The following is a 54369-nucleotide window of genomic DNA, read 5'->3' as shown; positions in this document are numbered from 1 at the left end:
CAGGTCTACACCACCGAGTGGTGTAGACCACCCCCGATGGAGGAACCATTCCATGAGCACCGCCACCGCCACGGCGGCTCCCGCGAAGAAGCGGGGATCAGGCCTTTTCCAGGGCCTGCAGAAGGTCGGCCGCAGCCTGCAGCTCCCGATCGCCGTACTGCCGGCGGCGGGCATCTTGTTGCGTCTGGGCCAGCAGGACATCCACGACAAGCTGCACCTGCCCGACAAGGTCACCGCGGTGTTCGCCACGGCAGGTGGCGCGATCTTCGACAACCTGCCGATGCTCTTCTGCATCGGTGTCGCGATCGGCTTCGCCAAGAAGTCGGACGGCTCGACGGCGCTGGCCGCACTGGTCGGCTTCCTCGTCTACAGCAACGTACTGAAGGCGTTCCCGGTCACCGAGGCCAAGATCCAGAAGGGCGCGGACATAGCCGCGACCTACAACAACCCCGGGGTCCTCGGCGGCATCCTGATGGGTCTGCTGGCCGCCGTGCTGTGGCAGCGCTACCACCGCAAGAAGCTGGTGGACTGGCTCGGCTTCTTCAACGGCCGCCGGCTGGTGCCGATCATCATGGCGTTCGTCGGCACCGCGATGGGCGTCTTCTTCGGCCTGATCTGGAAGCCGATCGGTGAGGGCATCTCCCACGCCGGCGAGTGGATCACCGGTCTCGGCGCGCTGGGCGCGGGTCTGTTCGGTCTGGTCAACCGCGCGCTGATCCCGGTCGGCATGCACCAGTTCGTCAACACCGTCTCCTGGTTCCAGATCGGCGACTACAAGACCGCCGCCGGCCAGGTCGTGCACGGTGACCTGAACCGCTTCTTCGCCGGTGACCCGCACGCCGGTATCTTCATGTCCGGCTTCTTCCCGATCATGATGTTCGGTCTGCCGGCCGCCGCGATCGCCATCGCCCACTCCGCGCGCCCCGAGCGCCGCAAGGCCGTCCTCGGCATGATGATCTCCCTCGCCCTGACCTCGTTCGTCACCGGTGTCACCGAGCCGATCGAGTTCTCGTTCATGTTCATCGCGCCGCTGCTGTACGCGATCCACGCGGTGCTGACGGCCCTGTCCATGGCGATCACCTGGGCGCTCGGCGTCCACGCGGGCTTCACCTTCTCGGCGGGCTTCATCGACTACGTGCTCAACTGGAACCTGGCGACCAAGCCATGGCTGATCATCCCGATCGGCCTGGTGTTCGCGGCGATCTACTACACGGTCTTCCGCTTCGCGATCGTCCGGTTCAACCTCCCCACCCCGGGCCGCGAGCCCGAGGAGGAGGTCGAGGACCTCACGAAGGCGTAGGGCTTGCCCGCTCCCCTGCGGAGCGCTCGAAGGCCCCCAGAACCGAGCAGGTTCCGGGGGCCTTCGTCCTGCCGAAGCTAGATCTCGTACGTGACCCTCGGCACGGCCAGTTCCACCGGCCCCGTGAACACCTCACGGGCGTCGCGGAGGTTCACCTGGGGATCGGTCCACGGCGGGACATGGGTGAGGACCAGGCGCCGCGCTCCGGCACGCGCGGCCGTCTCGCCCGCCTCGCGGCCGTTGAGGTGCAGGTCGGGGATGCTCTCCTTGCCGTACGTGAACGCGGCCTCGCACAGGAACAGGTCGGTGTCCCGGGCCAGCTCGTCCAACACCTCGGTGACACCCGTGTCGCCGGAGTACGTCAGCGATCGCCCGCCGTGCTCGATGCGGATGGCGTACGCCTCCACGGGATGCCGGACCCGCTCGGTGTGCACCGTGAACGGGCCGATCTCGAACGTGGACGGCTTCACGGTGTGGAAGTCGAACACCTCGCTCATGGACGAGGCGGAGGGGGTGTCGTCGTAGGCCGTGGTCAGGCGGTGTTCGGTGCCCTCGGGGCCGTAGACCGGGAGCGGGTCGCAACGGCCGCCGTCGTGGCGGTAGTAGCGCGCGACGAAGTACGCGAGCATGTCGATGCAGTGATCGGCGTGCAGATGGCTCAGGAAGATCGCGTCGAGGTCGTAGAGACCGCAGTGGCGCTGCAGCTCGCCCAGGGCGCCGTTGCCCATGTCGAGGAGCAGCCGGAAGCCGTCGGCCTCGAGGAGGTAGCTCGAGCAGGCCGATTCCGCGGACGGGAACGACCCCGAGCAGCCGACGACGGTGAGCTTCATGAAGCAGAAACCTCCGTTGGCGGAAAGATCACAGCGGAAAGATCAAAAGGGCAGGAAAACGGGGGTCGTGCGGTTTGTCGAGCGTAAGGCGCGAAAGCGCGGGTCGCTCCTCCGCCAGGGGCCGTTGTGGGCGAACTCACCTGTGCTGTCACCGGTTCGGCTGGAACAGGGGCGCAGAAGGTTCCGCAGAGGGCGCGCGATCCTCGGCGCGCGCCGGTAACGTCGTCGTATGGACACGTCCTGGTGGCTTGCACTCGCGGCGGTGGTGCTGCTCGCGCTGGTCGCCACGCTCATCGACGGCTGGGGACGCGGGCGCAGGTACGCCGGGCGCCGCCTCAGGCCGCTCGGCAGCGCGGGAAGGCACCCGGCGCGGGCCGCCCGGCCGGCCCCCGGGGACATCTGGTGGGCGGACGTTCCCTATGAGGACCGCCCGGAGTCGTTCGGGGCCGCGCGCGGCGCGTCGGACAGTGCGGTGGCGGACGGCGGGCGGGGCAAGGACCGGCCCTGTCTGGTGCTGGCGGTGCGCGGGAACCGGGCCACGGTCGCGAAGATCACCAGCAAGTACCACGACGAGCGCGCCGGCGTGATCCCGCTGCCGCCGGGCGCGGTCGGCGACGCCCGGGGCCGCCCGAGCTTCCTGGAGACCGACGAGCTGCGCGAGGTGCCGGTCGGCGACTTCCGGCGCCGGGTGGGCGTGGTGGACCCGGTTCTGTGGGACCAGGTACGGCACCTGGCCGGCTGATCACTTCACGTTCACCGTCACCGTCCACTCCTGGATCCCCTTGCACGAGACCTGGCCGGGAGCCGTCGGCTCGGCGCACAGGGGGCGGGAGGACGTCAGTTTCTCGGTTCCGGCGTTCACCGCCTGGTACGCGGCCGTGGCCTGGCCCGGCTGGATGACGAACCCCGCGTTGATGCCCCGCAGGGCCGAGCCGCTCGCCGTGACCGGCCGCCAGGGGCGGGACCTGGTGCCGTCCAGGGTCAGGCGGACCTCGCCGCCCTTCGCCACGCACACGGTCCGGCCGCTGTCCGTGGCCGTGAGCTGGACGAGGGCGGCGCAGCCGGCACGGCTCGGGGACGCGGACGGTGAGACCTGGCTGCCACTGCCGCCGGTGTCCTTGCCGCCGGTGTCCTTGCCGCTCTGGGAGCCGCATCCGGCGAGGAGCAGCGCTGCCGCCGCGAGGGCGAGGGACGTCGTCGTACGGCGCATGGGGGTTCGCCTTTCTGCCGTGGCCGCGCGGGGCGGCCGCCTGGTGCAGATGTGACGTACCAGCACCACGAACGGATCCCGCACGCGGAGGTTTCCGCGTGCGGGACCCGGGGCCGTACCGGAAGATCAGCCGGTCGTCAGGGCGGTGTCGTCCACGACGAAGCTGGTCTGCAGCGAGGAGTCCTCCACGCCGTTGAACTTCAGGGTGACCGTCTGGCCCGCCAGCGAGGACAGGTCGAAGGTCTTCTGCGCGTACCCGGAGTTCGCGTTGAGGTTGGAGTACGTCGCCAGGGTGGTCGAACCGGCGGTGACCGTCAGCTTGTCGTACGCGGTGCTGGTGGTGGTCTCGGCGGTGTCGACGTGCAGGTAGAAGGTGAGCGTGGCCTTGCAGCCGGCCGGGATCGTCACCGACTGGGACAGCGTGTCGGTGTGCGAGGACCCGTAGCCGTCCAGCCAGGCCTTGTAGGAGCCGCTGTGCGCCGCCTCACCGGTGTCGTTGGTGATCACGCCGCTGCTCGCGCTCCAGCCGGTGTTGCCCGACTCGAAGCCGGGGTTGGCCAGCAGCTGGGAGGAGGTGCAGCCGCCGCCACCGCCCGAGCCGACGGTCCAGGTGAAGGACGTCGAGCCGGAGGCGCCGGTGGAGTCGGTCGCAGTGACCGTCACCTGGTAGGTGCCGGCGGTGGACGCCGTACCGGAGATCAGGCCGCTGGAGCTGTTGATGGACAGGCCGGTGGGCAGGCCGGAGGCGCTGTAGGTCAGTGCGGCGCCCGCGCTGTCGGTGGCGTGGATCTGCAGGCTGACCGAGCCGCCGGTCGTGGTCGACTGGCTGCCGGGGTTGGTGACGGTCACCGTGTTGCCGGTGCTGGAGCCGGAGGTGAAGGCGGTGGTGCCGTTCGGGGTTCCCCAGCCGGTCGGGCCGTCGTAGCCGGTCTTCGCGGTGCAGAAGTACGAGGTGGAGCAGGAGCCGTTGGACCCGCTGGTCACGTCGTACAGGTTGCCGGTGTGGGAGTACGGGTACTTCGCCGGGTAGTCGCTCGCCCCCGGGGTGCCGGCGAGGGCGTAGACCGAGGCGATGATCGGCGAGGAGGCGCTGGTGCCGCCGTAGACCGCCCAGCCGGAGCCGCCGTAGGTGTCGTAGACCGCCACGCCGGTGGCCGGGTCGGCGACCGCGGAGACGTCGGCCTCCATGCGCTTGGAGCAGCCGGTGTCCGTCTGCCAGCTCGGCTTCGGGTCGTAGGCCGAGCAGCCGGAGCCGGTGCCCTCGGTGGAGCTGGTGTTCCACACCGACTCGCTCCAGCCACGGGAGTTGGAGGCGGTGGTGAGGGCCGTGCCGCCGACGGCGGTCACGTACTGGGAGGTCGCCGGGTACTCGGCGCCGTAGCCGGAGTCGCCCGCGGAGACGGTGATGGCGACGCCCGGGTGCTTGAAGTACGAGGTGTCCTCGCTGGTCTGCGAGGAGGACTCGGAGCCGCCCCAGCTGTTGGAGACGAACTTGGCGCCGAGGGAGACGGCCTCGTTCTCGGCGATGCCCAGGTCGGTGTCGTTCGCGGAGTTGGCCTCGACCAGGATGATGTTGCAGTTCGGGCAGACCGCGCTGACCATGTCGATGTCGAGCATCTCTTCACCGGCCCAGCCACTGTCGTTGGTCGGCAGCGAGGTGGTGGAACCGGTCTGGCTGACCTGCTTGAAGCAGCCGTTGGCCTTGGTGCAGGACGACAGGCCGTAGGTGGAGCGGTACGTGGCCAGGTCCGACTCGGCGTTCGGGTCGTTGTAGGCGTCCACGATGCCGACCGTCATGCCCGAACCGGCCGCGGTGGGCAGGTTGTAGGCGCTGTGCAGGTTGGCCGGGGACAGGCCGGAGGGCGCGGCGGCGGCGAGCGCCGAGGCGAGCCGCTGCTTGATGTCGGTGCGGCGCTGGGCGAAACAGGACGCCTGGCCCGGCTTGGCGGTGGCGCACAGGTGGGTCGTGGGGACCTTCTGGCCGGCCTTGCCGGTGGGGTGGAAGGTCTGCCGCTCGGGGGCGGTCAGCGCCTTCGCGTTCTGCGTGACCTTGGAGGTCTGCGGCTTGGCTGCGGCGGTCTGTGCACCGGCCGTGGGCGCGGCGACGAGTCCGGCGACTGTGAGGGCGAGGGCGGGGAAGGCGACGGCGAGAAGTCTTCGCAGACTCCGTCTCCGCCGGCTCGGACGTGACTCACGCATGGGGTGCTGCCTCCGGTAGACGTGGGGTTTCGCACTGGATTGGCAGGCCCGTGACGCGCGTAGCGGCGGTGGAACCGCGCAGTCATGAGCATGACACTCGCAGACACCTGTCATGGCGCTGGGTGAGCGTGACATGTCAGGGTGCGACGAGGAACGTAGTCCTGGCCCCGGTGCTACCGGCAGTACTCAAAGGAATTCTTTGCCCTGCCATAGGAATGGCTTAGCCCCCTCATGAGAGGGGGCTGGCGGGCACTTGGCAGGAGGCTACGCCCAGAGCTGGCCGTGCAGCGTCTCGATGGCCTCCTCGGTGGTGGCCGCCGTGTAGACGCCGGTGGACAGGTACTTCCAGCCGCCGTCGGCCACGACGAAGACGATGTCGGCGGACCGGCCCGCCGTGACCGCCTTCCGGCCCACACCGATCGCCGCGTGCAGGGCGGCACCGGTCGAGACACCCGCGAAGATGCCCTCCTGCTGCAGGAGTTCACGGGTGCGGGTGACCGCGTCGGCCGAGCCGACCGAGAAGCGGGTGGTCAGCACGGAGGCGTCGTACAGCTCCGGTACGAAGCCCTCGTCGAGGTTCCTGAGGCCGTACACCAGGTCGTCGTAGCGCGGTTCGGCGGCGACGATCTGGACGCCGGGCTTCTGCTCGCGCAGGTAGCGGCCGACGCCCATCAGGGTGCCGGTGGTGCCGAGACCGGCCACGAAGTGGGTGATGGACGGCAGGTCGGCGAGGATCTCCGGACCGGTGGTGGCGTAGTGGGCGCCGGCGTTGTCCGGGTTGCCGTACTGGTAGAGCATCACCCAGTCGGGGTGCTCCGCGGCCAGCTCCTTGGCCACGCGGACGGCGGTGTTGGAGCCGCCCGCGGCCGGCGAGGAGATGATCTCGGCGCCCCACATGCCGAGCAGGTCCCGGCGCTCCTGCGAGGTGTTCTCCGGCATCACGCACACCATGCGGTAGCCCTTGAGCTTGGCCGCCATGGCGAGGGAGATGCCGGTGTTGCCGGAGGTGGGCTCGAGGATCGTGCAGCCCGGGGTGAGCCGGCCGTCCTTCTCCGCCTGCTCGATCATGTGCAGCGCGGGGCGGTCCTTGACCGAGCCCGTGGGATTGCGGTCCTCCAGCTTGGCCCAGATACGGACGTCGGCGGACGGCGAGAGCCGCGGCAGGCGCACCAGGGGGGTGTTGCCCACCGCGGCCAGCGGGGAGTCGTAGCGCATCGCTGCTCAGCGGCCGATCAGCGCATGCCGCCGGCGACGGCCGGCAGGATCGTCACGGTGTCGCCGTCGGACAGCTTGGTGTCGATGCCGTCGATGAAGCGGACGTCCTCGTCGTTCAGGTAGACGTTGACGAAGCGGCGCAGCTTGCCCTCGTCCACGATGCGGGCCTGGATGCCCGCGTGCCGGGTCTCGAGGTCGGCGAACAGCTCGGCGAGGGTGTTCCCGCTGCCCTCCACCGCCTTCTGGCCGTCCGTGTACGTGCGGAGGATGGTCGGGATGCGGACCTCGATGGCCATGGCTCAGGGCTCCTGTCGGAAGGTGTCGTCGGTTCGGGCGTGCGGCGGCTCGCCGCGGCACACGGCCGTACGGCGGCTGGGAACGTCAACAGATGGCGCTGTTCAGCCTGCACAGGTCGACGTGCAGCCGCGCCACGAGCAGCATGCCCGGCGCCTTCTCGCTCACGTCTGACAGAACCATGGGCTCATCGTATCGATTCCCGGTCCGGCTCCTGGAAGGTGATCTCGTATCCCGGACAGGTGTCATCCGCAGTACGAGACCGGAGGTCGTTCAGTAGGTCTCCACGACCTTGACCTCCTCCTCCGTGACCTCGCCGTCCACGATCCGGAAGGAGCGGAACTGGAAGTCGCCGAGCCCGTCGGTGTCGGCGGTGGACACGAGGACGTAGTGGGCGCCGGGCTCGTTGGCGTAGGAGATGTCGGTGCGGGAGGGGTAGGCCTCGGTCGCGGTGTGGGAGTGGTAGATGATCACCGGCTCCTCGTCGCGGTCGTCCAGCTCGCGGTAGAGCTTGAGCAGATCACCCGAGTCGAACTCGTAGAAGGTGGGCGACATGGCCGCGTTCAGCATCGGGATGAAGCGCTCGGGGCGGTCCGAACCCGCCGGGCCCGCGACGACACCGCACGCCTCGTCGGGGTGGTCCTTGCGGGCGTGGGCGACGATCTGGTCGTGGAGGGCCTGGGTGATGGTCAGCATGTCGGTCAGGATAAGCAGAGGGCCGTCCCGTACCGAGGTGTGGTACGGGACGGCCCACATGGTGGACGTCCTGAGCGGCGGCCGGCGGGGGCGCCACGAGTGCTCCCGCCGACCGGACGTCCGTTTCCGGTGGTCAGCGCTTGCGGAAGGCCGCGGCCTGCGGGTTGCGGCGCTTGAGCACCCCGTAGGAGACGCCGAGGATCGCGGCCCACAGCGGAGCACAGTAAAGCGACACCCGCGCGTCCTTGTCGATACCCATCAGTACGATCACCATGAAGATGAACGCCAGCGCGAAGACGCTCGTGTAGGGCGCTCCCGGCGCGCGGAACTCGCTCTGCGGCAGCTCCCCGCGGTTCGCCCTGGCGCGGTAGCGGATCTGGCAGACCAGGATGACGATCCACGCCCACATGCCGGAGATGGTCGCGAAGGACACCACGTAGTCGAACGCCTTGCCCGGCCACTGGTAGTTGATCCAGACGCCGACCAGCATCAGCGCGGCGGAGAACGTGGTGCCGACCAGCGGGGTACCGCTGCGCGTCAGCTTGGTGAAGAACTTCGGTCCCTGGCTGTTGAGCGCCAGGTCGCGCAGCATGCGGCCGGTGGAGTACATGCCGGAGTTGCAGGACGACAGCGCGGCCGTGAGGACCACGAAGTTGACGATCCCCGCGCCGACGGACAGGCCCATCTTCTGGAAGGCGGCCACGAACGGGCTCACCCCCGGGTGGAACTCGGTCCACGGCACGACCGACAGGATCATGATCAGCGCGCCCACGTAGAAGACGGCGATGCGCCACGGCACGGTGTTGATCGCCTTCGGCAGCACCTTCTTGGGGTCCTTGGACTCGCCCGCGGTGACACCGACCAGCTCGACGGCGAGGAAGGCGAACATGACCATCTGCAGGGTCATCAGCGTGCTGCCGACGCCGTGCGGGAAGAAGCCTCCGTCGCTCCACAGGTGGCTGACCGAGGCGGTCTTGCCGGCGTCGGAGAAGCCGACCGTGAGGATGCCGACGCAGATCAGGATCATCCCGATGATCGCGGTGACCTTGACCATGGAGAACCAGAACTCCAGCTCGCCGAAGAGCTTCACGGAGATCAGGTTGGCGCCGTACAGGACGATCGTGAAGATCAGGGCCGACACCCACTGCGGGATGTCGAACCAGTACGTCATGTAGGCGGCCGCGGCCGTGACCTCGGTGATGCCGGTGACCACCCAGAACAGCCAGTACGTCCACCCGGTCACGAAGCCCGCGAAGGGGCCGATGAACTCGCGCGCGTACTCCGAGAACGAACCCGACACCGGGCGGTACATCAGCAGCTCGCCGAGCGCCCGCATGATCAGGAAGATGACGAGGCCCGCGACCGCGTAGGCCAGGATCAGGCTGGGGCCCGCCTTGGAGATGCCCTTGCCCGCGCCGAGGAAGAGGCCGGTGCCGATGGCACCGCCGATGGCGATCATCTGGATCTGCCGGGCCCCTAGCCCGCGCTGGTATCCCTCGCCGCCCTCGCTGTCGGCCCGCTCGGCCTCATTGCCGTCGCGAAGCTGGTCGACCCGCGATGAGGTCATGTGTGGTGCGCCTTTCTCCATGCCGACCCGGGCCCTTCGTCGGCCTCGGATCGGGTTTCGATCCCCCCGGATTGCTGGAGCTGTTGCCTGGCCGACGGTCGTCGGCTCGGTGGCGCACCCGGCCGAACATGGGTGGTGTTGGCCGGGCGGTCGTGAAGATTTATCACGGCCGCAATATTGATCACAGGGTCACGATGTGGCGCATCACACAGGGAAAAGCGGACAAAGAGCCCTCAAATACATGAAATACGACCGCAACGGTAACGCGATCGTTATCCGGATTTGAGCGTCCGCTGAGCGAACACTCGTGCACCGTAAAATCCGGCCAGGCTAGGGCATAAGTGTCGTGACCAGGGTCTCCTGGAGCCCGCCCAGCCAGAGATAGGCCATCACCATCGGCTTACGCGGGTCCTCGTCCGGGAGCCGGTAGAGCAGGTCGGTGTCGTCCTCGTCGGCGATCTCCAGCCGGGCGCCGATAGCGAGCCGCAGGTCGTTGAGGGCGCCGAGCCACTGCCTCGACTCCTGTGGGACCAGCTTCAGCACCGCGCCGCCCTCGCCCACCGGGGCGAGCGCGTCCAGGGCGCGGATCACCGCGAGCGCGTTCTCGCGCTTGCCGGCCCTCAGATCGTTCTCGGTGTAGCGGCGGAACTCGGCGGAGTGTGCCCGCCGCTCCTCGGCGTCGGCGGGCGAGTGCGGGGCCTGCTCGGGATCGCCGTAGGCGTCCGGGAAGAGCCTTCTGAGCACCGGATCGGCGGGCGGCTCGCTCGGGCCCTCCGCGAACAGCTCGGCGAGCGGGTCCTCAGGACTGTCCGCGCCGGGGCCGGGGCCGATGAGCTCCAGGAGCTGGACGGCCAGCGACCTGATGATGGAGATCTCGACGTCGTCGAGCGCGACGGCCGCGCCGCCGCCGGGGAGCGGTTCGAAATGTCCGGGCATGTAAATGGGTTCGCTACTTCCGGTCCTGCTGCAGGGTGGCCCACAGACCGTAGCCGTGCATCGCCTGCACGTCGCGCTCCATCTCCTCGCGGGTACCGCTGGAGACGACCGCCCGGCCCTTGTGGTGGACGTCGAGCATGAGCTTCGTCGCCTTGTCCTTCGTGTACCCGAAGTACGTCTGGAAGACGTAGGTCACGTAGCTCATGAGGTTGACCGGGTCGTTGTGCACGATCGTGACCCAGGGGACGTCGGGCTCGGGTACGGCGAAGACCTCCTCCGCCGACTCGGTGCGTTCGATCTCTACGGGCGCGGGTGACGTCACAGTGCCCATGCTGCCACGGCCGAGAAAAATCGTCACACCGACGAGAAGGGAGTACGATCAGCTGCCATGGACACAGCGGACCTTGGGCTGCCGGTGGATGTTCCCTCGACGGCACTCTTCACGGACCAGTACGAGTTGACGATGTTGCAGGCCGCCCTCAAGGCCGGTACGGCCGAACGGCGGAGCGTGTTCGAGGTCTTCACCCGGCGGCTGCCGGACGGACGCCGCTACGGCGTGGTGGCGGGCACGGGCCGCGTCCTGGACGCGGTGGAGAACTTCCGCTTCGACGCGGACGTCCTCGGCTTCCTGCGGGACCGGGAGATCGTCGACGAGGAGACCCTGCAGTGGCTCGCCGACTACCGCTTCAGCGGGGACATCTGGGGCTATCCGGAGGGCGAGGTCTACTTCCCCGGTTCGCCGATCATGCGCGTCGAGGGCACCTTCGCCGAGTGCGTGCTGCTGGAGACGGTGGTCCTCTCCATCCTCAACCACGACTCCGCGATCGCCGCGGCCGCCTCCCGGATGGCCTCCGCCGCCGGCGGCCGCCCGCTGATCGAGATGGGCGCCCGCCGCACCCACGAGCTGGCGGCGGTGGCCGCGGCGCGGGCGGCGTACGTCGGCGGCTTCGCCACCACCTCCGACCTGGCCGCCGGATTCCGCTACGGCATCCCGACCGTCGGCACCTCCGCGCACGCCTTCACCCTGCTGCACGACCACGAGCGGGACGCCTTCCGGGCGCAGGTCGAGACCCTCGGCCGGGGCACCACGCTGCTGGTGGACACCTACGACGTCGCCGAGGCCGTCCGTACGGCCGTGGAGGTGGCCGGCCCCGAGCTGGGCGCGGTCCGCATCGACTCCGGCGACCTGCTGCTCGTGGCGCACCGCGTGCGGCAGCAGCTGGACGAGCTGGGGGCGGCGAACACCAAGATCGTGGTCACCTCCGACCTGGACGAGTACGCCATCGCCTCGCTCGCCGCCGCGCCCGTGGACGCCTACGGCGTCGGCACCCAGCTGGTGACCGGCTCCGGGCACCCGACCGCCTCCATGGTCTACAAGCTGGTCGCCCGCGCCGAGACCGCCGACCCGAAGGCGCCGCTGGTGGCGGTCGCGAAGAAGTCCAGCGGCGGCAAGACCTCCGTCGGGGGCCGCAAGTGGGCGGCGCGCCGACTGGACGAGCACGGGGTGGCCGAGGCCGAGATCGTGGGCACCGGGCCGGTGCCGCCCGAGCTGGCGGACCGGCAGCTGCTGGTCGAGCTGGTCAAGGGCGGTCACGTGGTCGCCCGTGAACCGCTGGACGTCCCCCGGGACCGCCACATCGCCGCCCGTGCGAACCTCCCGCTGTCCGCCACCCAGCTCTCCCGTGGGGAACCCGTCCTTCCGACGGAGTACCTCCAGGGGCGCTCGGGTAGCTAAAGCGGGACCGCCGTCCGCCCCCGTCCTCGAACGCCCCCTCCCGTACGGGCCCGTAAGTCTCTAGGCTCAGTTACTTAACTCTCAGTCGAAGGACACCCACCATGCGCCGCGCCTTGATCGTCGTAGATGTGCAGAACGACTTCTGCGAGGGGGGCAGCCTCGCGGTGGCCGGCGGTGCGGACGTGGCCGCCGCCATCACGGAGCTGGTCGGCCAGGCGGGCGGCACCGGCTACCGCCATGTGGTGGCCACCCGGGACCACCACATCGCGCCCGGCGGCCACTTCGCCGACAACCCCGACTTCGTGCACTCCTGGCCCGCGCACTGTGTCGCGGGCACGGAGGGCGTCGGCTTCCACCCGAACTTCGCTCCGGCCGTCGCCTCCGGCGCGGTCGACGCGGTCTTCGACAAGGGCGCCTACTCGGCGGCCTACAGCGGCTTCGAGGGCAAGGACGAGAACGGCACGTCGTTGGCCGACTGGCTGCGGGCCCGCCACATCGACGAGGTCGACGTGGTGGGCATAGCCACGGACCACTGCGTACGGGCCACGGCCCTCGACGCCGTCCGGGAGGGCTTCCGTACCCAGGTCCTGCTGGACCTCACGGCCGGGGTGGCCCCGGAGACGACGGAGCGGGCGCTGGAGGAGCTCCGGGAGGCCGGCGCGGAGCTCACGGGCAAGCCGGTGGTCGGCGGCTAGGTCACTGAACCACCGCCGACCTGCGAAGCAGCGCCCGGATCGGATGCCACAGCTCGTTCACGATGACACCGTTGTCGGCCGGAGCCGTGCGCCATATCAGGCCGTCCGGATGGTGCAGCACCGCCGTGATCTCGTCCGGCGTCGGAGGCGCGGCGTTCCCCCGGAGGTAGATCGCGCGCAACCCCAGGTTGCGGAGCCTGGTCAGGGCCCGGGCCCGGTTCTGGGCGTGCACCAGCACCCGCACCCCGACAGAGTCGTAGGGCAGGTTCAGCGCCACCACGACCGTGCCGTTCGGCAGCTTGCAGAAGCCTCCAGCGGCCATGCGGTCACATCCCCGTCTCCGTCGGTGTCAATAAGCGGTCCACAGGACGCACCTAAACACGATCGGCGGCAACCCGCCAAGGGGTTGCCGCCGATACGCCTCTGACCTGCGGAAACGTGGACTACTTCACTGCGGGACCCACCTTGAGCAAGATCGTCGAGCCGTCCTTGGCCTCCTTGACGATCGCGATCTTGGTGTTGGTGTCAGTGACCTTCACGCCACCGGTGGGGTTCGCCGGGTCGTAGTAGGTGCCGGTGTGGTCGTCGAAGACCGGGACACCCTTGGACGACTTGATCACCGTGGCGACGTCCGCCTTGTGCAGCGTGATGCCGTCCGTGCGGTACAGGCTGAAGGGCGAGTCGTAGGCCTGCATCCGGTTGCGCATCAGCGTGCCGTCGGACCACTTCAGCGCCGTCGGGTGCGAGTCGATCGGCAGGATCAGACCGGTGCCCGGGTGGCCGTTGGCGCTGTTGGTGTTGTTGTCCGCCTGGGAGGTGTCCCACTTCCAGATCAACAGGCCGTTCTGGTAGGGGTAGTGCTCCACCCAGTCCGGACGGCTCGTCGAGAAGCCGAAGTTGTACGGGCCGGACTTCAGGGTCTTGTCGTACGACGCGTACTGCCGGTTCTCGGCGATGTAGTACTGCTTGTAGTCCTTGGTGAAGGACGCCCCGATGCGGGAGAAGCCGTTCGACGTCCAACCGGCGTCCTGCGACTCGGCGTTGTCCGAGAACACCGGCGTGCCGTCGGCGGTCACGGTGATCTCGTCGGCCGTGAAGCCGTTCTCGGCGACACCGCCGTCGGTGGCGTAGCGGAAGCGCAGGTCGATCTTCTTGCCCGCGTAGGCGTCGAGCGAGTACGACAGCTTCTTGTGCGCCTGCGAGAAGCCGGTCAGCGCCGGCTTGCCGCTGCCGTCACGCGGGATGGCCTGGCCGTCGGCCGTGCCGTCCACGGCGGTCCAGTTGGCGCCGCCGTCCGTCGACACCTCGGCGTAGAGGTAGTCGTAGCCGTCCTCGATGGCCCACCAGCCGTCCAGGTCCAGCTTCGCCGACGACTTGCCGGTCAGGTCCACCGACCGGGTCAGCGTGTTCTTCAGGTCGTTGCCGCTGCCGCTCCACCACTGGGTCGAACCCTCGGCGGGCTGGGTGATCGTGGTGGTGACCGCCTTGTCCGGCAGGGTGACCACGAGCGCCTGCTTGTTCCAGGTGTTGTACTCGGCCACGCCCAGCTTGTGCGTGGACTGGGTGCCGGCCTTGGCCGTGTCGTAGTTCAGCCAGCCGAGCTGCAGCTTGTCCCAGGCGTTCATGTCGCCGGGCAGGTCGCCGATGGACTCCTTGCCCGTGCCCAGCCAGGAGCCGGAGGACATCAGGGTCCAGAAGCCGGTGGAGTTGTCGCCGCCGGCGGTGTCGTACTCGTCCGGCAGGCCGAGGTCGTGGCCGTACTCGTGGGCGAAGACGCCGAGGCCGCCGTTCTCCGGCTGGATGGTGTAGTCGCCGACCCAGACGCCGGTGTCGCCGACCTGGGCGCCGCCGAGCTTGTTGTTCGCGGGGCCGGTCGCGCCCGCGTCGGTGCCGAAGGCGTACCAGCGGTGGGCCCAGATCGCGTCGGTGCCCTGGGCGCCACCGCCCGCGGACTCGTCCTCACCGGCGTGCACGAGCTGGAAGTGGTCGATGTACCCGTCGGGCTCGTTGAAGTTGCCGTCGTGGTCGTAGTCGTACCGGTCCCACTGGTCGTACTTTGCCAGGTCCGCCTTGATCGCGGCGTCGGACTTGCCGGCCGCCTTCTGCTGGGCGACCCAGGCGTTGACGCCGTCGCTGACCACGTTCCACACACTCGGGCAGTTGGTCTGGCCGCAGGCGTTGTTGCCGTAACGGGCCTCGTTGTAGGGGACCTTGACCCAGTCGGAGACCTCGCCGTCCACCGAGTAGCGGCCCGAGGACTGCTTCTCGTAGTACTTCTTCAGCGACTCGGTCTTCTTGCCGGTGCCGAAGTAGAGGTCCTGGTAGTGCTTCTGGTCGTAGTCCTTCTGCCAGGCCGTGGAGTTGTCCTTCTTGCGGTCCGGCGCGGCGATGGTGTTGTGCAGCGGGCCGGCCGTGCCCCCGTACTTCGGGTCGGTCTTGTCCCCGAACTCCACCAGGATCGTGAAGATCTTGTCGGTCTTCTCGCGGCTCAGCTCGACGTACTTGCTCTTGCCCTTGCGGCTCTTGAGCGCCACGACCTTGGAGCCGTTGCGCTCCTGCGCCTTGGCCTTGCCCGATATGAGCTGGTTCAGCGCCTCGCGGTGCTGGGCCTCCTGGGTCTTGCTCAGCGGACCGTCGAGGTCATGCGCCCGCTGCTTCACCGGAGCCGGGTCGTGCCGGTTGACGGCCGCGGCCGGGGTCTGGGTGCTCGCCTCCGCGACGGCGAAGGTGGCGAACGTGGCGGAGGCCGCCGCGAGCGTCACGCCGATCGCGGCCGCTCTGAACGTCCAGGATCTGCTGGTCACTTGAGTTCCTCCCCTGCGCCTGTTCGGCGCATGCCAAGTGACGTAATTTGACTAGAGGTTTAGAAGAAAAGACAGTCCTTGACTTGTTCTAGCCAAGTGGACTAAGCACAGCCGACGTTCGCTTTACGAACCTGCTCGCGGCCTATGCCTCCACGCCATGACTCCGTGCGCCCCCTGTGCACCGGTACCGTGGGTTAGGTCACGCTTACCGGGTGCCTGGCTCGGGCATGCACGCCAAGAGAGCCGAATGGCACGCCATCCGAAGAATCCCCCGAAGACTTCCGAGGACACGATTGTCATGCCTCGTCCGACTGCCGCACAGCTCGTTTACGGTTCCTGCACCGTGATCTTCTCGACGCTCGCCATGCTGCTGCTGTCCCAGACGAGTTCGGGCCTCGGGGTCACCGTCATCGCCCTCGCGGCGCTGGGCCTCGGGTTGCTCGTGGCGATGACGGTGCCCCTGCCGAGGGCCCGTACGACCGGGGCCGCGGCCGAACCCGCCGAGCCCGCCCACCAGGAACAGCCGGTTTCGTCGGCCCTGTGAACAGTGCGCACGAAAGCGGCGGGCCGTGACCTCACGGACCCGCCGCTCTCGTGTGGACGGCCGTCTGTCAACGCGTGCTGACCACCACCGTCTTCGCCGCCTTGTCGTGCAGACCCTGTTTGTAGGGCCTGTCGAAGAAGCTCCAACCACCGCAGATCGCCGTCCAGATGCAGGCGCAGCAGAAGGCGAACGGCACCCACAGCACGAGGGAGCGGATCAGGTTGGTCTGCACCGAGGGCGTGGCGCCGTCGTCCAGGTTCGCCACCCGCATGCCGAGCCACTTCTTGCCGAGGGTCTGGCCGTACTTGCTCATCATGAACGTGTCGTAGGCGATGTACAGCACGGCCGCGATGACGGACTGTCCCACGGACTTGCCGACCTCGACGTGATCGCCGTTGACCTGGTACTCGCGCACCCCGAACGCCCAGGTGAGCAGCCAGACGATGATGCCGACGAGGATCATGTCGGCGATCCGCGCGAGCGTCCGCCTGCCGCTGTCGGCGAGCGGGGGCATACCGGCGAGCGGGTCGCCGGGGTAACCCCCGGGACCGGCGCCATAGGGGCCCGGGCCGTAGGGGCCTCCCCCGTAGGGACCGCCGCCATAGGGAGGGGGCTGGCTTCCGTCGTAGGGGGGCGGTGGCTGATCGCCGTACGGCGGCGGAGGCTCGCCGCTGCCGTACGGGGGTGGCTGGCCGCCGCCGGGTGGCTGCCCGCCGCCCGGCGGCGGGGGCTGCTGGGCGCCGCCGTACGGCGCGTCGTACGGCGAGCCCGACCCCTGGTCCGACGGGGGCCGCTTCCTGAACGGGTCGTCCTCGGGAGGCTGCTCTCCCGAGCCGGGGGGCGGTTCGCTGCTCATGGCCCGAGTGGACCGCGAACGCCCCGGCTCCGCATCCGGCGGACCGCCGTACGGAGTACCGGGCGGCAGGGCGCCGCGCGGCCGGCCGGCGGTCAGCCCGCGACGAAGGTGTGCGCCGCCTTGTCGTGCCAGCACTGGTGCCAGGGCCGGTCGAACAGGCACCACAGCACGCCCACGATCCCGACGCCGAGCAGCCCGGGCACGCTGTAGACCAGCCAGCGGCGCAGTGCCAGGCCGAAGGTGGGCGGCTCGTGGGCCTCGATGTCCCGCACCTCGAGGCCCAGCAGCCTCTTGCCGAGCGTGCGGCCCCACTTCGCGGTCGGCAGCACCTCGTAGACGACGCCGAAGAGCAGCAGGACGGCGAGCACGATGCCGAGGCTGGTGGCGGTCGTGCCGTCGAGCAGCCAGACGGTGACCTCGTGGCCGGACAGCTTGGCCGCGTCGACCTTCTGCCGGATGTGGTCGACGGCCTCGGTGCCGAGCGGTACGGCGGCCGCGGCCGTGACGGCGCCCGTCACCAGGCCGTCGATCAGCCGGGCGGCGAGGCGCTTGCCGAGCCCGGCGGGACGGGCGGCGGCCTGCCGGCGCGCGGCCGCCTGGAAGGGGTCCTCCACCGGCGGCTTCCACGGCGCCACGGGCTGCTCGTCGCCGCCGCCGGCGAGCTGGTGCACCTGCTGCGCCCAGGACGCCTGACCGCCACCGGGACCGCTGGTCACCGGGGTGACCGGCGGACTGCTCTGCGCCGGCAGGACGGGTGCCACGGCGGCGGACGCGGGCTGGGGCCCCTGGGATGCCTGCGGTGCCTGGGCGGCGGCACGTGCGGCGGCGGCCTTACCGGCCCCGAAGCCGGGCCCGCCGGCCGGGGAGGACGGGCCGGATGCGCCGACGGGACCCTGGGGCCCGAAGCCGCCGGGCGCCGCTCCCGAGCCGGGCCCACCGAAACCGGGGCCCTGCGCCGGAACCTGCGAGCCGAAACCGGAACCCGCTCCCGCCTCGGCACCAGAGGCCTGCACGCCGAAGCCACCGGGTGCGCCGGCGGCGGAACCCCCGCCCGCGTCGCGGCCGCCCGGCCGCTGCGCCGGCCCGTGCGGCCCGAAACCGGAACCCGCCCCGGCTTCCGCGCCGGAGGCCGGGGAGCCGGGCGCCCGGGGCCCGGGGGCCGGTGCGCCCGGCCCGCCCTGGCCCGGTACCGGGTGGAACGTCATCGTGCCCTCGTCCCGGACGGCCGCGGGCCCCGGGACCGGCCGGCGGAAGATGAACGTGCCGCCGGGATCCTGGTCGTCGCCCTCCGCCGGCGGGATCGAGGCCGCGCCGTCGGAGGGCCCGGCCTGGCCGGCCGGCCGGTCCGAACCCTCGGCGGGCACCCTCGGGTCGGTGCCCCAGGCGGTACGCCGCTCCGCGTCAGCGGCGGAACCGAACCGGCCCGCCGGCCGGCCACCGGCACCGGGCTGCCCGGCACCCCGGCCGCCCGCGCCCGGGTACGGACCGCCCGGTCCGGACCGCGCCGCGCCCTGGTCGCCGTACCCGGCCCGGCCCGCGCCGTGCCGGCCGTCGGCCTCCCAGGCGCCGGAGCCGTCCTGGCCGGAGGGCGTCGGTTCCGGGTCCTCGTCGAAGAAGTGCGGGCCGGTCTCCTCCACCGCCGGAGGCGGGGTCGCGGGACGGACGCCCGGCGGCGGGGCGAGCGGTTCGCCGTCCTTCGGCGCCGGACGGCTGGTGCCGGGCACCCAGGAGGCGCCGTTCCAGTACCGGACGTAACCGGGGATGGACGGGTCCGGGTAGTAGCCCTCGCGGGGCCTGTCGTCACCTGGGGCCGGGGTTGGGGCGCTCATGTCCGTCGTCCCGTATCTGCTCGGGGGTGGGATGGGGGCCTCCACATCTATCAGACCGGGGCACCCCGCAGCGCCAGTCCCGCAGGACCCACCCCTTTCCGGGCAACGTCGTACCCCGCTGTCACGGGTCCGCGAAAAAAATTTCTCCGAACCCGCGTAATGACCCGGCCCCGGCGCCCTCTGCTCTGGTGCGGGCCCGGTCCGAGCGGCCCGGACGGAACGAGAAAGGCAACGTCATGCATCACACCGTGGTGGAGCGGGAGCTGGAGATGCGGCTCATCCTGTCGCCGGAACGCGGCATCCCGGTGCCGGCCCGGCTCGGCTACCGCTCCGACGATCCGTACGCCGCCCATATCGCCTTCCACATCAACTCCGCGTCCCCGGTCACCTGGACGTTCGCCCGCGACCTGCTGGTGGAGGGGGTGTTCCGGCCGTGCGGGCAGGGAGACGTGCGGGTGTGGCCGACCAAGGTGGACGGGCGCAGTGTCGTGCTGATGGCGCTGAGCTCGCCGGACGGGGACGCGCTGCTGGAGGCGCCGGTACCGCAGGTGTCGGCCTGGCTGGAGCGGACGCTGCGGGCGGTGCCGCCGGGGACGGAGGGCGGGCAGCTGGGCATCGACGGCGCCCTCGACCAGCTGCTCGCCCGGTGAGCGGCCGTACCGAGGGCTCAGAGGACCTTGCCCGGGTTGAGGATGCCCAGCGGGTCGAAGGCCTGCTTCACGGCCCGCTGCAGTTCGACCCCGACCGGGCCGATCTCCCGGGCCAGCCACTCCTTCTTCAGTACGCCGACGCCGTGTTCGCCGGTGATCGTGCCGCCCAGTTCCAGGCCGAGGGCCATGATCTCGTCGAAGGACTCGCGGGCGCGCCGGGACTCGTCCGCGTCCTGGGCGTCGAAGCAGACGGTGGGGTGGGTGTTGCCGTCGCCGGCGTGCGCGCAGACGCCGATGGTCAGGTCGTACTTCTCGGCGATCCGCTCGACGCCCTCCAGCATCGCGCCGAGCTTCGAGCGGGGCACGCACACGTCGTCGATCATCGTCGTGCCCTTGACCGCCTCCAGCGCGGTCAGCGAGAGCCGCCGGGCCTTGAGCAGCAGTTCGGACTCGGCGGCGTCCTCGGCCGGGACGACCTCGGTCGCGCCCGCGGCCTCGCACAGGGCGCCGACGGCGGCGAGGTCGGCGGCCGGGTCCGGGGTGTCGAAGGCGGCCAGCAGCAGCGCCTCGGTGGTCTCCGGCAGGCCCATGCGGGCGAGGTCGTTGACCGCCTTGACGGTCGTACGGTCCATCAGTTCGAGGAGGGAGGGGACGTGACCGCCCTCCATGATCCGGCAGACGGCGTCGCAGGCGGCGGTCGCGGAGGGGAACTCGGCGGCCAGCACCAGCTGCTGCGGCGGCTTGGGCTTGAGGGCGAGGACCGCGCGGACCACGACGCCGAGCGAGCCCTCGGAGCCGACGAACAGCCGGGTGAGGTCGTAGCCGGCGACGCCCTTCGCGGTGCGGCGGCCGGTGGACAGCAGGCGGCCGTCGGCGAGGACGACGTCCAGGCCGAGGACGTACTCGGCGGTCACGCCGTACTTGACGCAGCACAGGCCGCCGGACGCGGTGCCGATGTTGCCGCCGATGGTGCACATCTCCCAGCTCGACGGGTCCGGCGGGTAGTACAGGCCGTGCTCCTCGACCGCGCGGGACAGGGCCGCGTTGATCACGCCCGGTTCGACCACGGCGATCCGGTCGACGGGACTGATCTCCAGGATGCGGTCCATCTTGATCAGGGAGAGCACGATGCAGCCCTCGACGGCGTTGGCGGCGCCGGACAGACCGCTGCGGGCGCCCTGCGGGACGACGGGCACGCGCACCTCACTGGCGGTGCGCATGACGTGCTGGACCTGTTCGACGGTGCGGGGGAGCACGACGACGGCGGGGGCGCCGGCCGGGCAGAAGCTCGCCATGTCGTTGGCGTAGGAGGCGGTGACGCCGGGGTCGGTCAGGACGGCCTCGGCGGGCAGGCCGGCCAGGAGCCGGTCCGTGAGGTTGCCGGTGCCCTCGGCTGCTTCGGAGCGGGGCGCTTCGATACGGCTCATGATCACAGCGTCGCACTCACAGGCATCGGTGTGAACCCCATCGGCCCGGCGCTCGGGCCGCCCGGACCGGCTCCTCGTCCAAAAGCACAGTGACCGCCGTGGACGACCGAGGGTGGATATCGGGTGCGTCCCCGCCGGAGGAGCCGCCGGCGCCGCGCCGCGGGCGGCGGTGGCCGCGCCGGCTGCCGGTGAGCGCGCTGGGGGCGGGGTCGCGGGCGGGCGCGCTGGGGCTGCGGCCGCCCGCGGGCCAAGCGCACCGGCACGCGGCGGTCCGGCCACCCGCCGCCCGTCCGTGGGCGCAGGCACTGAGGGCTCCGGCCCCGGGGGTGCCGGCCGCGCTGCCGCAGCCGGCGGCGCCGGACGAGGGGATTGCCGCCGTGAGGGGCCGGCGGCACCTCGCGCCTACAGGTTGCCCCGCTTGGCCTGCTCGCGCTCGATCGCCTCGAACAGGGCCTTGAAGTTGCCCTTGCCGAAGCCCATCGAGCCGTGGCGTTCGATGATCTCGAAGAAGACCGTCGGGCGGTCCTGGACCGGCTTGGTGAAGATCTGCAGCAGGTAGCCGTCCTCGTCGCGGTCGGCGAGGATCCTCAGCTCGCGCAGGGTCTCGATCGGGACGCGGGTGTCGCCGACCCACTCGCCGAGGGTGTCGTAGTAGGAGTCGGGGGTGTTGAGGAACTCCACGCCGGCCGCGCGCATGGTGCGGACGGTCTGCACGATGTCGTTGGTGTTCAGCGCGATGTGCTGGACACCGGCGCCGCCGTAGAACTCCAGGTACTCGTCGATCTGGGACTTCTTCTTGGCGATCGCGGGCTCGTTGATCGGGAACTTGACCTTCAGGGTGCCGTCCGCGACGACCTTCGACATCAGCGCGCTGTACTCGGTGGCGATGTCGTCGCCCACGAACTCCTTCATGTTCGTGAAGCCCATGACCTTGTTGTAGAACCCGACCCACTCGTTCATCCTGCCGAGTTCCACGTTGCCGACGCAGTGGTCGATGGCCTGGAAGGTGCGGTGGGCGGGCGGGGTGACGAGCGGGGCGGCGGCGACGTAACCGGGCAGGTAGGGACCGTCGTAGCCGGAGCGGTCGACCAGGGTGTGCCGGGTCTCGCCGTAGGTGGCGATCGCCGCGAGGACGACGGTGCCGTGCTCGTCCTTCACCTCGTACGGCTCGGCGACGCTCCGCGCGCCGTGCTCGATGGCGTAGGCGTGGGCGGCGCGGGCGTCGGGGACCTCGATGGCCAGGTCGATGACGCCGTCGCCGTGCTCGGCCACGTGCCGGTCGAGGAAGCGGCCCCAGTCGGTGCTCGCCTTGATCACCGAGGTGAACACGAACCGTGCGGAGCCGTTCTCCAGCACGTAACTGGCGGTCTCGCGGCTGCCGTTCTCCGGTCCGGAGTAGGCGACCAGCTTCATGCCGAAGGCGGTGGAGTAGTAGTGCGCCGCCTGCTTGGCGTTGCCCACGGCGAAGACGACCGCGTCCATTCCCTTGACCGGGAAGGGATCGGCCTGCCGGGCGGTGTCGGGAGTGTGCTGTGTGGTCTGCGTCATGCCCGAAGGGTGGCCCCGCTCTGCAAGGTGCGCAATAGTTTGCGTAATCACTGGGCAATCTGCTCAGCGGTACGGCGGTATCGTCGGTCTTTCTGTACAGGATGCCCATCCCTGGGGGTGCCGTGGCGATCGATCATCTGGACGGGCGGATCATCGTGCTCCTCGCTCAGGAGCCGCGCATCGGCGTGCTGGAGATGTCCCGGCGGCTGGGGGTCGCCCGGGGCACGGTGCAGGCGCGTCTGGACCGGCTTCAGTCGAATGGAGTGATCCGCGGATTCGGTCCGCAGGTGGATCCGGCGGCCCTCGGCTATCCGGTGACGGCCTTCGCGACCCTCCAGATCCGGCAGGGCCAAGGGCCGGACGTCCGGGCGCACTTGGCGACCGTGCCGGAGGTGCTGGAGCTGCTGACCACCACCGGCAGCGGGGACATGCTGTGCCGGCTGGTGGCCCGTTCGAACGCCGATCTCCAGCGGGTGATCGACCGGGTCGTCGGTTTTGATGGCATCGTCCGGGCCTCCACGGCGATCGTCATGGAGAACCCCGTCCCGCTGCGGATCATCCCGCTGGTGGAGCAGGCGGCCACGGACAGCAGCGAAGGGACGTAGGCCGATCTCGGGGCTCGGGGTGAGCGCGGGTGAACTTCTGGGAGTACCTGGGCAATCGCCACCAGCAGCTGCTCACCGACGCCTGGCAGCACGCCAGCGCGGTCTTCCAGTGCATGGTCCTGGCGACCGCCATCGGGGTGCTGATCGGGGTCGTCACCTACCGCTCCGACTGGGCGGGCAACCTCGCCACCACGGCCACCTCCACCATCCTCACCGTCCCCTCCCTCGCGATGATCGGTCTGCTCATCCCGGTCGTCGGCCTGGGCGTGCCCCCCACGGTGATCTCGCTGACCCTGTACGGGCTGCTGCCGATCGTGCGGAACGCGATCGTGGGCCTGCGCGGGGTGGACCCCGCCCTGGTGGACGCGGCCCGGGGCATCGGCATGTCCCGTCCGGTGCGGCTGGCGCGGGTGGAGCTGCCGCTGGCCTGGCCGCCGATCCTGACCGGCATCCGGGTCTCCACGCAGATGCTGATGGGCATCGCCGCGATCGCCGCCTACGCCTCGGGACCGGGCCTCGGCAACGAGATCTTCCGCGGACTCGCCTCCCTGGGCAGCAGGAACGCGCTGAACCAGGTGCTCGCGGGCACCCTCGGGATCATCATCCTCGCGCTGCTGTTCGACGCCGTGTACGTGCTGATCGGCCGGCTGACCATCCCCAGGGGGATCCGTGTCTGAGACGACGGCCACGCACGGCGCCTCCATCGAGCTGGAGAACCTGACCAAGCGGTACCCGGGCAGCCCTCAGCCGGCCGTGGACAACGTGAGCATGGAGATCAAGGCGGGCGAGACGGTCGTCTTCGTCGGCCCGTCCGGCTGCGGGAAGTCCACGACGCTCAAGATGATCAACCGGCTGATCGAGCCGACCGGCGGCCGCATCCGCATGGGCGGCGAGGACGTCACCGACATCGACCCGGTGAGGCTGCGCCGCAAGGTCGGGTACGCGATCCAGTCGGCCGGTCTCTTCCCGCACATGACCGTCGCACAGAACATCGCCCTCGTACCGAAGATGACCGGCTGGCCGAGGGCACGGATCCGGGCCCGGGTCGAGGAGCTGCTCGACCTCGTCGGCCTGGACCCGGGCGAGTTCCACGGGCGGTATCCGCGCCAGTTGTCCGGCGGCCAGCAGCAGCGGGTGGGGGTGGCCCGGGCGTTGGCGGCCGATCCCCCGGTGCTCCTGATGGACGAGCCGTTCGGCGCGGTCGACCCGATCACCCGCGACCACCTCCAGGACGAACTGATCCGGCTCCAGCACGAGCTGCACAAGACGATCGTGTTCGTCACCCACGACTTCGACGAGGCGATCAAACTGGGCGACCGGATCGCGGTCCTGCGCGAACGCTCGCACATCGCCCAGTTCGACACCCCGGAGGCGATCCTCACCAATCCGGCCGACGACTTCGTCTCCGGATTCGTCGGCGCAGGCGCGGCCCTGAAGCGGCTGAACCTGACCCGGGTGCGGGACGTGGAGATGCGGGACTACCCGACGGTGACGGTGGACACCCCGCTCCAGCAGATCTTCGGGTACCTGCGCGGCAGCGGCACCAACGAGATCCTCCTCCTCGACAGGCGCCGCCGCCCCTACAAGTGGCTGCGCCGCGGCGACCTGATGCGGGCCCGGGGCTCGCTGGCCCGCGCGGGCACGCTGGTGCACGACACGGTGACCCGGGACGCGACGCTGCGGGACGCGCTGGAGGCCGTCCTGACGGACAACGCGGGCCGGGTCGCGGTGACCGGGCGGCGCGGCGAGTACATCGGCGTGGTCGACATGGAGACGCTGATGAACTCCGTGCACGAGCTGCTGGAGGCCGACCGCCTCGATGCGATGGAGCACCAGCACGAGCTGGAGGAGGCACGCGCCCAGCAGACCCATCTGGAGCAGGAGGGTCCTGGAGGGGGGACGAAGGCGTGAGCACCGCTCCACAGCAGCGGCCCGACGGCGAGCACGAGGTCAGCGGGCCCGCCTTCCGCGACGCGGGCGAGGCGGAGCGGGAGGCTCCGCCCCCGGCCCGGCGGCCGCCCGCGCGCCGGGTGTCCTGGCAGCGGCTGACGTTCCTGCCCGCGTTCCTTGTGGCTCTTCTCCTCGCGACCTGGCTGTGGTTCCGGCAGGCGAGCCTGGACACGATCTCGCAGAACGCGCTGGCGGGCGGCCAGGTCTCCAAGGCGCTCTGGCAGCACGTGAAGCTGACGGTGATCTCCACCTTCTTCGTGCTCGTCATCGCGATCCCGCTCGGCATCGTGCTCACCCGGCGGGCCTTCCGCCGGGCCACCCCGGTGGCGGTGACCTTCGCCAACACGGGCCAGGCGACCCCGGCGATCGGCCTGCTGGCCCTGCTGGTCATCTGGCTCGGGACGGGCACGAAAGCGGCCCTGATCGGCATCGTCGTCTACGCGATCCTGCCGGTGCTCTCCAACACCATCGCGGGCCTCAGGGCAAACGACCCGACCCTGCTGGAGGCGGCCCGCGGCATCGGCATGTCCCCGCTCGGCGTGCTCGCGCGGGTCGAACTCCCCCTCGCCGTCCCGCTGATCCTCGCGGGTGTCCGTACGGCCCTGGTCCTGAACGTCGGTACGGCGACCCTGGCCACCTTCGGCGGTGGCGGCGGCCTGGGCGTGCTGATCACCACCGGCATCACCACCCAGCGCATGCCGGTACTGGTGCTGGGCTCGGTCCTGACCGTGGCGCTCGCGCTGCTGGTGGACTGGCTGGCCTCGCTGGCGGAGGTGCTGCTGCGACCGCGCGGCCTGGAGGCGGGCACATGAGACGCGGCGCATGCCTGCTGGCGGCGGGGCTCATGACGATGTCCGGCTGCGGGCTGACGAGCGGCTCCCCGATGGCCGACGACGTCGAGCCCGGCACGATCGGCCGGGGCGAGCCGCTCAAGGGGGCCCGTCTCACCGTCACCTCCAAGGAGTTCACCGAGCAGCTGATCCTCGGCGCGATCATGGGGATCGCCTTCCAGGCGGCCGGCGCGGACGTCCTGGACCGCACGGGCATCCAGGGGTCCATCGGCTCCCGGGAGGCCGTGAAGAAGGGCGACGCGGACGCGCAGTTCGAGTACACGGGCACCGGCTGGATCACCTACCTGGGCAACAGCAGGCCGATCCCGGACCCGGAGAAACAGTGGGCGGCGGTGCGGGACGCCGACGCGCGGAACGGGCTGACGTGGCTGCCGCCGGCCCGGCTGAACAACACCTACGCCCTGGCCATGAACCAGGCGAACTTCAGGAAGTACGCCACCCGGACGCTCTCGCAGGTGGCCGCGCTGGCCGCCAAGGACCCCGGCGCCGTCACCCTGTGCGTGGAGAGCGAGTTCGCCAACCGGGCCGACGGACTGCCCGGCCTGGAGAAGGCGTACGGGATGAGCGTTCCGGCGCGGAACGTCACGCAGATGGACACCGGGATCATCTACACGCAGGTCGCCAAGGGCAAGTGCACGTACGGGGAGGTGTTCACCACAGACGGGCGCATCAAGTCGATGAACCTGGTGGTGATGGAGGACGACAAGAAGTTCTTCCCCAACTACAACGCGGCCCCCGTGGTCAACACCAAGGTCCTGAAGAGATGGCCGGCCATCGCGAGCGTCATCGAGCCCGTCACGAGGAAACTGGACAACTCCGTGGCGCAGACGCTGAACGGCAAGGTGGACGTGGACGGCCAGGATCCGCACCAGGTGGCGCTGGACTGGATGAAGCAGGAGGGGTTCGTGAAGTAGGGAGCGCCGACCTGCGCGCCCGGGCCGGTCGGCGACGGCCTAACAGCTCGGGACCGAGCCCTTGCCGTGGTCCAGGGCCACCAGGGAGTTCACCGCGCCCTTCAGCGTGGTGACCGGGACCAGGCGCAGCCCCTTCGGCAGCTCCGCCTTGGCGTCGGCGCACTCCGCCTTCGGCACCAGGAAGACGGTCGCCCCGTCCCGTCGGGCGGCCTGGGTCTTCAGGGCCACTCCGCCGACCGCGCCGACCTTGCCGGCGGCGTCGATCGTGCCCGTACCGGCGATGGTGCGGCCGCCGGTGAGGTCACCACCGCTGCCGTCACCGTGCAGCTTGTCGATGATCCCCAGGGTGAACAGCAGGCCCGCGCTCGGCCCGCCCACGTCGGCGAGCTTCAGCGTGACCCTGACCTTGTCGGCGCTCAGCCCCAGGTACTTCAGCGCCGCCTGGGTCGCCGCGTCCTGGGACTGCCGCATCTGCGCCTCGTTGTGCTTCTCGATCTCCTTGACGGTGTCACCGCTCGGGTAGACCGCGTCGCGCGGCATCACGGCCCGGTCGGTGCGGAACCAGTTGCCGAACACGTCTCCCAGGGTCACCCGGGCGTCCGGTCCGGTCGCCTCGATCGTGACCATCCGCAGCTGCCCCCTGGTCCCGCGGACCGGCGCGCCGGAGACGGTGATCACCTGGGCGCCCTTGTTCTCGCCGAGCACGTTCGCCGTCATCCCGGGCTGGGCCACCGAGAACGGCAGCGGAGCGAGGGCCGCCGTGGCCAGCAGGGCCACGACGGGCAGCGCGCAGACGGCGACGGCCTGGGGACGCGTGAGACGTGAGAGCACAGGGTCAATCTAACGCGACCGTCACCTGCGCCTTATGCCGCGTACAGGTCCCGTCGCTCCCGGGCGAACCGGAGAGGGCCTCCGGAAGCGGCCCGACGCCGGTGCCGGGACCGGTCGGCGCCGGGAGGTGGCCGTCCACCAGCACGAAGGCGCGGGCGGCTCATGGGCCGGACAGGCAAAGGGTTGGCGGGGCTGGGTGGCGGGTGAGGGGCGGGTGAGGGGCCGGATGAGCACGGGAATGATGCGGTCCGCTGCCGGGTGCGGGACCGTCGTGGTCCCCCGCGCAGCTCCCCGCGCCGCTTCGGGAGCCGCGGCTCCGTTGGCTTGCAGCGCTGTGGACAGTCGTGCCGCCGGGGGTGCGGCACGGCACGGCCGACGTCAGCGCAACGCCTCGGCGACCTCCCGCGCCGCTTCCACCACCCGCGGTCCCACCCGCTCCGGCACGGAGTCCGCCAGCATCACGACGCCCACGCTGCCCTCGACCCCCGTGACCCCGACCAGCGGCGCCGCGGCCCCGCTCGCCCCGGCCTCCAGCTCACCGTGCGTGAGGGTGTATCCGGGGTCCAGGGACGGCGACTGCCGAGCCGCCAGGATCGCCCTGCCCGCGGCCCCCCGGTCCAGCGGATGCCGGAAACCGGCCCGGTACGCCACGTGATAGTCGGTCCAGGTCGGTTCGACCACGGCGACGGCCAGCGCCTCCGTACCGTCCACCAGCGTCAGGTGGGCCGTCGCCCCGATGTCCTCGGCGAGCGATCGCAGCGCGGGCAGCGCGGCCTCCCGCACCAGCGGATGCACCTGCCGGCCGAGCCGCAGCACCCCGAGCCCGACCCGGGCTCGCCCGCCCAAGTCACGCCGTACGAGGGCGTGTTGTTCCAAAGTGGCGAGCAACCGGTACACGACGGTACGGTTCACGCCCAGTTTCGTGGACAGTTCGGTGACGGTCAGCCCGTGGTCGGTGTCGGCCAGCAGCTTGAGGACGCGCAGTCCCCGGTCGAGCGTCTGAGAGGTCTCCGCGGTCACGACGCCCACTCCTTCGGCGGTGAGGTCGGCGGACGCTGAGCGACGGATGCGTCGCCGAGTCCCGTCGGCGACGCGCTTCAGAGGCCGCCGATCGGCAGGACGGCCCGGCGGCTCCGGGCCATGTCGCTTCACGGCTGCGCTCCGCGGCGGCGCTGCCACGGGGCGTGTGCGTAGCGGGACAGTAGCGAAGCAGGTTCGCTGAGCGGAAGCCTCCGTCCAGAATCCGGGCAAGACTACTTCCGGCCTGCATCAATTCGTCCGGATACGCACACGCAGCAGGAACTGACACGCGCCACTCACCTGGGGTCCGGGGTGAAGCGCCGGGCCGGCCGCCTCCTGGCCGACCGAGCCGGCCGGGCGGGTGGGCCTGGGAAAACACCGCCGAACCCGGCGGAGCGTCACCGCATGCGGGTCGCCCACTCCTGCACCTTGGCGATCCGCTGCCGCAGCTGCCCCGCCGTCGCCTCCGCGCTCGGCGGCCCCCCGCACACCCGCCGCAGCTCGGTGTGGATCACCCCGTGCGGCTTGCCGCTCTGGTGGACGTACGCGCTGACCATCGTGTTGAGCTGCTTGCGCAGCTCCATCATCTCCTTGTGCGTGACCACCGGACGCCGCTCGGCGGGCAGCTCCAGCAGGTCGGCCTCGGTGTCGGGTTTCTTCCGGCTGTGCGCGATCTGGCGGGCCTGCCGCTTCTGCAGCAGCAGCTGCACCTGCTCGGGCTCCAGCAGCCCCGGGATGCCGAGGTAGTCCTGCTCCTCCTCGCTTCCCGGGTGCGCCTGCATGCCGAACTCGGCGCCGTCGTACAGCACCCGGTCGAAGACCGCGTCGGACTCCAGCGCCTCGAAGGGCAGCATGTCCTGCTCGCCGGTGTCCTCGTCCTGCTGCTTGTTCGCCTCCTCCATCTCCTTCTCGGATTCGGCGTACGGGTCCTCCTCGCCCTCTTTCTTCGGCTTGTCGAGGGCGTGGTCCCGCTCCTTCTCCATCTCGTTGGCGAAGGTCAGCAGGTCGGGCACGGTCGGCAGGAACACCGACGCGGTCTCGCCGCGCCGCCGGGACCGTACGAAACGCCCGACGGCCTGCGCGAAGAAGAGGGGTGTGGAGATGGTCGTCGCGTACACGCCCACCGCCAGCCGGGGTACGTCGACGCCCTCGGACACCATGCGGACCGCGACCATCCAGCGGTCGGTGCTGTCGCTGAAATCGTCGATCCTCTTCGAGGCACCGGCGTCGTCGGAGAGGACGAGCGTCGCCTTCGTCCCGGTGATCTCCCGGATGAGCTTGGCGTAGGCGCGGGCCGAGTCCTGGTCGGACGCGATGACGAGGGCACCCGCGTCCGGGATGGCCTTCCTGACCTCGGTGAGCCGCTGGTCCGCGGCGCGCAGCACGCTGGGCATCCAGTCGCCGCGCGGGTCGAGCGCCGTACGCCAGGCCTGGCTCACCGCGTCCTTGGTCATCGGCTCGCCGAGCCGGGCGGCGACCTCGTCACCGGCCTTCGTACGCCAGCGCATGTTGCCGCTGTAGGAGAGGAAGATGACCGGCCGCACGACCCCGTCCGACAGGGCGGACCCGTAGCCGTACGTGTAGTCGGCGGCGGACCGGCGGATGCCGGCGTTGTCCTCCTCGTACGTCACGAAGGGGATGGGATTGGTGTCGGAACGGAACGGCGTACCGGTCAGCGCGAGTCGGCGCGTGGCGGGCTCGAACGCCTCCAGGCAGGCCTCGCCCCAGGACTTGGAGTCACCGGCGTGGTGGATCTCGTCGAGGATGACGAGCGTCTTGCGCTGCTCCACGCGGTTGCGGTGCAGCATGGGGCGCACACCGACACCGGCGTACGTGACCGCGACCCCGTCGTACTCCCTGCCGAGCGGGCCCGCGCTGTACTCGGGATCCAGCTTGATCCCTATCCGGCCCGCCGCCTCGGCCCACTGCTTCTTCAGGTGCTCGGTCGGCGCGACCACGGTGACCTGCTGCACGACGTGATGGTGCAGCAGCCAGGAGGCGAGCGTCAGCGCGAAGGTCGTCTTGCCGGCGCCGGGGGTGGCGACGGCGAGGAAGTCACGCGGCTGCTCCTGGAGGTACTTCTCCATCGCCCCCTGCTGCCAGGCACGCAGCTTGCTGGCGGTACCCCAGGGCGCGCGGCCCGGGAAGGCGGGCGACAGGTGGTGGGAGTGAGCGGAGGAGGAAGCGGCGGTGGTAGTCACGGTCTCCGTATTTTGCGGGGCTCGGGCGGCTCGGTTTTTCAGAGGGCTGGGGCGGCTACGTATGACAACCGGGCCACCCTACCGGCGCCGCCCTCCCGTCAACGCCCGGACGAGGCCGGGTCCCCCGCGGGTGGGACCCACGTCACAGCCGCCGCAGCCGCCCCGCGATCACCCCGACATCGCCCACCTCACCGGAGGCCGCATCGATGACCAGGTCGTACGCGGTGTCCTGGTCGGCACCGGCGCGCTCCCACCCCGTTGAGGGCGAGGAAGGCGGCGGTGGCGGGCCACGTGGTGCGCTTGTCGCCGTCGACCAGGTGGTGATCGGTGGCGAGGGCGTGCGGCAGGGCGGCGGCCTGCTCGTGCAGGTCCTCTCAGGCGGCCGTACCGGACATCCGGGCCCGCGGCCGGTGCACGGCCGAGGCCGGCAGGACCGGGCTCGCGCGCCTTCGGCGGCCGGCCGCCGAAGGCGCTCTCGGCCACGGCGGTGACCTCGGCGACGGTGAGACGGCGGCTCATTCGCCCAGCCTCCGCACCGGATCGGCGTGGCTGCGCGCCAGGCGCTCGGCCCGGGCACGGACGACCGGTGTCCGCCGTGCGGCCGGATCGCAGGAGAGGGTCGGCTCGCGCATGGCGAAAGAGTGAGGAACGGCGGACCGGCCGGGGACCGATCTCCGCGGGTCAGCGGGCCCGCAGCCGGGTCGTCACCCACGCCCCCGCGAGCGCCACTGCCGCCATGGGCAGGAAGACCACGGCGAAGGCGGTCGGCCGGGTGCCGTTGGCCGTCGCCGTGGTGACCGCGGTGCTGCCGCCGCCCGTGGCCGCGAACGCGGCGCCGGTCGCGGCGAGCAGGACGACGTTGGAGAGGGCGTCGGAGATCTGGAGCGCGGCGGAGTTCGCGCCGGCCGCCTTCGGGGCGGACAGCTGGAGCAGGAGCACGCTGGTGGAGGAGATCACCAGGCCCATGCCGAGGCAGCCGAAGCCCCAGGCGACGGCGAGGGTCCAGACCGGCACGGAGTGCACCAGCACACTGGGCGCCGCGGTGATCGCCGCGGCGACCAGCAGCATCCCGAGCAGCATCAGCCGCTCCCGGTACGGCTGCATGCGCGGCCGGGACTGCAGCCACGAGCCCAGCGCCCAGGAGCCGCCGCCCGCCGCCATCGAGAACCCGGCGAGCGTCGGAGTGAGACCGCGCTGGGTGACCAGCATCAACGGCACGAAGGACTCGGCGGCGACGAAGGACCCGGCGGACAGGCCCCGCAGCAGCACGACGGAGGGCAGTCCGCGGGCCGCCCGGTAGGTGCCGCGCGGCAGGAGACCGAGGACGGCGGGGACCAGCAGTGCGGCGCCGGCCAGCCCGGGCAGGAGGGAGAGGGGGCGCAGGTCCTGGGCGGCGTACTGCAGGAGGCCGGCGCCGAGGGAGATGCCGAGCGCGAGCCGGATCCGCCGCCGGTCGAAGGAACCGTCGCCGGACGCCGCGTCCACCGGGCCCGAGGCCCTCCGCCGTATCTGCGGCAGGGCGAGGGCGAGCGGGAGAACGACGAGGACCGGGATGCCGAGGAACACCCAGCGCCAGCCGAGGTGTTCGGTGACGGTACCGGCGGCGAGCGGGCCGACGACGGTCGGGACGATCCAGCCCGCCGCGAAGGCCGCCAGGATCGCGGGCTGCAGCCGCTCCGGGTAGGCGCGGCCGACGACGACGTACAGCGCGACGATGACCAGCCCGCCGCCGAAACCCTGCACCGCCCGCCCGAGGATGAACACCCACATGACCTGTGCGGTCCCGGCGACGACCAGTCCCGCGGCGAAGGCACCGATGCCGGTGGTGAGCGCACCCAGGGGGCCGCGCCGGTCGGACCACTGGCCCGACAGCACCATGCCGAACAGGCTGGTCGTGAAATACCCGGAGAAGGCGAACGCGTACAGGGCCACCCCGTCCAGGTCCCGCGCCGCGACCGGCATGGCGGTGCCGACAGCGGTCGCCTCGAAGGCGATCAGCAGCACCACGGAGACGACGCCGATGCTGAGCGCCCGGTAGGCCCGGCTCAGTACGCCGTCCTCTTCTCTCTCGGCGGCGTCGGACGCAACGGCGGCGTCTCTGGGCTCCAGGGCGGTCATGCCCGTCAGCGTAAGGTCCACGACCCGGTTTGACCCCTGTCCGCTGTCCGGCCGGCTCTGCGACCTTGGCCGTACGACCCCCTTTCATGAACGCCGTGTGGCAGTCCCGTTGCAGCCCCGCCGATTCCCTTGAGCCGCTCGGCGCCGGCGCCGTACCTTCATTTCCACGAACACGGCCGTGTGCCCGAGTGGTTCAGGGACTCGCCTGCAAAGCGGGTTACGCGGGTTCGATTCCCGCCACGGCCTCTACCTGCCTGACCAGGCACAACGAAAGGGCGGCACCCCGGAGGGGTGCCGCCCTTCTCGCCGTCCGTCTCAGTTTCCGTCTCAGTAGCCCGGCAAGAACATGCCAGCCACGCCGGCACTGTCCGGTTCGCCCGTCTCAGCTCGCCGTCGGGCCCTCGGCCCTGAGAGAGCATCCATCGCCCCCCGGCGCGTTGTGCGCGTCCATCGAGGAGATGGGGACGCTCTTGCCCGCGAGCTGACGAAAGTCGGCGCCCCTGCCCGAAGGCCCACAGCCTGGTCGAAGGTTGCCGCTCGATTGAGTGCGCGGGGCACTGACGCGCCTGGCCCCTGATCTGCGCGAGCGAAGATTCTGACCATGCGGGGTATTCCTTCGGCGCGAAAAAAGTTGACGCGCGAGAATTTCAGCGGTCTACTGAATCACCAACAGCCGTTCCTGAGGGGGGACTTCATGGTGACGCAAACGCAAAACCAGCAGGTCAAGAAGTATTACGCAGCCCTGCCGGTCGGCCAGCTGCAGGTCGATGACGAGATGGATGCGCAGCGCATCTTCGACCCCGGCTGGGCCAACAAGCTGGCCAAGATCTGGGATCCGGACGTCCTCTTGGTCGCCACGGTCTCCAAGCGCGCCGACGGAAGCTACTTCTTGATCGATGGCCAGCACTCCACCCGCGTAGCCGAGCAGAAGGAGGGCCCGAACTTCCTGCGCGACTGCATGGTTTACGAGGGGCTGACCCGCCAGCAGGAAGCCAGGTTGTTCCTGGCCGCGAACAAGCAGCGCAAGCCCGTGAAGCCGTACGACAATTTCAACGTCTCCATCACCGCCGGGGACCCGATCGCGACCCGGATCAGGGAAGAGGTGCGCTCTTGCGGATTGGAGGTCGCCAGCGGCACCTCTACCAACCGTGTGGGCGCTGTCCAGGCCCTGATTTTCGTAGGCGAAAGGCGTGAAGGCCTTCTGCCGAAGGTCCTGACCACCCTGGGCACCGCCTGGGGTCGAGACAAGGCCAGCTGGGACAACATCGCGATCCGCGCCGTGGGCTTGATCTACGACACCAACTGGGACGTAGTCCAAGACGCCCGCCTGGTGAAAACTCTCCAGAAGGCCACCGTGGCGATCTGGAAGATGAATGCCATTCGTACCACTGTCTCCGGCGGCGGTTCCGCCTCCCGCGCGGTGCCCCTGGCCGAGAACATCATCACCCAGTACAACAGCGGCCTGCGCGATCCGAAGAAGCTGTTGGTCTCGCCCGCCCGATCCGCGGTTGCGGCGTAACTTCGGCGCTCCGCTCCTGCCGCTCCCTGGCACCGGCACTCGCCGGTGCCAGGGAGCCGCCGCACTGCCAACCAACCGGCGGACCGCGTCTCTCTCGCGGTCCAACTAATGCTTCGGGGGCGTCTCGATACTCCAGATCAGTTGGTCCACTTGCTTTGCCACATCGGCCCGTACCGCGTCAATCATGTGTTGATACCGAGCGGCCATGGCGGTAGTCGACCAACCCATGAGGCCCATGACGGCTCGCTCGGGGACACCGAGGATCAACAGAACCGTCGCGGCCGTGTGGCGCGCGTCGTGCAACCGCGCGTCGCGAACCTCCGCCTCATTCAGAAGGGCCTTCCACTCAGCCCAGTCACGGCGGTGGGACGGGCTGCGGCCCTGCTCATCTGGGAACACCAAGCCGTTGTCCACCCACCGCTCCCCAGCCGCCTCCTGCTCCGCTTCCTGCGCCTTGAGGTGGGCACGGAGTAGGTCAACGAGCTGTTCGGGGAGACCGACCGCACGGCGTCCGGCACGCGACTTGGTGGTGGACAACTCCGGGTTGGTGCGCCGCCGTTGCGGGCAGTACCCGGCGGCCTTGCGTCCGCAGGGTTCCGCGCACCCGTGGGCGTACTGCGGCCGATGGCGACTGCGCCGGACAACGAGGAACCCACGCTCAAGGTCCACGTCTTCCCACTTCAGCCCCAGCACCTCCCCTTGGCGTAGTCCGAGGGCGAGGGCGACGGCCCACCGAGCGGAATTCCGGTGCTGGTCGGCGGCCCTCAGTAGCCGCTGTACCTCCTGGACGCTGTAGGGCTCTACCTCGTACTCCCCCGTCTTCGGTGCCTTGGCCAACTGAACCGGGTTCTTGCCGAGATGGCCGCGCCGCACCGCCTCGTTGAGGGCAGTTCGGAAGGTGCGGTGCACCTGGTGAGCGGTCGCAGGCTTGCTGCCGTTGGCCTGCATTTTCGCGTAGAACGCCTCGATGTGCTCAGGCTTGAGCCTGTCGAGACGGTGAGAACCCAAGCCGGGGATGAGGTGCTTTCGCACGGCAACCCTGTACCCGACCATCGTGTTGTCGTTGACGGCGAGGGGCGCGACGTTCTCGATCCAGTGCGTCAGCCATGTCTTGACCGTCCACGCCTTGCCGGGCTTCTTCACGGTCTTGGTGTCGCGTTGCTTCTCCAGATCGCGCACAGCGGCCGTCACTTCGGCACGGGTTTTACGTTCGACGTGCCGGCGGTCGGGCGTGCCGTCGTCACGGATGCCGACGGTGACACGACCGTGCCACTTTCCGTCCTTGCCGAAGTAGATCGAGCTGCGACCGTTCGGCTGTCGGGTGCGCTTCTTCTTTTCCTCTGCCACAGACAGGCTCCTGTTTCGTGGTGTCGGGGTAGAGACCGGGGCGGCGGGCTGTCCTGTCCGGGAGTGGCGCCGCCCCGGGCGTCGTCAAGCGGCTCGTCGGGCCGCACGTCGGCGGGCGAGGTACGCGGCCGGCGCGTCGGCGGGGACGCGGCGGAGACGGCCAATGTCGATGGACTCCAGCTCACCGGAGCGGATGAGCGCGTAGCACGTGGTCCGGCCGATGCTGAGCCGGCGTGCGGCCTCTTCGACCTTGAGGAGGACCAGCGTCGGGTCGTGGTCCGAGGACGTCGCGGGGTTGTCGTGCTCGGTCAAGACTCACCTCTCGTGCTGATCTGAGTTGGCGGGGTCGGGTGACGGTCCACGTCTGTCCGAGGTGCGGATTTCTGCGTCATTGCGTCATCAGCGTCATTCGGGCTTCTGACCTGCGGTTTTCTGTGACGCAGCGGCTAGGAGGATGCGTCATCGGCGCGTCATGGGCTGCGTCATCGGTGACGCAGATGACGCAGGATGACGCAGACGCCGTCGCCTGCGTCATGCCTGTAGGCGCAGGTCAGCAGCCGCTTTTCGGCTCGCATGACGCAGATGACGCAGCGTCTTCCCTCTTAGGACAAAAGAGGGGGTGCCTCTGTTGTGGTCGGCGCCTAACGCGCAAAGAAGGAGCCGCTGCGCGGCGCGATCTTTGGGCGGCGCGTTGCGCCGAACAGCAAGAGGAGCACGCGCCCCGGGGTGCTCTTCTTGCTTGTCCGGGCGAGCGCGCGGGCGTGGTCAGAACATCCGCTTGTGCTCGTGCGGGGGCGGCGTGGCCATGCGGGTCATTTCGAGGTAGCGGCCCTCGCTGGTGCGGCCCGTGTCGATGAGGACACCCCGAGCGGCAAGCGTCGGCTGGAGGCGCTTGAGCCGGTCGGAGAGGACTTTGCCCGTGGTCGGCCAGCCCTTGGGTAGGGGACGCAGTTCGTCGCCGCTGTGGAGGCGACTGAGGTGGTGCAGCCACTCGGTGGAGGTCATCCGCTGCGCGGCTCCCGGCTCCATGGTGTCGGCGTGCCTGAGAACGGTCTGTGCGAGGAGATCACCCTCGATCACGTCGTCGTTCAGGTCGTCCAGACTGGCCCGGTACGCGGTGAGCGCCCCGAGGCCGGTTGCCGCGTCGAGCTGCGCGCACAGGTGCGCGAAGTCGGCCATTCGCAGGTCGGTGGGGGTCTCCGCCTCAACCGCGCGGACCTTGACCGTGAGGTCCAGGAGCGAGCCGAGAACGACGGGCAGAACCTCCGCGTACTCCGCCCACAGTTCCGCCTCGGTGCGCCGGACGCGGGGCCGCTCCAAACGTAGCGGCAGGAGCCGTTCGGCGAGGTCGGGCCGGATGACTCCCACATCGATACCGGTCAGCAGCAGGGGGCGGCGGTAGCGAGCGCGGAATACGTCCCCGTCGGTGAACAGGGCGCGCTTGACGTTCTCAGCGCCGGTCACGATGCAGCACATGGCGTCGGACAGGTCCGGGGTCATGTGGGAGAGGTTGTCCAGGGCGGTGACCCAGCCGGCCGCGACCGCTGCGATCAAGTTCTCCTCGTCCTTCGGAGCGCGGCGCAGGTCGCCGCTCATGCCCTCGATGACCCTGACGAGCATCCGTCCGCCGGTGGATTTGCCCGCGCCCTGCGGTCCGGTGAGGAAGGGGGCGGGGACGGGCACGGACGGCTCCAGGCAGCCGATGAGCCAGGCGATGGCCAGGCACTCGGCCTCGGCGCCTGCGAAGTTGCACAGCCGCAGCAGGAGATCGATGCCCTTGCCGTCGATGTCCTTGGCCGGCAGGGGCAGTTCCCCCGTGAGCTGGGTCCGGCGCCAGCACACCTCGCGCGGGTCGGGAATGGCGATGTCCCAACCGGTGGCATGGATGCGGACGGACTGCCCGTCGCTACGCCCCAGGTCCAGCCACGTCGCGCCGCCGAATCCCGGCGCGACGCGGATGTGGACCGGCTGCACGTCCTCGGTCAGCGCGAGCGCTTCGATCAAATCCAACGCCTCCTTCAGGGCGGTCCCGTTGAACACGCCGACCCCGTCCTTGAACAACCCGACCATGAGTTCCTGGCGGTGGCTGCCCGTGGTGCCCTGGGAGCGGATCGGACGGGCCACGGGGTGACCGTTCTTCTGCGCGTACACGGTCCCGTCGGCCGTGCGGAAGTACCGGAAGTGCGCTTGCGCGTAGTCGGTGATGACCTCGCGGGCCGGGGTCTTTTCGTCCTCAGACATGGCTACAGTCCCAACTTCGTACGGGCGTTGGTCCACGCGTCGGTGCAGTGCCGGGGCGATTCGCCCTTGGCCTGAGCCGCGGCGAACAGCCGCGCCACGTGCGCATCAGTGAGGCAGCCACACCGGCCATGGGCGGACAGCACCGCGAGGAAAGTTCGGTAGACGGTGGTGTGCACCTGGCTGCGCGCCTCGGTGATGCGCTGCTCAGCCATGGCAATGCCACGTTCCAGGTAGGCGGGCGTACGGTGGCGGCACTCTCCGCCCCCAGCCGGTGCGGGCACGGCGAGGGCCTGCGGTGTCGGCCGGACGGGGGAGGGTTCCTTCACGGTCAGCGCGCGCACCACCTCCGGCAGCGCCGTGATGGTGCCGGAGCCGGGGCCGAGCCACCGGGCGTAGGCCATCGTGGACTTGATGTCAACGCCGTCACGGACGGCGTTCACCGACCGCATGGTGCCTCGGTAGATCCAGTGCTCACCCCGCGTCGTCGGCACGATCCGGGTAGGGGGCAGGGCCTCGCGAGCCCACCCGACCGCCGCCGCGTCGTCCAGGTCGACCACGGTCAGTCCGGCCCCGCCGGGGTGGTAGCCGACGCAGACGGCCCGCTGCCATGCTGCCGCCCACAGGAGGGAGGCGATAAGGCCAGGGTCAGTGGTGGCGGCGGCCCATGCGTGGCAGGGGGCGGGGCACCGGCAGGCACCCGCGCGCTTCATGTTGGGCCGCCCGCCGCACGCGTTTCCCGCGCATGCACGGCAGTTGCCGAACGGCACCTTTCCGTCCCGCAGCGGCAGGACGGGCACACCGGCGGTGGCCAGGTGAAGCGCGGTCCGCAGGTGGTTGTTGACGGTGCTCACGCGACCGCCCCCAGGGTCTGGGTGGCGGCGAGGTAGGCGCGGCCGATCCACTCGGTGTAAGCGGGCGGGATGGCCTCGGTCAGTTCCTCGCGGACGTCGGTCCAGGTGATGCCCATGGCGGCCTGAAGCTCAGGGATGGATGGCTTGCCACCGCCGTTGCCGTACGCGGCGACATACGGGCCGTCGAAGTACTCGCCGTGTCGCCACCCGCGTACCCGCCCACGGTGCGGGACGTGCGCCGGCTGGACGGCCGTCCAGCCGCCCAACTCGAAGTTGCGGTGCCGGATGACCCCGAGGCCGAACATCTCGCCGCACAGGGTGAGGTCTTTGCGGATCTCCGCGCGGCCGTTCGGTTGCTCGATGACGTAGGGCAGGCCGGTCTTGTCGAGCAGGTGGCGGGTGGGTGCCACGAGGTCTTCGTGTGTACCGCCCCATCCCTGGGACCGGTTGGTGCCCACGGTCAGGGAGCACTTGTCCTGGCATGGCGGGGAGGCGTGGACGAACGTGTACCGGCGGATCTCGCCCGAGGTGATCAGGGCGGCGAGGTAGGTCAGGGCGTCGCCGTGGTGGTACGGGAAGGGGTAGTTCGGGCGGTGGGCGATGTCGCAGCCGTCCACGGTGAAGCCCGCGTTCTCGTAGCCCTTACCGGCGCCGCCGGCGCATGAGAACAGATCCAGCAGATGCGGCCGGGGCAGGGCTCGTCCCGTTCGGGTGGCGTGGGTCATGGGGCCCTCGCCGAAAGCGCGCGGTTGGGTCATGCTGTAGGTCTCCTGTTCTGCTACGTCGGGATACGGAGACCGAGGGCGGCGGGCTGTCCTTGTCCGGGAGTGCCGCCGCCCTCGGGCGTTGCTAGTGGTCGGGGTCCGGGTGGGTGAGGCAGTCGCCCTCGCCGAAGTCGTCGCAGACGCAGCGGGCCCGGTGGGTGTACTGCTGGCGGACGTAGCCGCGCGGGTCCTTCTCTGCCTGTTCCGCGAGGTGCGGGGCGAGGCGCGGCCGATCGGTGTCGAGCAGCATCACGGCCGCCGCGCGGGCAGTTTCCCGGGCGTCGCCGTCGTTGAACAGGTCGGGTTCGTCCAGGAGCGCGATGCGGTCCAGCAGTGCGGCCTTGCGCAGGTAGTAGTCCCGGTCCAGCTTGTTGAAGCACTCGGTCGTGGCGAGGGTCCGGGCGGTCCAGCCGATTTCGCTGATGATGCTGGGCGCGAGCACGTACGCCACGTCCGGGAGCGGGAACGGCTCGGGGGCGGGGCGGTGGTCGGCCGTGACGTACAGCCGGGCGCGCTTGCCGTCGCGGGTCGGGTACATGCGGGCCGTGCCGGCGGCGAACGCGGTGTTGAGTGCGGTCGTGACGCGGTCGGTTTCGGCGGGGTCGCAGATGATGCGGATCTCGAACACCCTGATCCTCCTCACGGGTTGGGGATGGCGTGGACGACGGCGATGGTGAGGTGGTTGATGGGCCCGGCCGCGCCGGTGGAGGCGAGGAAGAACCCGAACATCACGGCGACGAACGCCGCGCCGGCGCTGAGGCTGTGGTGGCGCAGCAGGAAGAACAGGACCAGTCCGAACAGGGCTACGAGCGAGACGGTCACGGCCATGGGGTGAACTCCTCGTCGGGGTCGTGGCGGTGGGGTCGGCGGGTGCCGGCGCGGTGGATGTCGCGGCCGGTGTTGAGCAGGCGGCGGCCGAGGCGGAGCCGGTAACGCTGCCCACGGCAGCGGCGGCAGAGCTTGACCTTGCTGCGTCCGGTGAGCCGGACGCCCATGCCGGAGCACTTCCGGCATGGGGCGAACGGCTGGATGGCACACAACGCTGCGTAACCGGCGAGGATGAGCAGGACGGCGAGGCTAGCGAGAGCCACGACGGCTCACATCCCTTCTCAGGGCGGTTTCAGGATGTTTCCGCAGGTGGGCCGCTAGAAGCTAGTTCGCTGATCAGCAGCCCTATGGGGTGCTAGTGGGGGTGCTAGACCTAGCGGTGGCGGCTGCTAGGTCTAGCACCTGTGCTCGGGCTAGGCGGCGGCCCGATCGGCGTTACGGCGCGTAATCGCGGCGGTGATGTCGGCGCGCTTGATGCCGCGCCGGTTGGCGCCCTCGCCGTCGTCGGTGGTGCCCCACACCTGCCCCGGCTTGATGCCCCAGGGCTTGAGGGCGGCGGTGACGTTCTCGCCCTGCCATCCGGCGTAGGTGTCGGGGTGGGCGTCGGCGAGGCGGACGGCGATGCGCTCGCACCACACGGCCTTCTCGTCGGCGGCGATGACGTCGAGGACGTCGGCGAGGATGTCGGACCCGGCACCGGTCCTCTCGGGACCCTGGCCGATGGCGTGCCCGGTGACGTTGCCGTACTCCTCGCGCATCTTCCGCGCCCGCGTGACGACCAGTTCGGCCTTCGGGGCGTCCACGAACGCACTCGCGACGATGCGCGGGTCGTCGCCCTCGCCGGCCATCCAGCAGATGCCCAGATCGCGGCGGCTGAACATGGTGGCGCGGATGCCTGCCTTGTAGGCACCGGTGCTGAGCACCATGTCGTTGGCCTGGTGGTTCATCACCTTCAGGCAGAACCGCAGGATGGCGTTGGCGGAGATGCCGGGAGGCAGCGACTTCGCGTCGGGCCGCTGGGTGGCGAACATGCCGATGATGCCCAACGCCGGGCCGCGCTTGGTGATGTCGGTGCAGATGGCCTCGATCTCAGCGCCGTACTTCTCGTGCTCGAACACCACCTGGCACTCATCGATACCGATGGCGATCGGGTGCAGACCCAGGCTCTTGTCACTGGCCAGGTCGGGCGTCACCTTCGATTCCGGGCACCGTGCACGCGGCAGGCTGCGGATCACCTTGGCCCGGCGCCGCAGTTCCTCCTTGACCTCGCGCAAGGCGTGCAGGATGTACTCGACGTCCTCGTCTTCCTCACCGGAGCGGTAGCGGTGGCAGACGGGTTCCAGCGGGCCGAGATCTCCGGTGCCCTTCAGGTCGAACGCGTACAGGGCCGCGCGGGGGTCGAGGGCGCAGATCAGCAGCAGCAGACGCAGAAGGAACGTCTTGCCCATGCGGGGGACGGAGCCGATGACGATCGCGGCGAACATCAGCGTCACCTCGACCCAGCGCATGCGCTGGTCGTTGCCGAAGATGACGGGCTTGAACAGGTCGACCCTGCCGTCCTTCAGCAGCGGCCAGGCCGGCTTCGTCGTCTCGTTCATGGGCCGGTCACCAACCCACAGCACCAGGCGCCCCTCATGCTCGTCGGGGTCGCCGGACGGCCAGACGCAGCCGACCTTGCGGCGCAGGCCGGAGGCGAGGGATTCGCGCTTTTCCATGATGTCGTCCGGGGTGACCCCGTAGGGAAGGTCCAGGTCGGCGCGGTAGCCGGGCCCGTCCCGGACGATCTCGGAGGTGAACCGCATCCCGTCCATGTCGCCACCCTTCTTGATGGCGGCGGTGATCTTCGGGATGCCGATCGAGTCGAGTCCCCGCAGGACGATCGTGCCGGTGAGCTTCTGCAACTCGGTGCGCATCACGGCGGCCCCGATGACCGGCGCGTCGGGCTGCTGCCCGCCCATGCCGAGCAGCAGCACCCCGCCAGCCGCGAACGCGTACAGATACTCGGGGGCCAGGACGTAGAGGTAGAGAGCAAAACCGAGACCGAACACCGCCGCGACGAGGGTGACCAGGCCGCGCAGCCGGATGCGGCCGGCGCGGAGTCGGGCCAGGCGCATGTACTCCTCGACGTCCTCGGTGCGTACCGCGAACTCCCGCAGAGGTGCGGCCTCGCGGTCCCACACCCACCGGTTCGTCGCCGCGATGAACCGGCACGCGCCCCGGGGCGCCATGAGGGCGAGCCGTCCGGCGTACACCGGGACGCGCACCCCGTGGTAGAGCGCGGCGTAGCCGACGTTCGCGCCGGCGTGGCGGGCGGTGGCGAGGAAGTCACGCCGGTTGGTCAGCCACCCGGCCAGCACCGGCTTGCGCTTCTCGATGGTCACCCTCGGGTCCGGCAGGGCCGGGTTGTCCACCGGGACGGCGGCCGCCGGGGCGTCGTCGTCGGGGGCGGTGTCGGGCACGGGCCGCAGGTGCGGGCCCGTCGTGCTTTCCGTCATGCTGGGGTCTCCCTGCTGCTCAAACGGGTGGTGGGTAGCCCGGGGGCGGCCCTGGTTCCTTGGCCGGGACGGCCGCCCCCGGGGCGTTGCTACTTGCGGTTCTTGCTGTTCTTGGCGCGCTCCTCGCGCTTGCGTGCCTGCGCGATGACGCGGTCGAACTTGCGCTGAAGGTCGCTCTGGTCGACCCGGCCGCCGTACTGGCGGTCGTCGGCGATTCCGCGCTTGGCCATCCGGGCGACGTACCAGGCGAGCTGGGCCTTCTCACCGGCGGTGAGGCGGGGCTGCTTGCTGCTCACGGCTGCATCTCCGATCCGGGCCGGACTGTCCGGCTCCCCACGGCCCCCGGGCACGTGCGTCCGGGGGCCGCAGGCAGCCGTCAGCGACGGCCGCGGGCGCGGCGCACGTTGGCAGCGGCGCGCTTGCCGTGCTCGCCGCCCACCGACCGGACTACGGTGACGACACCCCACGCGCACACAGCCGCGATGAACGCGATCAGCGCGAGGTTGGCGGCCATGGCGGTGAGCACGCCGACCAGCAGTGAGCCGAAGTAGACACCGGCCGCGACCGCTCCGGCACCGACGCCGGAGCCGAGCGCGATGCGCTGCACGGTGCGGTCCGGCGGCGCCTGGTGAACGTGCTGGTGGATGATCTGCGGGCCGCTGTACTGCTGTGGCGGGGCGGGCAGGCGGTCGGTGTAGGCGTAGGTGCCGTCCGGGAGCTGAACGACCCGGGGCACGTCAGGCAGCGATTCCATCGGAGGTTCCTTCGGGGTAGGCGCACGGCACGCACATGCCGAGCGAGGCGGGGATGACGTATCCGGCATCGGCGCGGCAGGCGGGGCAGATGCGGCGGGCAGCGTTGGCCTTGCCCAGGGCCGCCCACCTGGCCGGGGTCATGGGCCGCACGGGCTCGGCCAGGTCGACGCGATACAGGTAGGCGATCAGCGGGCCGCGCCGGCGGCGGGGTCGTTCGAGCTGTGCGGCCACCGGCTGTCCGCCGGGGCGCAGGCCGCGCGCCCGGAGTTGGCGGTAGGTGGCGTATCCATCCGGGGCCAGGCGCCACCGGAAGACCGGCAGCGCTCCCATCACGCGGCCCGCTCGGCGAGCAGGGCGTCACGCAGCTTGCGGGCGTTGACCGGGCTGACATGCAGTTCCCGGCGGATCCGCTCTCCGGTGAGGTGGGTGTGCGGCCAGTCAGCTGTCAGGGTCCGGGCCTGGTCCAGGAGCTGTTCCGGGGTGCGCTTCACGCGCGGGGTCTTCGCCGACTCCGGCACCCGGTACGTCGCCCGGACTGCCGGGCGGGTCGACTCAGCCGCCATCGGCCGCCCCGATCGAGTCGACCCCGACGGAGCCGATCCGATCGGCGCGGTCAGGGCCGGGGCGGGCTTGAGCGGCAGGCTCGACTTTCCCGCGTCGGCCGGGACCGGATCGGGCACCGGAAGCCGGGTCAGCGTGACCGTGAGCGGGGTCGATTCCAGCAGATCAGCTGTCGACCGAATCATCTCTGTCTCAGCCGATTTCTTCTCATTCGCGGAGTGGTCGTCGGCCGGCTCGATCGAGGGGATCGAGGGTGCCGCAACCGGCTCGGTGGGGCCCCACACCGGTAGTTCCCATCGGGGCGTGCCACCGGGTGTGGCCCGGTTCGTCACGCTGCTCAACGCCCTGCCGGTGTCCTCCCCGGCGCGGGCCGTCTCCAGCGTCGACCACGCCCCGGCCAGGGTGCGGGCGGTCTTGGCCTGGACGCGTGCGACTCGCGCCCCGGCCCCCGTCACAGCCGCAAGCCTGGTCTCCTCGGTGGTCGCCTCAGCGCGCAGTCGGGCGCGGGCCACGGCCGCTTCGTCGCGTGCCTCCTGCTGGATGCCCCGGATCTCCTCCAGCGCGGCCGGCGTGAGCGCGGTGCGCTCCCACAGCCCGTGGACCAGCCACAGTGCCTTCGCCGCGATGGGCAACCAGGCCACGGCCAGCCAGGCACCGGCCGAGCCGCCGGTGGTGGTGAGCGCGTGGGCCACCAGGACGCCAGCAGCGATGAGGCCGAAGCACCAGCCGACGCCGGTCACAACGTGGCTGTGATCGCCCTGCGCGGCCAGGCGCCGTTCGTAGGCGAGGATGGCCAGCCAACCGCCGTCGATCCCGAGACCGACGACCAGTGCGACGGGCCACGGAACCGCCCGACCGAGCCACATCACAACCACGACCAGGGTGAGCACCATCGACACCGCCGTCATCGCGACGGCGGGCAGCACGGTCTTCGCTTTCATGCCGCTTCCCCCGTTCCGGCCCGGTGACCGCGAGCGGCGCGCAGGAACGGCACGGTGCGGGTCAGCGCGTCGGCGTACAGGGCGTCCCAACCGGCGATCTCGTCGCCGTCCTCGGCCCGCTCTCGCAGGTCGGCGAGGATGTCACGGGCCGCGTCCTCGCGGGCCGCCCGCTCGTCGTCCTCCTCGGGCTCCAGCGGGCCCCGGAACAGGTCGATGTCGATGCCGAGCGCCAGTTCCGCGAACTCCAGGTCACTGAAAGCCTCTTGGCCAGCGACGAAAGTGCGCATGCGCATGGTGGATCTCTCCATTCAGGTGCGTCGGGAGGGCGCGGGGCGGTCGGCTGTCCTTGTCCGGGAGTGCGACCGCCCCGCGAAGCCGGGGTCAGACGGTGGTGACGATGAGCGCGGCGACCAGCAGCCACAGGTGGTGGAAGGACTGGTCAAGCGCGTAGGCGCCGGTGCCGATGTGCGGGTTGTCGTCGTGGCCAGCGCGTGGGGCCCCGAGCCGGTAGAACTCGCCCTTGCCGGTCACCGTGGCCAGTATCGGCAAGGTCGGATATCTCGGTGTGCGGAATAGAGCCATCGCTGTGCCCTCTCGGTGGTGAGCGTCGTCTGACGTGGGGAGGCGGCCCGGCCACCGCTGAAGTCGATGGCCACGAGAACGGGAGGCATCCCGTCCCTGATCGGTGCGGCTGTGGGGCCTGCTCCCCAGCCGAGTTGGCCGCTGGCCTCATCGCTGCCGGCTCTGTATAGGCTGGTGGGCGTGGATGTAACAGGGTGTCTTGGGTGTGATCTTCTGAGCGGGCGCCGGGAGTTGCCCGGGGGCGTCCTGCACGAGACCGCTGCCTGGGTGGTGAACCACGTCGTCGGCCCGATGAATCTCGGCACCCTGATCGTCGGCCCGCGGGACCACGTCGTGGCCATCGCCGAACTCGACGACACGGCAGCGGCGGAACTCGGCCCGCTTCTGCGCGATACCGCTCGTGTCGTGGAGACGTTGTGCCGACCCGAGCAGACCTACGTCTGCATGTGGTCGCACGGCCGCGACGCGCGCAAGCACCTGCACATCGCGGTCCAGCCGGTGACCGCCGAGGTGCGGGCCCGCTACGGCGGACTGCGCTCCGAGCAACTCCAGGCCCGGATGCTGGCCGACGGTGACAAGCCGGACATCACGGAGGTCGAGCAGTTCTGCGAGCAGGCTCGCGAGCTGTTCCGGTCGATCGCCGACAGCAGCGCCGAACACCGCAGCTAATCACGCCCTCAATGCGAGGTTGGAAAAGGCTCACTATGAGGCTCAGCGTCAGAGTCCTGGCCGCCGGGCCACCTCAGCTGCGTAGGCCATTCTCACCGCCCCGGCAGACCACCGCTCTGCCGCCATCGAGCTGATGCCGAGGAGCCGTTGCAGCACGGCCGGCGGCATCTGCGTGCAGAGGTCGAGCAGGGCGGCGCATCGCCCAGCCTCGGGCGGAAGGCCAATATTCCGCAGGCGGGTTGCGAGGCGGCTGCTGGTCAGCGCCCGTCCAGGACGCTGAGTCGGGAACAGCCACGGTGCGTTCAACTCGTTGCTGTTCACCGCATGCTCCTGGCTGTGCGCGATGTCGACGAGTTGCAGGACGAGAGCGTCTAGGGGCGGCGGCAGCCTGAGCGGCGTTTTGTTGATACGAAGGGCGACGCCGTCCTCGTCGTGTAGGACGTGGGCGGTGGTCAGGCGGCAGGTCCTGGCGGGGGTCTGGCCGTAGAGCAGGACCATCAGACCGGCGACGCGGTCCTTGGTCTCGAAGGAGTCGTCGTTGAGGAGCCGACGGGTAATCGTCCACCGCTCGTCGGCGTCGAGCGGGCGGTAGGAGACCCGGCGGGCTCGGGTGGGGATGCTGATCTGGGACGCGAACTTGCTGCGGACTGCCCAGGCCACGAACGGGCCTGCGGCGTAGGGGCCCTGGTGGGGTTCCGAGGTGAGCCAGAGGTCGATGTGCGTCTGTCGGCAGGTTGCCAGCGTCTCGCCCTGGTCTTTGAGCCAGGCCAAAAACAGCACGGCCTTGGAAATCTGCGTCTGTGCGATGTCCGCTGTCGAGGCGGCGATCGGCTTTCCGCGCGCCCGGCGCCGGATGCGAGCGACCCGGTCCCAGCGGGCGTAGGCGGTGATCAACTGCCGGTGGTCGGGATCGTCTAGGGCCGCGGTCTTGAACTCGATCCACCGTTCCAGGCGAGCGAGGTACTCGTCGCGGACAGGCAGGATGCCCGCCGCGACCAGCACTGACCTGAACCAGTCGATGGCCAGGTCGCGGTGGTGGCCGACCGTCCGGGCATCGAGAGCCTCATGGCTGAGGTCGCAGGCCCCGGAGGCCAGGTCGTTCAGGAGCGCTGCCGCCGCTTTCGACTCGCGCGTATAGAGCAGGGCCCTGCGGGGATTGTGGTCGAGCAGGGCGGCCGCGATCTGGTCGAGCTCGGGACGCGGCTTGCCGTCCGGCGGCGTCAGCAGCATCTGCTCACCGGCGCAGCGACGGCACAAACCGAAGTGGAACAGCCGCTCGACGATGCCGCAGTTCTCGCACGGCTTTCGGGCCTCGGGCGCCACTTCCCAGCAGTTTTCGCAGAACGGGCCGCGGCCGGTCCTAGCGACTACCCGTTTCGTCCGGCCGCAGTCCGTGCAGGGCTGCGGTGTCAGCAGGCAGGCCCGGCAGCGGGGGGAGTCGGTGGTGCTGTGGAAGCAGGGCCGCAGGTTGCCGCAGGAGGTGCATGTCATCGTGGGCGGCTTGCGGCAGGCCGAGCAGAGCGGCCCTTGATCAGTGCGGGCGGAGACAGCCCGGTATTTGCCGCAGGCGATGCATGTCTCCTGGCAGGTCGCCTCCTTGTCGCGGCAGCTGTTGCAGAACGGGGCGCCCCGGGAGTCTCTGCCGGCGGGTGGGCGGGAGCGATGGCACCATTTGCAGGGCTCTGCGAGCGAGCGGTTGTAGCAGTTGCCGCAGACCCGAAGCCGTTTGATCGAGTGTCCGAGCCGGACGGTGCGCTGGCAGTGCGGGCACTTTGGGACAGGGACACCCGCGGCGCCGGCGTGGTGGAGGCGGTCGACCAGGAGCACGGTCCGCGGTGAGTAGTGGTCCGCCTGGCCGGTGACCAGGCCGGGTTCGTTTTGCACGTCCCAGTGCAGGCGCCGGGCGATCGTGAGCTTGCCTTCTGTCACCTCGGCGATGACGGCCCGCAGAACATCCTTGCCGAGTCCCAGCGAGCGACCAGCCAGGAACTCCAGCAGGTCCCTGGCCGGGTCCTCGGTGCACTCGGCCTTGAAACACGAGCGGCATGCCTCGCGGCCGGTGCGGTCCAGGCCGTAGCGCGGTGTGGCGTTGTTGCCGCAGACCGCGCAAGCCCATCCCGGCGTCGCTTGGCTGCTGCCGCATGAGGCACACACCCGCAGACCAGCGCCGTTGGTGTTCGTCAACGGCCGCAGCCTGCCACAGCGCGAGCAGGGCGGCCGGACGACGTTGACAGCCCCGGACTCCTCCAGGATTCGGATGAACCGCTCCACCGAGGCCGGGCCCTCGGCCCGGCCCGAGGTCAGCAAGCCGCTCTGCAGTGCCTGGGCCAGACGCATGGCTGCCGGCTTGGAGCCGACAGAGCGCTGGATCGCCTGCTGGACGGTCTCGGGCGGCAGTTCCGGCTCGACTGCGGCGACCAGCTCGCCGATCACCCTGTGAGGGTCGGCCTCGAACGGGGCGGTGATGCTCATGAGGGCCGCGTGATCCGGGCCCGCTTGGGCCGGAAGTCTCCGACGCCAGTGGTCTCGGTGCCATCCGCTGCCTTCTTCGCCCGCGGCCGGCCGACGGACACCGGTTCGATCAGGTCGTCCATCGTGCAGCCGAGAATGTCCAGCAAGGACATGAGCACCTTGAGGTTGAGCCGTTCCGGAGTTTCGACCACCAGCCGGTAGATCTGGCTGGCGGACAGCTCGATGCCCCGCTCAGCCAACAGCGGCCGCAGATCGGTGGTCGAGAACATCCCCTTGGTGGCCATCACCTCGCGCAGGTGCCACTTGTAGTCGAGCTTGGCATTCATCGTCGTCCGCTCCGTTGCATGGCCCGAGGGCCGGGGTCGTTGTCGAAAGCCAAGTCAATGGCCTTGAGCATCATCGTGTTGGCGAAGTCGTCGCTGACGGCCGTGTAGAGGGCCGTCGTGGACGCGTAGAGATGGCCCACCTGTTCCTGGATGAACTTCGGATCGACGCCGTCCTCGATGCTGTGCGTGACGTACGAATGCCGCAGACAGTGCGGGGTCAGCTCCTCCGGCAGCCCGAGCTCCTCGCGATAGAGGGAGAAGCGGTCCTCGATCTCACGCACCCGCAGACGGCCGCCGCGCTCGGTGAGCCAGAGAGCCGGATGGGCCGGGAAGCCGTAACGGGGCCGGATGTTGACGACGTAGTCCTCCAGGGACTCCACCGCCCACGGCATGATGCTGGCGACGTTGCGCCGGCGCGGCCCCGAACCCTTCGTGCCCTTGGCCTTGCGGACGTGCACCATGCCGTACCGGCCGAACTGGGGAGCCTTCGCATTCCGGTAGAGGTCCACGACGTCCAGGCCGGACGCTTCGGAGGCCCGCAAGCCCCATCCATAGATCGTCTTGAACAGGGTGGAGTCCCTGTAGGCGGTCAAGGCCCCTTTGCGGCCTCGCCGCGTCGCCCGCTCCACGCGCTCGTCGATGTGGTCGAAGAGCATCTGACACTCGTCGCGGGTCATCGGCCTGCGGCCCGGGTCGCCCTCGTAGTCCGCAAGGTGTTCTCTCCGGTTGCCGTCATGCAGGATCGGCGTCGGGTGCGTACCGAAGCGGTCCAGGCAGACGTCGACCCAGCCATAGACCGGGTTGAGCAGGTAGTCCATGAACAGGCCCACGGCGCCCTGGTAGGCGCGGAGTGTCGACGAGGCCCGGTTGTGGCTGGCGACGAGGTCAGTCATCCACTCGTCGATGTGCGCGGCCGTCCAGTTCCACGGGTACTCGTTCGTGAAGTCTCGGAACTGCTCAACCATCTTGCGGCGGCCTTCCGCCGTACGGGCCTGGAGCCCTCGCCCTCCCAACTGCTGGCGCCCCCAGCCCGTCAGCATCGCCTCAAGCACCATGTCTTCCGGGTGCAGCAAGTGCACGCCAGAGACGAGCTCCAACCGTGCGGCTCCAGGTAGCTCCCGCGTACTGTCGGACACTCTCACCCTCTCTCACTAGAGGGTGAAATCATGCATCTAACGAATGACGTTGATCAAACCAGCAGGTCAGGAAGCCAGTTGAAGTGGCTCCTGACGACGAAGGCCGTCGCTATGCTTCCCCCAGGACAAGGCCATACGGTGCTCGCTCTTCACGCATCAGATGCAATTCCCCGGGGTCCCACGCGAGCGCGGTGCGCCGGTCGGCCCACCAGTGCGAGGCCGCGTCGACGGCGAGACCGGCGACGATTCCGAGCCCGGGCAGGTGCAGGTCCAGCAGCCATGCGACCGGCAGCAGGACGGCAACCTTGGTGAGCGTCAGGGTGGCGACGTGCCGGGCGTCCGCGAGACGGCCGGCCCAACCGGGAAGGCCCTTGTGCGCGGACTGCTGCGAGGTCTGCACCCAGTGGTCGCCCACACTGTGGGCGACGTACAGGGCGATGAACACGGCGGCGAAGGTAGCGGCGTCCACGGCGGTCACAGGCTCTCGTCGCGGGACTGAACGAGCTGAATGGCCAGCCGGGCGAAGCGAGCAACAGCGTCGAAGTCCGCGAACGTCACGCCGTGCAGCTCGGCCGCCTGAATCATGTCTCGCAGGATCGCGGCGGCGTCCGCCTTCTGGCTCGCGGTCGGCCGGTAGCCGGGGGCGAACTCCAGCGCGGCGGACGCGATGCGGTGACCGATGTCGTTGAGGTCGCTCTGGTTCACTATGTTTCCACTCCTTGAGCTTGTCGGGATGGAGACCGGAAGCGGCGGGCTGTCCTGTCCGGGAGTGCCGCCGCGCCCGGAGAAACGGGCCAACGCCGCACACGCGGCGGGCCAGGTGACCCCGGGCGGAAGTCGATTCCGCGCCCTCACGGCTGGATACCGGGGCCGACGATCGTCACCCGGCCGTCACGGGGACGGGGTCAAGCCCCGTCGATCTCAAAGCACTCTGTTGAGTTCTCAAGGAACGAACGCTGCCTTCGCACTCACCCCTGCAGGCTTTCCTCCGGGGCGATGCAGTACCTGTTTTACAGGTACTGCACAGGGGGCCGTCAAGTACAGCGACGGAGCCTCTTTGGCTTTGCGCCGGGACTTCTTGGCGCACCATCAGAATCACTGCAGATCAGGTGAGTTGGTCACCCCATACGTGGACAGCTCAGGGAGTTCTGGCTACCGTCAAGAGCGCCCTACTGCCTTCAAGAGCTCCCTAGATGTCCCTCGGGGGGATGGATGTCCAACGAGCGTCTGCGCTCAGCCCTGTTGGCTCAGGGCATGACCGTTCAGGACCTTGCCGAGGAGATCAAGGTCAACCCGAAGACGGTCGAACGTTGGATCACGCAGGGGAAGGTGCCGTACCGCCGACACCAGTACGCCACGGCCGCAGCGCTCAAGGTCGACGTCACGACGCTGTGGGACGACGGCCGCACCCTGGAGAGCGCAACGGACCTCACAAAGGCGGAGATTGTGGCCGTCTATCCGCATCGCCACACCGTGCCGCCGAACCTGTGGCGTGAGATGTACGCACGAGCTGAGAGAAACCTTGACGTTCTCGTCTACTCCGGGCTCTTCCTGTCCGAGGATCCCCTGTTCGTCGACCTTCTGAAGAAGAAGGTTGAGGGGACCACTCAGGTGCGCATCCTGCTCGGGGACCCGGACTGCGAGGCCGTTCGGCAGCGCGGCATAGACGAGGGGCACCGGATCATGGACGGCAAGATTCGGAACGCGTTGGTGAACTACCGACCGCTCTTCAAGAGCCACCCTGAGATCAGCTTCCGGCTGCACGCCACGACGCTCTACAACTCCATCTATCGGTCCGATGACGAGATGCTCGTCAACCCCCACGTCTACGGTATCGGCGCCTACATGGCCCCCGTCTTCCACCTGCGTCGCATGCCGGGCGGCGGACTGTTCGTACGCGAATAGCATCGAACAGACCTGGGGAGGCGCTCGCCAGGTTTCGGACGGCGACATCACGGGAGCCTGATCATGGGACGCATTGACTACCTGCACGACCCCGACGCACCGCCGGCCAACTCGGTCGTGCCCTCCGTCGTGGCGTTCGTCCAGAACGACGCAGGGCAGGTGCTCATGATTCAGCGGTCGGACAACGGACGCTGGGCATTGCCTGGCGGCGGGCATGACGTAGGCGAGTCCATCAGCGACACCGTAGTGCGCGAAGTCTGGGAAGAGACTGGCATCAAGGCCGAAGTCATCGACGTGTCCGGGATCTACACCGACCCCGGACACGTGATGCAGTACGACGACGGCGAAGTGCGCCAACAGTTCAGCATCTGCTTCCGCGCGCGGCCGGTCGGCGGTGAGGTGCGTACGAGCAACGAGACGACGCAGGTCCGTTGGGTCGACCCAACGGACCTGCCGGAACTCGACGTGCACCCCACGATGCGGCTCCGCATCGAGCACGCCATGGATCGGACGCGAACGACCCCCTACATCGGCTGACGCTTGGCGACGGCAACGCGTTCGAGCACGCGCGCCGTGCTTGCGCAGATCTCCGGCTCGGCGCGGCGGATGAACGTGCCGATCAGGCTGTCCGGCCCGTAGCGGCCGGCGATCTCGTTGACCCGGTCCACCGGGTTCGTCGGCTCACCGTCCGGCGTGGTGTTCATGTCGCAGTAGCAGAGCGCGTCATTCAGATGCGCGCTCTCGCGGGGGAACTCGCCCTCCAACTCCTGACGGAGACCGCGGGCCTCGGCCTCCATCCAGGCACAGGAATGGTGCGCCACCAGGCGCACGACCCGTTCGTCGGCGTTGGCGACGTCCCGCAGGTAGCGGGCCCCGTCCAGGGGGTGGAACCCCGTCTTGGCGAGGTCCGGGGCGTAGCCGATGTCATGCAGCACGGCCGCAGCTTCCAGCAACTCGGCATCCTCTCCCAGGATGAGCGCAATGGTGCGCGCCCGCTCGGCTACTCCGAGGCAATGCTTCCAGCGACGCGGCAGCGGCTCAGCCAGTAGGGACTCAGCCAGGGGGTAAGCCCACTCCATCAGCTCCGACAAGCTACGAACGCTCCTCTCGATTCGGCACGGCACGGACGGTCCGCACCTTGCCCTGCCCTCCACTCGCCAACACGCCGGCGGCCTCAAGCTTGTCGAGAGCCTTTGTCACAGTGGGACGCGAGACCCCGAACCTGGTGGCGAGAGCAGACGCACTAGGGAACGGTGCCCCAACTGCCAGGCAGTCATCCGTGATGACGGCGGCGATCCGCTCCTCAAGCGGCCGACGGTCAACCGCATCCCCCGACCTGACCACGCGCCAGCGCCCGCCGGGCACCGGCTCAGCATCACCGCTCCTACGAAGCACCTGGAACGCTCGGAGGACGACGCCGCGTGAGACGCCGTACCTCTCCATGAGTTCCATAACCGCGGGCAGCTCGACCATCCCCCGATCGTTGTCAATTTCCAGCTTCAACGCGTCCGCGATCTGTTGGAAGGTCCCTCGCGGGCTCGCTGCCTGCGACACTCGCTCTCCTCCACCCGTACCCCATCACTGGGGTAAGTGTCGCACTGATCAGTTTGAGGCTGAAGCCCTACCGGATACCCCGCCCTCGCGGCACGTCTTGTCGCCGAAGACGTCTGTACGGCTTTGTGATCTCTGCGCCGAATCACATCACCACCACGAGGACCTCAAGGAAGCCTCATACCGGCAGAACGAAACCCATGCAGCTTGCCATCCGTCATCACCTAGAGGGAAAGACACCCAATTCTGCTGACCTGCGTCAAAAATGTAATAACCTGGCAGAATAGTTGTAGTTGAAAATATCCACCCGGGGAGCATTCGAAGTTGGGCCTCGAAGAGAACGCATAGAGAATATGCCTCTCCAGTGTAGACCACTTGAAATTCTGATGCCTTCGCTCCGAACCACTTCTTCTTCGGCCGCTTAGGTACTTGCTTCTCGCGCTCTCTCTCGGCCGTTTCCCGAGCGGCCCTCCGCTCCTGCTCCTTACGCGCCCTCTCGGCCGCATCCCGAGCGGCCCTCCGCTCCTGCTCCTTACGCGCCCTCTCGGCCGCATCCCGAGCGGCCCTCCGCTCCTGCTCCTTACGCGCCCTCTCGGCCGCA

The 54369-nt window shown here is 69.8% G+C and carries 54 protein-coding genes, 1 tRNA gene and 4 pseudogenes; 16 read left to right on the top strand and 43 right to left on the bottom strand.

The annotated features are described in order from the left end of the window. The first annotated feature begins 52 nt into the window (after positions 1 to 52). Positions 53 to 1300 carry a PTS transporter subunit EIIC gene (locus AB0L59_RS00510; protein ID WP_365577682.1) on the top strand — a complete coding sequence of 416 codons (1248 nt, stop codon included), beginning with the start codon at positions 53 to 55 and terminating at the stop codon, positions 1298 to 1300. Between the two features lie 77 nt (positions 1301 to 1377). Here the strand turns inward: AB0L59_RS00510 and AB0L59_RS00505 are convergent, their stop codons facing one another. After that, positions 1378 to 2130, bottom strand: coding sequence for an MBL fold metallo-hydrolase (locus AB0L59_RS00505; RefSeq protein ID WP_365577680.1), 753 nt, complete (start codon positions 2128 to 2130; stop codon positions 1378 to 1380). Between the two features lie 229 nt (positions 2131 to 2359). On the opposite strand from AB0L59_RS00505, the gene AB0L59_RS00500 reads away from it, so the two are divergent. Continuing rightward, entirely contained in the window at positions 2360 to 2872 is a 513-nt protein-coding gene (locus AB0L59_RS00500) for a type II toxin-antitoxin system PemK/MazF family toxin (protein WP_365577677.1), read from the top strand. Here AB0L59_RS00500 and AB0L59_RS00495 read toward each other — a convergent pair whose 3' ends face one another. The 9 genes from AB0L59_RS00495 to clpS form a co-directional block, all read right to left on the bottom strand. Beyond that, positions 2873 to 3340: a hypothetical protein gene (locus AB0L59_RS00495; protein ID WP_365577674.1), complete on the bottom strand. Its 468-nt coding sequence runs from the start codon at positions 3338 to 3340 to the stop codon at positions 2873 to 2875. It lies immediately after the preceding gene. A gap of 126 nt (positions 3341 to 3466) precedes the next feature. Next, on the bottom strand, positions 3467 to 5539 hold the full coding sequence (locus tag AB0L59_RS00490) for a putative Ig domain-containing protein (RefSeq protein ID WP_365577671.1): 2073 nt from the start codon (positions 5537 to 5539) through the stop codon (positions 3467 to 3469). A gap of 264 nt (positions 5540 to 5803) precedes the next feature. Next, a complete protein-coding gene (locus AB0L59_RS00485; protein WP_365577669.1) occupies positions 5804 to 6754 on the bottom strand; it encodes a cysteine synthase in 951 nt (316 codons plus the stop codon). 17 nt (positions 6755 to 6771) lie between these two features. Continuing rightward, positions 6772 to 7050 carry a MoaD/ThiS family protein gene (locus tag AB0L59_RS00480; protein ID WP_055708394.1) on the bottom strand — a complete coding sequence of 93 codons (279 nt, stop codon included), beginning with the start codon at positions 7048 to 7050 and terminating at the stop codon, positions 6772 to 6774. An 85-nt stretch (positions 7051 to 7135) separates the two neighbouring features. After that, positions 7136 to 7231, bottom strand: coding sequence for a putative leader peptide (locus AB0L59_RS00475; protein ID WP_365577666.1), 96 nt, complete (start codon positions 7229 to 7231; stop codon positions 7136 to 7138). A 90-nt stretch (positions 7232 to 7321) separates the two neighbouring features. Beyond that, positions 7322 to 7744 (bottom strand): M67 family metallopeptidase, encoded by a 423-nt coding sequence (locus AB0L59_RS00470; RefSeq protein WP_365577663.1) that lies wholly within the window; start codon positions 7742 to 7744, stop codon positions 7322 to 7324. Between the two features lie 133 nt (positions 7745 to 7877). Beyond that, on the bottom strand, positions 7878 to 9311 hold the full coding sequence (locus AB0L59_RS00465; protein WP_365577660.1) for an amino acid permease: 1434 nt from the start codon (positions 9309 to 9311) through the stop codon (positions 7878 to 7880). A 330-nt stretch (positions 9312 to 9641) separates the two neighbouring features. After that, positions 9642 to 10247, bottom strand: a complete 606-nt coding sequence (locus tag AB0L59_RS00460) for a DUF2017 domain-containing protein (RefSeq protein WP_365577658.1) — start codon at positions 10245 to 10247, stop codon at positions 9642 to 9644. A 13-nt stretch (positions 10248 to 10260) separates the two neighbouring features. Next, positions 10261 to 10578, bottom strand: a complete 318-nt coding sequence (gene clpS, locus AB0L59_RS00455) for an ATP-dependent Clp protease adapter ClpS (RefSeq protein ID WP_189948983.1) — start codon at positions 10576 to 10578, stop codon at positions 10261 to 10263. A 57-nt stretch (positions 10579 to 10635) separates the two neighbouring features. On the opposite strand from clpS, the gene AB0L59_RS00450 reads away from it, so the two are divergent. Beyond that, the gene (locus AB0L59_RS00450) at positions 10636 to 11982 is read left to right on the top strand and encodes a nicotinate phosphoribosyltransferase (RefSeq protein WP_365577655.1); all 1347 of its coding nucleotides are present in this window, start codon (positions 10636 to 10638) and stop codon (positions 11980 to 11982) included. Positions 11983 to 12083: 101 nt separating this feature from the next. Then, a complete protein-coding gene (locus tag AB0L59_RS00445) occupies positions 12084 to 12677 on the top strand; it encodes a nicotinamidase (RefSeq protein ID WP_365577652.1) in 594 nt (197 codons plus the stop codon). Between the two features lies 1 nt (position 12678). Here AB0L59_RS00445 and AB0L59_RS00440 read toward each other — a convergent pair whose 3' ends face one another. Together AB0L59_RS00440 and AB0L59_RS00435 are read right to left on the bottom strand one after the other, a co-directional pair. After that, entirely contained in the window at positions 12679 to 12999 is a 321-nt protein-coding gene (locus AB0L59_RS00440; RefSeq protein ID WP_365577649.1) for a hypothetical protein, read from the bottom strand. A gap of 121 nt (positions 13000 to 13120) precedes the next feature. Further along, positions 13121 to 15481: an immune inhibitor A domain-containing protein gene (locus AB0L59_RS00435; RefSeq protein WP_365577646.1), complete on the bottom strand. Its 2361-nt coding sequence runs from the start codon at positions 15479 to 15481 to the stop codon at positions 13121 to 13123. 298 nt (positions 15482 to 15779) lie between these two features. Between AB0L59_RS00435 and AB0L59_RS00430 the strand changes: the two genes are divergently transcribed. Further along, a complete protein-coding gene (locus tag AB0L59_RS00430; protein ID WP_365577643.1) occupies positions 15780 to 16025 on the top strand; it encodes a hypothetical protein in 246 nt (81 codons plus the stop codon). A 67-nt stretch (positions 16026 to 16092) separates the two neighbouring features. On the opposite strand, the gene AB0L59_RS00425 is transcribed toward AB0L59_RS00430, so the two are convergent. Next, positions 16093 to 16881 (bottom strand): RDD family protein, encoded by a 789-nt coding sequence (locus AB0L59_RS00425; protein WP_365577640.1) that lies wholly within the window; start codon positions 16879 to 16881, stop codon positions 16093 to 16095. Between the two features lie 92 nt (positions 16882 to 16973). Continuing rightward, positions 16974 to 18710, bottom strand: coding sequence for an RDD family protein (locus AB0L59_RS00420; protein ID WP_365577637.1), 1737 nt, complete (start codon positions 18708 to 18710; stop codon positions 16974 to 16976). A 236-nt stretch (positions 18711 to 18946) separates the two neighbouring features. Between AB0L59_RS00420 and AB0L59_RS00415 the strand changes: the two genes are divergently transcribed. Then, positions 18947 to 19360 (top strand): SsgA family sporulation/cell division regulator, encoded by a 414-nt coding sequence (locus tag AB0L59_RS00415; protein WP_365577634.1) that lies wholly within the window; start codon positions 18947 to 18949, stop codon positions 19358 to 19360. A gap of 17 nt (positions 19361 to 19377) precedes the next feature. On the opposite strand, the gene AB0L59_RS00410 is transcribed toward AB0L59_RS00415, so the two are convergent. After that, the gene (locus AB0L59_RS00410) at positions 19378 to 20793 is read right to left on the bottom strand and encodes an FAD-linked oxidase C-terminal domain-containing protein (RefSeq protein WP_365577631.1); all 1416 of its coding nucleotides are present in this window, start codon (positions 20791 to 20793) and stop codon (positions 19378 to 19380) included. A 396-nt stretch (positions 20794 to 21189) separates the two neighbouring features. After that, on the bottom strand, positions 21190 to 22335 hold the full coding sequence (gene hppD, locus AB0L59_RS00405; protein WP_365577628.1) for a 4-hydroxyphenylpyruvate dioxygenase: 1146 nt from the start codon (positions 22333 to 22335) through the stop codon (positions 21190 to 21192). Between the two features lie 122 nt (positions 22336 to 22457). Here hppD and AB0L59_RS00400 point away from each other — a divergent pair, with 122 nt between their 5' ends. Genes AB0L59_RS00400 through AB0L59_RS00380 form a run of 5 tightly spaced genes read left to right on the top strand, consistent with a single transcriptional unit; the run spans position 22458 to position 26655 of the window. After that, entirely contained in the window at positions 22458 to 22940 is a 483-nt protein-coding gene (locus AB0L59_RS00400; RefSeq protein ID WP_365577625.1) for an Lrp/AsnC family transcriptional regulator, read from the top strand. Between the two features lie 29 nt (positions 22941 to 22969). Next, positions 22970 to 23617 (top strand): ABC transporter permease, encoded by a 648-nt coding sequence (locus AB0L59_RS00395; RefSeq protein WP_365577623.1) that lies wholly within the window; start codon positions 22970 to 22972, stop codon positions 23615 to 23617. After that, on the top strand, positions 23610 to 24851 hold the full coding sequence (locus AB0L59_RS00390) for a betaine/proline/choline family ABC transporter ATP-binding protein (protein WP_365577620.1): 1242 nt from the start codon (positions 23610 to 23612) through the stop codon (positions 24849 to 24851). Before AB0L59_RS00395 ends, AB0L59_RS00390 begins: the two co-directional genes overlap by 8 nt. After that, positions 24848 to 25702, top strand: coding sequence for an ABC transporter permease (locus AB0L59_RS00385; RefSeq protein ID WP_365577617.1), 855 nt, complete (start codon positions 24848 to 24850; stop codon positions 25700 to 25702). Before AB0L59_RS00390 ends, AB0L59_RS00385 begins: the two co-directional genes overlap by 4 nt. Next, on the top strand, positions 25699 to 26655 hold the full coding sequence (locus tag AB0L59_RS00380) for a glycine betaine ABC transporter substrate-binding protein (protein ID WP_365577615.1): 957 nt from the start codon (positions 25699 to 25701) through the stop codon (positions 26653 to 26655). Before AB0L59_RS00385 ends, AB0L59_RS00380 begins: the two co-directional genes overlap by 4 nt. Before the next feature lie 39 nt (positions 26656 to 26694). Here the strand turns inward: AB0L59_RS00380 and AB0L59_RS00375 are convergent, their stop codons facing one another. From AB0L59_RS00375 to AB0L59_RS00360, 4 genes are all read right to left on the bottom strand, one after another. After that, positions 26695 to 27486: a S16 family serine protease gene (locus tag AB0L59_RS00375; protein WP_365577612.1), complete on the bottom strand. Its 792-nt coding sequence runs from the start codon at positions 27484 to 27486 to the stop codon at positions 26695 to 26697. Between the two features lie 378 nt (positions 27487 to 27864). After that, positions 27865 to 28506: a helix-turn-helix domain-containing protein gene (locus AB0L59_RS00370; RefSeq protein WP_365577609.1), complete on the bottom strand. Its 642-nt coding sequence runs from the start codon at positions 28504 to 28506 to the stop codon at positions 27865 to 27867. Between the two features lie 398 nt (positions 28507 to 28904). Then, entirely contained in the window at positions 28905 to 30707 is a 1803-nt protein-coding gene (locus AB0L59_RS00365; protein WP_365577606.1) for a DEAD/DEAH box helicase, read from the bottom strand. 681 nt (positions 30708 to 31388) lie between these two features. Next, complete coding sequence (locus AB0L59_RS00360; RefSeq protein ID WP_365577603.1) at positions 31389 to 32825, bottom strand: MFS transporter; 1437 nt, start codon at positions 32823 to 32825, stop codon at positions 31389 to 31391. Between the two features lie 174 nt (positions 32826 to 32999). Here AB0L59_RS00360 and AB0L59_RS00355 point away from each other — a divergent pair. Beyond that, positions 33000 to 33071, top strand: a tRNA-Cys gene (locus AB0L59_RS00355). Positions 33072 to 33426: 355 nt separating this feature from the next. Beyond that, on the top strand, positions 33427 to 34344 hold the full coding sequence (locus AB0L59_RS00350) for a DUF6551 family protein (RefSeq protein WP_365577600.1): 918 nt from the start codon (positions 33427 to 33429) through the stop codon (positions 34342 to 34344). 105 nt (positions 34345 to 34449) lie between these two features. On the opposite strand, the gene AB0L59_RS00345 is transcribed toward AB0L59_RS00350, so the two are convergent. From AB0L59_RS00345 to AB0L59_RS00275, 15 genes and pseudogenes are all read right to left on the bottom strand, one after another. Beyond that, positions 34450 to 35691 (bottom strand): tyrosine-type recombinase/integrase, encoded by a 1242-nt coding sequence (locus tag AB0L59_RS00345; protein WP_365577597.1) that lies wholly within the window; start codon positions 35689 to 35691, stop codon positions 34450 to 34452. An 84-nt stretch (positions 35692 to 35775) separates the two neighbouring features. Beyond that, positions 35776 to 36003, bottom strand: coding sequence for a helix-turn-helix domain-containing protein (locus AB0L59_RS00340; RefSeq protein WP_365577594.1), 228 nt, complete (start codon positions 36001 to 36003; stop codon positions 35776 to 35778). 453 nt (positions 36004 to 36456) lie between these two features. Continuing rightward, complete coding sequence (locus AB0L59_RS00335; RefSeq protein WP_365577591.1) at positions 36457 to 37932, bottom strand: ATP-binding protein; 1476 nt, start codon at positions 37930 to 37932, stop codon at positions 36457 to 36459. A gap of 2 nt (positions 37933 to 37934) precedes the next feature. After that, positions 37935 to 38783, bottom strand: a complete 849-nt coding sequence (locus AB0L59_RS00330) for a bifunctional DNA primase/polymerase (RefSeq protein ID WP_365577589.1) — start codon at positions 38781 to 38783, stop codon at positions 37935 to 37937. Then, complete coding sequence (locus AB0L59_RS00325; RefSeq protein ID WP_365579436.1) at positions 38780 to 39508, bottom strand: DNA methylase; 729 nt, start codon at positions 39506 to 39508, stop codon at positions 38780 to 38782. The genes AB0L59_RS00330 and AB0L59_RS00325 overlap by 4 nt, the downstream gene beginning before the upstream one ends. Positions 39509 to 39632: 124 nt before the next feature. Beyond that, positions 39633 to 40175, bottom strand: a complete 543-nt coding sequence (locus AB0L59_RS00320; RefSeq protein WP_365577586.1) for a hypothetical protein — start codon at positions 40173 to 40175, stop codon at positions 39633 to 39635. Between the two features lie 11 nt (positions 40176 to 40186). After that, a complete protein-coding gene (locus tag AB0L59_RS00315; RefSeq protein WP_365577583.1) occupies positions 40187 to 40375 on the bottom strand; it encodes a hypothetical protein in 189 nt (62 codons plus the stop codon). Then, complete coding sequence (locus AB0L59_RS00310; RefSeq protein WP_365577580.1) at positions 40366 to 40638, bottom strand: hypothetical protein; 273 nt, start codon at positions 40636 to 40638, stop codon at positions 40366 to 40368. The genes AB0L59_RS00315 and AB0L59_RS00310 overlap by 10 nt, the downstream gene beginning before the upstream one ends. Positions 40639 to 40788: 150 nt before the next feature. After that, positions 40789 to 42870, bottom strand: coding sequence for a cell division protein FtsK (locus tag AB0L59_RS00305; RefSeq protein ID WP_365577577.1), 2082 nt, complete (start codon positions 42868 to 42870; stop codon positions 40789 to 40791). An 89-nt stretch (positions 42871 to 42959) separates the two neighbouring features. Further along, the gene (locus tag AB0L59_RS00300) at positions 42960 to 43166 is read right to left on the bottom strand and encodes a DUF6257 family protein (protein WP_365577574.1); all 207 of its coding nucleotides are present in this window, start codon (positions 43164 to 43166) and stop codon (positions 42960 to 42962) included. Between the two features lie 80 nt (positions 43167 to 43246). Then, complete coding sequence (locus tag AB0L59_RS00295; RefSeq protein WP_365577571.1) at positions 43247 to 43624, bottom strand: DUF6251 family protein; 378 nt, start codon at positions 43622 to 43624, stop codon at positions 43247 to 43249. Further along, positions 43608 to 43955, bottom strand: coding sequence for an RRQRL motif-containing zinc-binding protein (locus AB0L59_RS00290; RefSeq protein WP_365577568.1), 348 nt, complete (start codon positions 43953 to 43955; stop codon positions 43608 to 43610). Before AB0L59_RS00290 ends, AB0L59_RS00295 begins: the two co-directional genes overlap by 17 nt. A gap of 470 nt (positions 43956 to 44425) precedes the next feature. Next, positions 44426 to 45127 (bottom strand): annotated as a pseudogene (locus AB0L59_RS00285) (protein spdB); the annotation flags it as partial. Continuing rightward, positions 45124 to 45414 carry a hypothetical protein gene (locus AB0L59_RS00280; RefSeq protein WP_365579434.1) on the bottom strand — a complete coding sequence of 97 codons (291 nt, stop codon included), beginning with the start codon at positions 45412 to 45414 and terminating at the stop codon, positions 45124 to 45126. The pseudogene AB0L59_RS00285 and the gene AB0L59_RS00280, both read right to left, overlap by 4 nt. 94 nt (positions 45415 to 45508) lie before the next feature. Next, positions 45509 to 45679: pseudogene (locus tag AB0L59_RS00275) on the bottom strand (transcriptional regulator); the annotation flags it as partial. Positions 45680 to 46000: 321 nt separating this feature from the next. Here AB0L59_RS00275 and AB0L59_RS00270 point away from each other — a divergent pair. Beyond that, positions 46001 to 46378, top strand: coding sequence for a hypothetical protein (locus AB0L59_RS00270; protein WP_365577565.1), 378 nt, complete (start codon positions 46001 to 46003; stop codon positions 46376 to 46378). 48 nt (positions 46379 to 46426) lie between these two features. Here AB0L59_RS00270 and AB0L59_RS00265 read toward each other — a convergent pair whose 3' ends face one another. From AB0L59_RS00265 to AB0L59_RS00245, 5 genes and pseudogenes are all read right to left on the bottom strand, one after another. Next, entirely contained in the window at positions 46427 to 48850 is a 2424-nt protein-coding gene (locus tag AB0L59_RS00265; RefSeq protein WP_365577562.1) for a hypothetical protein, read from the bottom strand. Then, positions 48847 to 49176, bottom strand: a complete 330-nt coding sequence (locus tag AB0L59_RS00260) for a helix-turn-helix transcriptional regulator (RefSeq protein WP_365577559.1) — start codon at positions 49174 to 49176, stop codon at positions 48847 to 48849. The genes AB0L59_RS00265 and AB0L59_RS00260 overlap by 4 nt, the downstream gene beginning before the upstream one ends. After that, positions 49173 to 50231 (bottom strand): tyrosine-type recombinase/integrase, encoded by a 1059-nt coding sequence (locus AB0L59_RS00255; RefSeq protein ID WP_365577556.1) that lies wholly within the window; start codon positions 50229 to 50231, stop codon positions 49173 to 49175. Before AB0L59_RS00255 ends, AB0L59_RS00260 begins: the two co-directional genes overlap by 4 nt. 259 nt (positions 50232 to 50490) lie before the next feature. Further along, positions 50491 to 50781, bottom strand: a pseudogene (locus AB0L59_RS00250) (transcriptional regulator); the annotation flags it as partial. A 5-nt stretch (positions 50782 to 50786) separates the two neighbouring features. Beyond that, complete coding sequence (locus AB0L59_RS00245; RefSeq protein WP_365577553.1) at positions 50787 to 51017, bottom strand: hypothetical protein; 231 nt, start codon at positions 51015 to 51017, stop codon at positions 50787 to 50789. Positions 51018 to 51524: 507 nt separating this feature from the next. Between AB0L59_RS00245 and AB0L59_RS00240 the strand changes: the two are divergent. Both AB0L59_RS00240 and AB0L59_RS00235 read left to right on the top strand, forming a co-directional pair. Next, positions 51525 to 52278: pseudogene (locus tag AB0L59_RS00240) on the top strand (helix-turn-helix transcriptional regulator). A 2-nt stretch (positions 52279 to 52280) separates the two neighbouring features. Further along, positions 52281 to 52754, top strand: coding sequence for an NUDIX domain-containing protein (locus AB0L59_RS00235; protein ID WP_365577550.1), 474 nt, complete (start codon positions 52281 to 52283; stop codon positions 52752 to 52754). Here the strand turns inward: AB0L59_RS00235 and AB0L59_RS00230 are convergent. The 3 genes from AB0L59_RS00230 to AB0L59_RS00220 form a co-directional block, all read right to left on the bottom strand. Then, on the bottom strand, positions 52742 to 53296 hold the full coding sequence (locus AB0L59_RS00230; protein ID WP_365579432.1) for an HD domain-containing protein: 555 nt from the start codon (positions 53294 to 53296) through the stop codon (positions 52742 to 52744). The two genes, AB0L59_RS00235 and AB0L59_RS00230, sit on opposite strands and share 13 nt — an antisense overlap. A gap of 13 nt (positions 53297 to 53309) precedes the next feature. Continuing rightward, on the bottom strand, positions 53310 to 53771 hold the full coding sequence (locus AB0L59_RS00225) for a GntR family transcriptional regulator (protein ID WP_365577547.1): 462 nt from the start codon (positions 53769 to 53771) through the stop codon (positions 53310 to 53312). Positions 53772 to 53918: 147 nt separating this feature from the next. Next, positions 53919 to 54369 (bottom strand): hypothetical protein (locus AB0L59_RS00220; RefSeq protein ID WP_365577544.1); only part of this gene is annotated, 451 nt, incomplete at its 5' end.

The sequence above is a fragment of the Streptomyces sp. NPDC052109 genome, assembly GCF_040680195.1.
Taxonomy (GTDB): Bacteria; Actinomycetota; Actinomycetes; order Streptomycetales; family Streptomycetaceae; genus Streptomyces.
Note: the sequence above shows the minus strand (reverse complement) of the source record. Positions and strands in the feature narration are given on the sequence as shown.

What these genes read in the sequence shown, in the direction of transcription:
- AB0L59_RS00430 (WP_365577643.1), top strand. Translation starts at nt 15,780, where the DNA reads ATGCCTCGTCCGACTGCCGCACAGCTCGTTTACGGTTCCTGCACCGTG.
- AB0L59_RS00335 (WP_365577591.1), bottom strand. Translation starts at nt 37,932, where the DNA reads ATGTCTGAGGACGAAAAGACCCCGGCCCGCGAGGTCATCACCGACTAC.
- AB0L59_RS00460 (WP_365577658.1), bottom strand. Translation starts at nt 10,247, where the DNA reads ATGCCCGGACATTTCGAACCGCTCCCCGGCGGCGGCGCGGCCGTCGCG.
- AB0L59_RS00305 (WP_365577577.1), bottom strand. Translation starts at nt 42,870, where the DNA reads ATGACGGAAAGCACGACGGGCCCGCACCTGCGGCCCGTGCCCGACACC.
- AB0L59_RS00325 (WP_365579436.1), bottom strand. Translation starts at nt 39,508, where the DNA reads ATGACCCACGCCACCCGAACGGGACGAGCCCTGCCCCGGCCGCATCTG.
- AB0L59_RS00380 (WP_365577615.1), top strand. Translation starts at nt 25,699, where the DNA reads ATGAGACGCGGCGCATGCCTGCTGGCGGCGGGGCTCATGACGATGTCC.
- AB0L59_RS00315 (WP_365577583.1), bottom strand. Translation starts at nt 40,375, where the DNA reads ATGGCCGTGACCGTCTCGCTCGTAGCCCTGTTCGGACTGGTCCTGTTC.
- AB0L59_RS00270 (WP_365577565.1), top strand. Translation starts at nt 46,001, where the DNA reads ATGAATCTCGGCACCCTGATCGTCGGCCCGCGGGACCACGTCGTGGCC.
- AB0L59_RS00230 (WP_365579432.1), bottom strand. Translation starts at nt 53,296, where the DNA reads ATGGAGTGGGCTTACCCCCTGGCTGAGTCCCTACTGGCTGAGCCGCTG.
- AB0L59_RS00500 (WP_365577677.1), top strand. Translation starts at nt 2,360, where the DNA reads ATGGACACGTCCTGGTGGCTTGCACTCGCGGCGGTGGTGCTGCTCGCG.
- hppD (WP_365577628.1), bottom strand. Translation starts at nt 22,335, where the DNA reads ATGACGCAGACCACACAGCACACTCCCGACACCGCCCGGCAGGCCGAT.
- AB0L59_RS00420 (WP_365577637.1), bottom strand. Translation starts at nt 18,710, where the DNA reads ATGAGCGCCCCAACCCCGGCCCCAGGTGACGACAGGCCCCGCGAGGGC.
- AB0L59_RS00425 (WP_365577640.1), bottom strand. Translation starts at nt 16,881, where the DNA reads ATGAGCAGCGAACCGCCCCCCGGCTCGGGAGAGCAGCCTCCCGAGGAC.
- AB0L59_RS00510 (WP_365577682.1), top strand. Translation starts at nt 53, where the DNA reads ATGAGCACCGCCACCGCCACGGCGGCTCCCGCGAAGAAGCGGGGATCA.
- AB0L59_RS00450 (WP_365577655.1), top strand. Translation starts at nt 10,636, where the DNA reads ATGGACACAGCGGACCTTGGGCTGCCGGTGGATGTTCCCTCGACGGCA.
- AB0L59_RS00470 (WP_365577663.1), bottom strand. Translation starts at nt 7,744, where the DNA reads ATGCTGACCATCACCCAGGCCCTCCACGACCAGATCGTCGCCCACGCC.
- AB0L59_RS00255 (WP_365577556.1), bottom strand. Translation starts at nt 50,231, where the DNA reads ATGGTGCTTGAGGCGATGCTGACGGGCTGGGGGCGCCAGCAGTTGGGA.
- AB0L59_RS00235 (WP_365577550.1), top strand. Translation starts at nt 52,281, where the DNA reads ATGGGACGCATTGACTACCTGCACGACCCCGACGCACCGCCGGCCAAC.
- clpS (WP_189948983.1), bottom strand. Translation starts at nt 10,578, where the DNA reads ATGGGCACTGTGACGTCACCCGCGCCCGTAGAGATCGAACGCACCGAG.
- AB0L59_RS00490 (WP_365577671.1), bottom strand. Translation starts at nt 5,539, where the DNA reads ATGCGTGAGTCACGTCCGAGCCGGCGGAGACGGAGTCTGCGAAGACTT.
- AB0L59_RS00260 (WP_365577559.1), bottom strand. Translation starts at nt 49,176, where the DNA reads ATGAATGCCAAGCTCGACTACAAGTGGCACCTGCGCGAGGTGATGGCC.
- AB0L59_RS00480 (WP_055708394.1), bottom strand. Translation starts at nt 7,050, where the DNA reads ATGGCCATCGAGGTCCGCATCCCGACCATCCTCCGCACGTACACGGAC.
- AB0L59_RS00280 (WP_365579434.1), bottom strand. Translation starts at nt 45,414, where the DNA reads ATGCGCACTTTCGTCGCTGGCCAAGAGGCTTTCAGTGACCTGGAGTTC.
- AB0L59_RS00465 (WP_365577660.1), bottom strand. Translation starts at nt 9,311, where the DNA reads ATGACCTCATCGCGGGTCGACCAGCTTCGCGACGGCAATGAGGCCGAG.
- AB0L59_RS00360 (WP_365577603.1), bottom strand. Translation starts at nt 32,825, where the DNA reads ATGACCGCCCTGGAGCCCAGAGACGCCGCCGTTGCGTCCGACGCCGCC.
- AB0L59_RS00295 (WP_365577571.1), bottom strand. Translation starts at nt 43,624, where the DNA reads ATGGAATCGCTGCCTGACGTGCCCCGGGTCGTTCAGCTCCCGGACGGC.
- AB0L59_RS00495 (WP_365577674.1), bottom strand. Translation starts at nt 3,340, where the DNA reads ATGCGCCGTACGACGACGTCCCTCGCCCTCGCGGCGGCAGCGCTGCTC.
- AB0L59_RS00475 (WP_365577666.1), bottom strand. Translation starts at nt 7,231, where the DNA reads ATGGTTCTGTCAGACGTGAGCGAGAAGGCGCCGGGCATGCTGCTCGTG.
- AB0L59_RS00265 (WP_365577562.1), bottom strand. Translation starts at nt 48,850, where the DNA reads ATGAGCATCACCGCCCCGTTCGAGGCCGACCCTCACAGGGTGATCGGC.
- AB0L59_RS00290 (WP_365577568.1), bottom strand. Translation starts at nt 43,955, where the DNA reads ATGGGAGCGCTGCCGGTCTTCCGGTGGCGCCTGGCCCCGGATGGATAC.
- AB0L59_RS00415 (WP_365577634.1), top strand. Translation starts at nt 18,947, where the DNA reads ATGCATCACACCGTGGTGGAGCGGGAGCTGGAGATGCGGCTCATCCTG.
- AB0L59_RS00445 (WP_365577652.1), top strand. Translation starts at nt 12,084, where the DNA reads ATGCGCCGCGCCTTGATCGTCGTAGATGTGCAGAACGACTTCTGCGAG.
- AB0L59_RS00440 (WP_365577649.1), bottom strand. Translation starts at nt 12,999, where the DNA reads ATGGCCGCTGGAGGCTTCTGCAAGCTGCCGAACGGCACGGTCGTGGTG.
- AB0L59_RS00505 (WP_365577680.1), bottom strand. Translation starts at nt 2,130, where the DNA reads ATGAAGCTCACCGTCGTCGGCTGCTCGGGGTCGTTCCCGTCCGCGGAA.
- AB0L59_RS00485 (WP_365577669.1), bottom strand. Translation starts at nt 6,754, where the DNA reads ATGCGCTACGACTCCCCGCTGGCCGCGGTGGGCAACACCCCCCTGGTG.
- AB0L59_RS00350 (WP_365577600.1), top strand. Translation starts at nt 33,427, where the DNA reads ATGCGGGGTATTCCTTCGGCGCGAAAAAAGTTGACGCGCGAGAATTTC.